At 72.9% G+C, this 57227-nt stretch carries 46 protein-coding genes and 2 pseudogenes (2 of these 48 cut by a window edge); 16 read left to right on the forward strand and 32 right to left on the reverse strand.

The features are described from left to right. The 4 genes from CRP51_RS10450 to CRP51_RS10465 all read right to left on the reverse strand — a co-directional run. On the reverse strand, positions 1-1522 hold the 5' portion of the coding sequence (locus tag CRP51_RS10450; protein ID WP_097230799.1) for a glycoside hydrolase family 95 protein. It extends 884 nt beyond the left edge of the window; the window shows 1522 of its 2406 coding nt (coding positions 1-1522); it begins with the start codon at positions 1520-1522; the stop codon falls past the left edge of the window. A 185-nt stretch (positions 1523-1707) separates the two neighbouring features. After that, positions 1708-2436, reverse strand: coding sequence for a B3/B4 domain-containing protein (locus tag CRP51_RS10455; protein ID WP_097230800.1), 729 nt, complete (start codon positions 2434-2436; stop codon positions 1708-1710). A 114-nt stretch (positions 2437-2550) separates the two neighbouring features. Further along, positions 2551-3270: a tryptophan 2,3-dioxygenase family protein gene (locus CRP51_RS10460; protein ID WP_170970506.1), complete on the reverse strand. Its 720-nt coding sequence runs from the start codon at positions 3268-3270 to the stop codon at positions 2551-2553. Positions 3271-3467: 197 nt separating this feature from the next. Beyond that, positions 3468-3914, reverse strand: coding sequence for a MarR family winged helix-turn-helix transcriptional regulator (locus CRP51_RS10465; RefSeq protein ID WP_212615883.1), 447 nt, complete (start codon positions 3912-3914; stop codon positions 3468-3470). 148 nt (positions 3915-4062) lie between these two features. Here CRP51_RS10465 and CRP51_RS10470 point away from each other — a divergent pair, with 148 nt between their 5' ends. After that, on the forward strand, positions 4063-4599 hold the full coding sequence (locus CRP51_RS10470) for a MarR family winged helix-turn-helix transcriptional regulator (protein WP_097230904.1): 537 nt from the start codon (positions 4063-4065) through the stop codon (positions 4597-4599). Positions 4600-4980: 381 nt separating this feature from the next. Next, positions 4981-6909, forward strand: coding sequence for an ABC transporter ATP-binding protein (locus CRP51_RS10475; protein ID WP_245880497.1), 1929 nt, complete (start codon positions 4981-4983; stop codon positions 6907-6909). Between the two features lie 74 nt (positions 6910-6983). Here CRP51_RS10475 and CRP51_RS10480 read toward each other — a convergent pair whose 3' ends face one another. Continuing rightward, positions 6984-7517, reverse strand: coding sequence for a ferritin-like domain-containing protein (locus CRP51_RS10480; protein ID WP_097230804.1), 534 nt, complete (start codon positions 7515-7517; stop codon positions 6984-6986). Between the two features lie 156 nt (positions 7518-7673). Further along, positions 7674-8468, reverse strand: a complete 795-nt coding sequence (locus CRP51_RS10485) for an Fpg/Nei family DNA glycosylase (RefSeq protein ID WP_097230805.1) — start codon at positions 8466-8468, stop codon at positions 7674-7676. Between the two features lie 136 nt (positions 8469-8604). Here CRP51_RS10485 and CRP51_RS10490 point away from each other — a divergent pair, with 136 nt between their 5' ends. Both CRP51_RS10490 and CRP51_RS10495 read left to right on the forward strand, forming a co-directional pair. Beyond that, complete coding sequence (locus tag CRP51_RS10490) at positions 8605-9381, forward strand: class I SAM-dependent methyltransferase (protein ID WP_097230806.1); 777 nt, start codon at positions 8605-8607, stop codon at positions 9379-9381. A gap of 730 nt (positions 9382-10111) precedes the next feature. Continuing rightward, positions 10112-10855 (forward strand): hypothetical protein, encoded by a 744-nt coding sequence (locus tag CRP51_RS10495; protein WP_097230807.1) that lies wholly within the window; start codon positions 10112-10114, stop codon positions 10853-10855. A gap of 807 nt (positions 10856-11662) precedes the next feature. Here the strand turns inward: CRP51_RS10495 and CRP51_RS10500 are convergent. Next, complete coding sequence (locus CRP51_RS10500) at positions 11663-12778, reverse strand: PucR family transcriptional regulator (protein ID WP_097230808.1); 1116 nt, start codon at positions 12776-12778, stop codon at positions 11663-11665. Between the two features lie 346 nt (positions 12779-13124). Here CRP51_RS10500 and CRP51_RS10505 point away from each other — a divergent pair, with 346 nt between their 5' ends. Beyond that, the gene (locus CRP51_RS10505; protein ID WP_212615884.1) at positions 13125-14036 is read left to right on the forward strand and encodes a UbiA family prenyltransferase; all 912 of its coding nucleotides are present in this window, start codon (positions 13125-13127) and stop codon (positions 14034-14036) included. A gap of 55 nt (positions 14037-14091) precedes the next feature. Here the strand turns inward: CRP51_RS10505 and CRP51_RS10510 are convergent, their stop codons facing one another. The 5 genes from CRP51_RS10510 to CRP51_RS10530 form a co-directional block, all read right to left on the reverse strand. Further along, entirely contained in the window at positions 14092-14994 is a 903-nt protein-coding gene (locus CRP51_RS10510) for a carbohydrate ABC transporter permease (RefSeq protein ID WP_097230809.1), read from the reverse strand. A 15-nt stretch (positions 14995-15009) separates the two neighbouring features. Continuing rightward, complete coding sequence (locus CRP51_RS10515) at positions 15010-15963, reverse strand: carbohydrate ABC transporter permease (protein WP_097230810.1); 954 nt, start codon at positions 15961-15963, stop codon at positions 15010-15012. Positions 15964-16046: 83 nt separating this feature from the next. Beyond that, the gene (locus CRP51_RS10520) at positions 16047-17357 is read right to left on the reverse strand and encodes an ABC transporter substrate-binding protein (protein ID WP_097230811.1); all 1311 of its coding nucleotides are present in this window, start codon (positions 17355-17357) and stop codon (positions 16047-16049) included. 258 nt (positions 17358-17615) lie between these two features. After that, entirely contained in the window at positions 17616-18851 is a 1236-nt protein-coding gene (locus CRP51_RS10525; RefSeq protein WP_097230812.1) for a DUF4032 domain-containing protein, read from the reverse strand. 80 nt (positions 18852-18931) lie between these two features. Beyond that, complete coding sequence (locus CRP51_RS10530; RefSeq protein WP_097230813.1) at positions 18932-19750, reverse strand: endonuclease I family protein; 819 nt, start codon at positions 19748-19750, stop codon at positions 18932-18934. 247 nt (positions 19751-19997) lie between these two features. Between CRP51_RS10530 and CRP51_RS10535 the strand changes: the two genes are divergently transcribed. The 3 genes from CRP51_RS10535 to gnd all read left to right on the forward strand — a co-directional run bounded on the left by CRP51_RS10535 (position 19998) and on the right by gnd (position 23290). Then, positions 19998-20759 (forward strand): ZIP family metal transporter, encoded by a 762-nt coding sequence (locus CRP51_RS10535; protein WP_097230814.1) that lies wholly within the window; start codon positions 19998-20000, stop codon positions 20757-20759. Between the two features lie 129 nt (positions 20760-20888). Next, complete coding sequence (locus tag CRP51_RS10540) at positions 20889-21719, forward strand: aldo/keto reductase (protein ID WP_097230815.1); 831 nt, start codon at positions 20889-20891, stop codon at positions 21717-21719. 134 nt (positions 21720-21853) lie between these two features. Continuing rightward, positions 21854-23290 (forward strand): NADP-dependent phosphogluconate dehydrogenase, encoded by a 1437-nt coding sequence (gene gnd, locus CRP51_RS10545; protein WP_097230816.1) that lies wholly within the window; start codon positions 21854-21856, stop codon positions 23288-23290. Positions 23291-23357: 67 nt separating this feature from the next. Here the strand turns inward: gnd and CRP51_RS10550 are convergent, their stop codons facing one another. The 7 genes from CRP51_RS10550 to CRP51_RS10580 all read right to left on the reverse strand — a co-directional run bounded on the left by CRP51_RS10550 (position 23358) and on the right by CRP51_RS10580 (position 31885). Further along, positions 23358-24773 (reverse strand): GH1 family beta-glucosidase, encoded by a 1416-nt coding sequence (locus tag CRP51_RS10550; RefSeq protein WP_097230817.1) that lies wholly within the window; start codon positions 24771-24773, stop codon positions 23358-23360. Between the two features lie 20 nt (positions 24774-24793). Then, positions 24794-25789 carry an ABC transporter ATP-binding protein gene (locus tag CRP51_RS10555; RefSeq protein ID WP_097230818.1) on the reverse strand — a complete coding sequence of 332 codons (996 nt, stop codon included), beginning with the start codon at positions 25787-25789 and terminating at the stop codon, positions 24794-24796. After that, complete coding sequence (locus CRP51_RS10560) at positions 25786-26901, reverse strand: ABC transporter permease (protein WP_097230906.1); 1116 nt, start codon at positions 26899-26901, stop codon at positions 25786-25788. The genes CRP51_RS10555 and CRP51_RS10560 overlap by 4 nt, the downstream gene beginning before the upstream one ends. Positions 26902-26906: 5 nt before the next feature. Next, positions 26907-27887, reverse strand: a complete 981-nt coding sequence (locus CRP51_RS10565) for an ABC transporter permease (RefSeq protein WP_097230819.1) — start codon at positions 27885-27887, stop codon at positions 26907-26909. Further along, positions 27884-29023 (reverse strand): ABC transporter ATP-binding protein, encoded by a 1140-nt coding sequence (locus tag CRP51_RS10570; protein WP_097230820.1) that lies wholly within the window; start codon positions 29021-29023, stop codon positions 27884-27886. The genes CRP51_RS10565 and CRP51_RS10570 overlap by 4 nt, the downstream gene beginning before the upstream one ends. Before the next feature lie 109 nt (positions 29024-29132). Next, a complete protein-coding gene (locus tag CRP51_RS10575; RefSeq protein ID WP_097230821.1) occupies positions 29133-30821 on the reverse strand; it encodes an ABC transporter substrate-binding protein in 1689 nt (562 codons plus the stop codon). A 62-nt stretch (positions 30822-30883) separates the two neighbouring features. Then, positions 30884-31885 (reverse strand): LacI family DNA-binding transcriptional regulator, encoded by a 1002-nt coding sequence (locus tag CRP51_RS10580; RefSeq protein WP_097230822.1) that lies wholly within the window; start codon positions 31883-31885, stop codon positions 30884-30886. A 374-nt stretch (positions 31886-32259) separates the two neighbouring features. Between CRP51_RS10580 and CRP51_RS10585 the strand changes: the two genes are divergently transcribed. Next, a complete protein-coding gene (locus CRP51_RS10585) occupies positions 32260-33234 on the forward strand; it encodes a TIGR03557 family F420-dependent LLM class oxidoreductase (RefSeq protein WP_097230823.1) in 975 nt (324 codons plus the stop codon). Between the two features lie 53 nt (positions 33235-33287). On the opposite strand, the gene CRP51_RS10590 is transcribed toward CRP51_RS10585, so the two are convergent. Then, positions 33288-35204 (reverse strand): Dyp-type peroxidase, encoded by a 1917-nt coding sequence (locus CRP51_RS10590; protein ID WP_097230824.1) that lies wholly within the window; start codon positions 35202-35204, stop codon positions 33288-33290. A gap of 293 nt (positions 35205-35497) precedes the next feature. Between CRP51_RS10590 and CRP51_RS10595 the strand changes: the two genes are divergently transcribed. The 3 genes from CRP51_RS10595 to CRP51_RS10605 all read left to right on the forward strand — a co-directional run bounded on the left by CRP51_RS10595 (position 35498) and on the right by CRP51_RS10605 (position 39325). Continuing rightward, entirely contained in the window at positions 35498-36040 is a 543-nt protein-coding gene (locus CRP51_RS10595; RefSeq protein WP_097230907.1) for a type 1 glutamine amidotransferase domain-containing protein, read from the forward strand. Positions 36041-36080: 40 nt separating this feature from the next. After that, on the forward strand, positions 36081-37301 hold the full coding sequence (locus tag CRP51_RS10600) for a baeRF2 domain-containing protein (protein ID WP_097230825.1): 1221 nt from the start codon (positions 36081-36083) through the stop codon (positions 37299-37301). A gap of 179 nt (positions 37302-37480) precedes the next feature. Then, entirely contained in the window at positions 37481-39325 is a 1845-nt protein-coding gene (locus CRP51_RS10605; RefSeq protein ID WP_097230826.1) for a transketolase, read from the forward strand. Positions 39326-39379: 54 nt separating this feature from the next. Here the strand turns inward: CRP51_RS10605 and CRP51_RS10610 are convergent, their stop codons facing one another. After that, a complete protein-coding gene (locus tag CRP51_RS10610) occupies positions 39380-40438 on the reverse strand; it encodes a hypothetical protein (RefSeq protein ID WP_097230827.1) in 1059 nt (352 codons plus the stop codon). 96 nt (positions 40439-40534) lie between these two features. Next, positions 40535-40903, reverse strand: a complete 369-nt coding sequence (locus CRP51_RS10615) for a tetratricopeptide repeat protein (protein ID WP_097230828.1) — start codon at positions 40901-40903, stop codon at positions 40535-40537. Positions 40904-41032: 129 nt separating this feature from the next. Here CRP51_RS10615 and CRP51_RS10620 point away from each other — a divergent pair, with 129 nt between their 5' ends. Further along, positions 41033-42418, forward strand: a complete 1386-nt coding sequence (locus tag CRP51_RS10620) for an MFS transporter (protein ID WP_281259643.1) — start codon at positions 41033-41035, stop codon at positions 42416-42418. Positions 42419-42437: 19 nt separating this feature from the next. On the opposite strand, the gene CRP51_RS10625 is transcribed toward CRP51_RS10620, so the two are convergent. The 8 genes and pseudogenes from CRP51_RS10625 to CRP51_RS10655 form a co-directional block, all read right to left on the reverse strand. Further along, positions 42438-43034 carry a DinB family protein gene (locus CRP51_RS10625; RefSeq protein ID WP_097230829.1) on the reverse strand — a complete coding sequence of 199 codons (597 nt, stop codon included), beginning with the start codon at positions 43032-43034 and terminating at the stop codon, positions 42438-42440. Positions 43035-43083: 49 nt separating this feature from the next. Beyond that, positions 43084-43932 (reverse strand): LacI family DNA-binding transcriptional regulator, encoded by an 849-nt coding sequence (locus CRP51_RS10630; protein WP_097230830.1) that lies wholly within the window; start codon positions 43930-43932, stop codon positions 43084-43086. 1 nt (position 43933) lies between these two features. Then, entirely contained in the window at positions 43934-46405 is a 2472-nt protein-coding gene (locus CRP51_RS10635; RefSeq protein WP_097230831.1) for a glycoside hydrolase family 2 protein, read from the reverse strand. 272 nt (positions 46406-46677) lie between these two features. Further along, on the reverse strand, positions 46678-47604 hold the full coding sequence (locus tag CRP51_RS10640) for an ABC transporter ATP-binding protein (protein ID WP_097230832.1): 927 nt from the start codon (positions 47602-47604) through the stop codon (positions 46678-46680). Positions 47605-47681: 77 nt separating this feature from the next. After that, positions 47682-48479, reverse strand: a pseudogene (locus CRP51_RS29435) (ABC transporter ATP-binding protein); the annotation flags it as partial. A 111-nt stretch (positions 48480-48590) separates the two neighbouring features. After that, positions 48591-49277: pseudogene (locus tag CRP51_RS29440) on the reverse strand (ABC transporter permease); the annotation flags it as partial. A gap of 248 nt (positions 49278-49525) precedes the next feature. Beyond that, positions 49526-50515, reverse strand: a complete 990-nt coding sequence (locus CRP51_RS10650) for an ABC transporter permease (RefSeq protein ID WP_097230834.1) — start codon at positions 50513-50515, stop codon at positions 49526-49528. Positions 50516-50524: 9 nt separating this feature from the next. Next, a complete protein-coding gene (locus tag CRP51_RS10655; RefSeq protein ID WP_097230835.1) occupies positions 50525-52213 on the reverse strand; it encodes an ABC transporter substrate-binding protein in 1689 nt (562 codons plus the stop codon). A 317-nt stretch (positions 52214-52530) separates the two neighbouring features. Here CRP51_RS10655 and CRP51_RS10660 point away from each other — a divergent pair, with 317 nt between their 5' ends. From CRP51_RS10660 to CRP51_RS10670, 3 genes are all read left to right on the forward strand, one after another. After that, positions 52531-53805, forward strand: a complete 1275-nt coding sequence (locus tag CRP51_RS10660; RefSeq protein ID WP_097230836.1) for an ROK family transcriptional regulator — start codon at positions 52531-52533, stop codon at positions 53803-53805. 182 nt (positions 53806-53987) lie between these two features. Then, positions 53988-55193, forward strand: a complete 1206-nt coding sequence (locus CRP51_RS10665) for a cytochrome P450 (protein ID WP_245880498.1) — start codon at positions 53988-53990, stop codon at positions 55191-55193. A gap of 87 nt (positions 55194-55280) precedes the next feature. Beyond that, positions 55281-56387, forward strand: a complete 1107-nt coding sequence (locus CRP51_RS10670) for a type III polyketide synthase (RefSeq protein WP_097230837.1) — start codon at positions 55281-55283, stop codon at positions 56385-56387. Positions 56388-56408: 21 nt separating this feature from the next. Here CRP51_RS10670 and CRP51_RS10675 read toward each other — a convergent pair whose 3' ends face one another. Next, positions 56409-56927: an NUDIX domain-containing protein gene (locus tag CRP51_RS10675; protein WP_097230838.1), complete on the reverse strand. Its 519-nt coding sequence runs from the start codon at positions 56925-56927 to the stop codon at positions 56409-56411. A gap of 188 nt (positions 56928-57115) precedes the next feature. Continuing rightward, positions 57116-57227, reverse strand: partial view of an SAM-dependent methyltransferase gene (locus CRP51_RS10680; RefSeq protein WP_097230910.1) — the final stretch only. The gene runs 701 nt beyond the window's last position; only the last 112 of its 813 coding nucleotides appear in the window; its start codon lies beyond the right edge, outside the window; it ends in the stop codon at positions 57116-57118.

Below are 57227 nucleotides of genomic sequence, written 5' to 3' on the forward strand. Positions count from 1 at the left end.
ACGCGCTGACCTCGCGCAGGACCGGATACGCCGTGCCGGCGAGGAAGTCCTCGTCCCGGGTGAAGCGGTAGTGGTCCCACAGGTGCCGCGTCAGCCAGGCGGCGGCCTCGGGGAACCAGAACGCGGTCGCCCAGTCGTGCACGCCGGTGAAGCCGTACGGGTTGGTCTCGTTGCCCACCACCCAGCCCCGCGCGCCGAAGAGCAGCGCCGCCGACTCGCGGCCCGGGGCACGCAGCGCGTCGACGAACGTGTGGAGCGGCTCGACGGTCTCCGCGAGATGGGTTACGTGCGCCGGCCAGTAGTTCATCTGGAGGTTGATGTTGACGTGGTAGTCCGCTCCCCACGGCGGCGCGGTGGAGTCGTTCCAGACGCCCTGCAGGTTGGCCGGCAGCGAGCCGGGGCGGGAGGAGGCGATCAGCAGGTAGCGGCCGTAGGCGAAGTACAGCGTCTCCAGCGCGCGGTCGGCCGCCGAGCCGTTGCCCGCGTAGGCCGCCAGCAGCGCGTCGGTGGGCACCTCGGCCGGCATCCGGCCGCCGAGGTCGAGCGCGACCCGGTCGAAGAGCGCCCGGTGGTCGGCAAGATGGTCGGCGCGCAGCGCGTCGTGGCCGCGCGCCACGGCGGCGTCCACGGCGGCGGTGACCGGGGCGTGCGGGTCCTCACCCCGGTAGTCGGGGTGGCGTTCGGCGTAGTCGGTGCCCGCGCCCAGCACGAACCACGCGGCGTCCGCGTCGGCGACGGTCACCGTCCCGCCCTCCTCCCGGCGGCTCCCGCCCTCGGTGACCACCTGGACCTGCGCCTCGAAGCGGAGCCCGTTGTCGGCGAGCGCGCCCCGCACGGTGATCCGTCCGTCGACCGCGGTGGCCTCGGTGTCCTCGTGCGGGCCCCCGTAGCCGAGGGTGAACGCCACCTTCCCGCCGCGGTCGGCGGAGATCCGCCCCACGATGACCCGCGCGGGATGCGAGGCGAAGTACTCGCGCACGTGCGCCACCTCCCCGACGCGGTAGCTCACCCGGGCGACGGCCTCGGCGAGGCTCAGTTCGCGCCGGTAGCCGTCGGGGCGCTCGGGCGTCCCGGGGAAGTCCAGGGTCAGCTCGCCGAACGTCTGGTAGGCGCCGTATCCGGTCTTCGGCTGCCCGAGCAGGGCGACGACCTCCTCGGGGTCGGCGCCGCCCTGGGCGTCCAGGATGTCCCGCACGGTCCGCAGGGCGTCCGGCCTCGGCTCGCGCCAGTTCCCGAAGTCGTAGCCGGGTGTGCCGGGACCGCCGGTCCACAGGGTCTTCTCGTTGAACGGGAGGCGTTCGCGGGCGACCGTCCCGTAGACGGTGGCGCCCATCGCGCCGTTGCCGATCGGCAGCGTCTCGCTCTCCCAGTCGCCCGCCGGGCGGTCGTACCAGAGCGTCAGCTCCGGCGCGGCGGCGGGCGGCCGGGCGGCGGCGGCCGGGGAGACCCCGGCGACGCCGAGCGCCGCCGCGCCTCCCACCGCCGTCCTGATGACCGTCCTGCGGTTGATCCCCTGCTGCATGAAGAGCCTCCTGGGGCCGACGCGAACAACGCGGTGCCGGGCCCGGACAGGCTAGACATCCCACCCCTGGGCGACAAGACCGGCGACCGGAACCGATCCCGCGCCCCGGGGCGGGCAACTCCCCTGAGCGACATGGGATGTGTGGACGGCGCCGGGCGCCCGAGGGGGCGCCGTGGCCGTTCCTCTCAGGCGACCAGCCGGGTCGCGGTGCGAACGCCGGGGCTCGCCTCCGTCACCGCCTCGACCAGCGCGTCCCCGGCGGCGGCCAGCGCCGCGTCGTCCATCGCGCCGAGCGCGTCCAGCACGAAGAACGCGCGGGTCGTGGCCAGCGTGAGCTGGGTGCGGGTGCACTGCCGCCAGTTCCAGCGGCGACAGGTGACCCCGAGGTCGTCGCGCCAGACCGGCTCCCCCGGACCCGGTGACTCCACCACCGGCTCGCCGCCGGCCGTGGTCACGAACTCCTCGTCGCCGGCGGCGCGTTCGAGCCGGGGCGCGCCCCGGTAGTGGTCGAGGTCCTCACCGCCGACCGGAACGGCGTGGGCGATCGAGACCGCGTTGTAGAGGTCGGTGAGCCGGTTGATCCTGGGCAGCCCCGCGGGAACGCGGCGCAGCAGGGCGTCGGCGCTGGGGCGGGTGCGCCGCGGCTTCATCCCGGCGGCGCGGAACGCCTCGTGCCAGGCGACGACATGGGGGTCGTCCTCGTACGAGCCGTGCGCGTAGCGCTCGGTGACGGCGCGTTCGGCCGCGGCGAGCCGCCGCTCGCTGACCTCGTCGCTCGGGCCGGGCCGCAGCCCGTCGGCGACGATCAACAGCGCGCGGTAGTCGGGGCGCAGCGCGGTGATCTCGGGCGCCACCGTGGCCCGCGCCAGCCAGTCGTCGAGGGCGGTACCGGGGTGGGGGGCGGGAAGGGACACATCGCTCCTGGTGCGTGGGACGCTGACGGCCCAGCCTCTCACGAGGGCCGGGCGTCCCCCGCGGAGCGACCACCGCCCGGTACCGGTCCCGACGGCGGAACCGCGGCCGGCTCGTCAGTCCTGCGGCCAGGCGGCCGGGAAGAGCCGGCGCCTGGCGGCCCCCCAGAGGTAGTTGGCGCCCTCCGAACCCGCCGTCCCCGGCGCGCCGCCGAGGAACCGCTCGGCCAGCGCGGCGTGCCGCGCCCGCCACAGCGCGGCCGACTCGTCGAAGGTCAGCAGCGCGGCACGCACCCGTTCCACCAGCGCGGGCGGGCGGCCGCCCGCGCGGAAGGCGTCGAAGGCGTCGGCCACCGAGGGCCCCTCCAACCGGGCGCGCAGCCGGGCGCGGTCGGCGTCCGTGAAGCCGTGGGTGCGCAGCAGGCGCTCGTCGCGCAGCCCGCACAGGAACTCGACCTCGCGCCACTGCACCGACTGGAAGCCGCTGGTGTCCCCCAGCTCCACCCGGATCCGGCCGAACGCCTCGGGGGCCATCGTGGCCAGGGCGTCGAACTGGTCGCTGAGCACGCGCATCGCCGTCGGCAGCGGGGCGATCCGGCGCAGCGCCGCCTCGCCGTCCCCGTCGCGCAACGCCCGCCCGGCCTCCTCCAGATGGCGCAGCATGATCGCGAACCATATCTCGCACGACTGGTGCGTCGCGAGGAACAGGGTGCGGTCCACGTCGTCCTCGTCGACCCTCGCCACCTGGAGCAGTTGGTCGAGGCGCAGGATCTGGCCGTAGGTGAGCGGGGGTTGGTCGAGCAGGTCGGCCCCGTTGCCGGTGTCGTTGACAGTCATGTCCCCCAGCATCGCAGGTGGGGCGGGCGGGGTGACCGGTCGTGTGAGCGGGTGCCCGGTTGATGCAACGGGTGTTGAGCGCGGGACGGCTCGGTGCTCGGCCGGCGCGCCCGTCGCGTCGCGGAGGAAGGACGACCGCGCCTCGCCCGGGGCGCGTCGCCCCCTCCGGCGGGTGAACGTCCGCTCGGGGCGGCCGTTCAGACCGGCTCGGGGCGCCCCTCGGTCAGCGCCTGCTCGACGTTCCTGGCCATGGCCGCGAGGGTGCGGACCACGTCCGTGTATTGGTCGGGGCTGACGCCGGTCAGCACCTGCGCGCGGGTGCGCTGGACCTGCCGCGTCAACGCGCCGTGGACCGCGCGCCCCTGCTCCGTCAGCGCGAACGGTCCGCCCCCGCGCGTCTGCGTGATCCACCCGCGCCCGGTCAGCTCGCCGAGCGACGCTTCGAGCGTGGGCGCGCCCTCCTCCCAGAAGGGGGCCAGCGCGGTGCGCAACGCCGCCTCGTCGTGCGGCTCCCGGGCCAACGAGTTGAGCACCTGCCAGTGCCGTCGGCTCACCGAGTGGTCGGCGAGGGTGGTCTCCAGCTGGTCCTCCAGCAGGTTGTGCAGGTGTTTGAGCCAGTAGCCGATCGGCCTTTCCTTCTCCACGCTTCCCCTCCGTTTCCCGAACCCCCGGTGCATGTCACCTTACATGTAAGAACACATGGAACGGGTATCCTCTCCACCGTTTGCGCGCCGGCGTGACGGATGAGGCGACCGGCGGGTCACGACGGGACGGAAGGGACGGGACGTGGCGATGGCTCCGGAGCGGGGCGGTGCGGAGGAAGGCGCGGGAGAACGGGAGTTGGTGGCGATCGAGGGCGCGATGCTCGCGCTCTCCCGCGCCCGCTCACGCCGCGCGCTGGCGCGGCTCGGCCGCCGGCGGAACGCGCCGCCCGGCCGCCGCCCCGACCTGCCGAACGCGGTGTTCGAGCTGCTGGACACGGTGGCCGCCGCGACCGGGCACGGGGCGGGGCCCACGGTCGGCGAGCTCGCCCCGCTGCTGGGGGTCGACCAGCCGCGCGCCAGCCGGCTGGTGAGCCAGGCCGTCGCGGCGGGAGTGCTGCGCCGGGGCGCGGACCCGCGCGACGCGCGCCGGTCGCCGGTGGCGCTGACGTCCGAGGGGCGCCGGACGCTGACGGGCGTCAGCGCCTTCCGCCGACAGGTGCTGGCGGAGGCGACGGCCGACTGGCCGGCCGCCGACCGCCGCGAGCTGGCCCGGCTGCTGCCCCGGCTGGTCCGGGACATGGCGGCGGTGACCGAAGCCGACCCCGTGGGGCGCGCGGGCGGCTGACGCCGAGGGGACCGAGGCGCGCCCGGGGCGCGCGGTCAAGGACTTCGCGCCGGCGAACAGTTGGCTTGATGCGGACCGGGCGGAACACCCGGCCGCCACGGTCCCGCCCGCCGCGCGCGGGGCGACCCCTTCGGGGGCGGCGCGTCGGCCGGCGGAGCTCGCGAACGGGACGGTCGAGAACCGGCCAACGGTTCCCGGCGCACGGCGCATTCTCGGGGGACGAGTGTCAGACCTCGACTCTAGGGTGGCCGCACATCACCGAGAGTGACGATCGGTCCGTCCGAGAGAGGCGATGCCATGCGTCCGTTCCCCCGTCTCCTTCCGCGCCGCCCACGCCGTCCAGCCGCCCGCCACGCCGCCGAGCACGGTCCCGAGGTCGAGGTGTCGGCTTCCGAACGCGAGCTGTTCGGCGGTCAGCTGGTCTACGACACCTCCTGGAGCCAGCACGAGGGCTCGCGCTACCAGCTCGACCTGCGCACGATGATCCTCGGGATGCCGAGGCTCGTCGGGCGCGCGGTCGCGCTCGCCTGGCAGGCGGACCGGCGCGCCACCGCGTGCGTCGCCGTCGCGGAGGTGGTGAGCGGGATCAGTCAGGCGCTCGGCCTGCTCGGCGTCAACTGGCTGCTGGCCACGCTGCTGGCCGGCGGCGAGATGACGGACCGGCTGCGGGACGCCGTGCCGGTGGCGGCGCTGCTCGGCGCCGTCGCCGCGCTCGGCGCGCTGTGCACCGCGCTCTCCACGCTGGCCATCGGCCCGCTGGAGCCCAAGGTGGAGCGCCTGGCGAGGGAGCGCTACCTGGAGCGGGCCTACGAGGTGGAGATGGCCGCCATGGAGGACGAGGACTTCCACCGGCTGCTGGAGTCCGCGCAGTACGGCGCCTCGTCCGCGCGCAGCATGATCCGCCACGCCGTCTCGGTGATCGCGGCGCTGCTCTCCCTGGCGGCGGCCGGCGCCGTGCTCACGACGCTGCACTGGACGCTGCTCCCGATGCTGCTGGTCATCGTGCTGCCGCGCGCCCTGGCCACCCTGACGGTCGCGCGTCGCCGGTACCGCAGCTTCCACCGCTGGGTACAGCACAGCAGGGGCGCGGGGATGCTCGCCCGGCTGATGACGGACACGGACGCGGCGGCCGAGGTCAGGGTGCACGGGGTCGGCCCGTTCATCCTGCGGCACTTCCGCGGCATGTCCGCGAGCCAGGAGGCCGAGCAGGCGCGGCTGGCCCGTCTCGCGGCGCGCACCGACCTGTTGGCCGCGTTCTGCGCGGGCGTGGCGGCGCTGGCCACCTATCTGCTGCTGGCCGGGCTGCTGTGGACCGGCTCCATGGCCCTGGCGGCGGCGGGCACCGCCGTGCTGGCCATCCGGAGCGGCACCGCCAACCTGGACGGACTGATCCGTCAGATCAACTACCTCCACGAGGAGTCCCTGTACGTGGGCGACCTCGACCGGCTGATCGCCGAGTCGGAGCAGCACCGGATCCCCCGGGGCGGAGCCCCGCTGCCGAGCCCGGTGCGCGCCGTCGAGTTCGACGGTGTCTCCTTCAGCTATCCGGGCGGCAGCGCCGGCGAGCCGGTGCTGCGCGACATCTCGCTGACCCTGCCGGCCGACCGCGGCGCGGTGGTGGCGCTCGTCGGGGAGAACGGCTCGGGCAAGAGCACCCTGGCCAAGCTGCTGTGCGGGCTCTATCTCCCCGGCGCCGGCACGGTCCGGTGGAACGGCGTGGACGTGCGGGAGCTGGACCGCCGGGAGATCTTCGGCCACTGCGCGATCGTCCACCAGGACCACTTCCGGTGGCCGATGACCGCCCGGGTCAACACGGTGATCTCGCGCACCGACCGGCCGGTGGACGAGGCACTGCTGGCCGCGTCGGCGGCGCACGCCGGGCTGGGCGATCTGCTGTCCGAGCTTCCGCGGGGCTGGGAGACCCTGCTCTCGCGCACCTTCCGCGGCGGGCACCAGCTCTCCGGCGGGCAGTGGCAGCGCCTGGGCATCGCCAGGGCGCACTACCGGGACGCGCCGCTGCTGGTGGTGGACGAGCCGACGGCGGCGCTGGACGCCAGGGCCGAGGCGCGGGTGTTCGCGCAGATCAGGTCGCTTGCCGACCGGGGACGGACGATCGTGCTGATCACCCACCGGATGGCGTCCGTCCGCCACGCGGACGTGGTGCACGTACTGCACCGGGGGCGTCTGGTGGAGTCCGGGACCCCGGAGGAGCTGCTGGCCGACGAGGACGGTCACTACCGGGCGCTCCACGACCTCCAGGCCGCCCAGTTCCGGCCGGTGCCGGGGCAGTCGAAGGAGCGGTTGCCGTGACGGCGGTCGGCGGGGGGAGGGGGACGCGGGCCGCCTCGCCGCGCGTCCCCCTCCGAGGCCCGCGCCCCGGGTCGCTAGATGCCGAGGAGGTCGACGAGGTCGTCGGCGTGCTCTTCCTCCTCCTCCAGGATCGACTCCAGGAGCCGCCTGGTGGTGGGGTCGTCGTTGCCGAGCCAGCGGATGATCTCCTGGTAGGTGGAGATCACGATGCGCTCGGCCAGCAGGTTGTCCTTGAGCATCCCCTTCAGGTCGCCGTCCTTGGGCGTGGTGTAGTCGGTGGTGGCGCGCTGGGCCAGCGTCTGCGGGTCGAAGTCCGGGTCGCCACCGAGCTGGGAGATGCGTTCGGCGGCGCGCAGCGCGTGGTCCAGCTCCTCCTTCGCGTGCTCGGTGAACTCGGCCGACACCTGGGCGCGGTCGATGCCGGTGGCGGCGATGGCGTGGCGGGTGTAGCGCAGCCAGCACACGACCTCGGTGGCGACCACGTCGTTGAGCACCCCGATGACCCGGTCGTGGTTGAGCCCGTAGGTGTCGGTGACCGGCCCTGCCTCCATCCGCGCCCTGGCCTCGTCGCGGATCCGGGTCACGTCGAGGACGAAGTCGTCGGTCATGCGGGAGTCTCCTTCGTGCGGCGGGTGAGCCCCGGCGCCTGCGGTCAGCGCGGCGTTCTCCGTCCGGACAGTAGGCAGCGGCCCCGGGTGGTGGCGCCCGGCACACGCGGGGTGCCACCGGCCGCTACCCCAATGGCCCAGCCGCCCCGCGGCGGGTCAGGGCCGCTCGGCCGGCTGGTCGCGCGGGCACCAGACGGTGCCCCGGCCGGCGACCCGGCCGTGGGAGAGCGTGGTGCCGCACCGAGGGCAGGCGCCGGAGGGCTCGTCGCGGCGGCCGGTCAGCCAGGAGCGGCGCGGCGGCACCCGCCCGGCCTCCACCGAGACGCGCAACACCTGGCGCAACGACCGGCTGAGCCGGCCGTGTTGCCCGCGGTCGAGCCGGTCGGTGCGGAGGGCGGGATGGATGCGGGCGTGCCAGAGGATCTCGTCGGTGAGGAGGTTCCCCAGCCCGGCGACTCGGGACTGGTCCAGCAGGGTCGCCTTCAGTTGGCGCGGGCGTCCGTCCAGCGCCTCGTCCAGCTGCTGGCGCGTCAGGGAGAGCGCGTCCGGCCCCTGGTCGGCCAGGAGCCGGTCGACCGCGCCGGGATCGGGGGCCAGCCACAGCCCCTTCAGCTTGCGCTGGTCCCGGAAGCGCAGCTGCCCGCCGTCGTCCAGCCCGAGCAGCACCCGGTCGTGGGGGGCGGTCGGCTCCTCGGGATCGACGCACAGCAGCCGGCCGGTCATCCCGAAGTGGAAGAGCACGGCCGGCCCGCCGGTGTGCATGATCAGCCATTTCCCGTGCCGCTCCGGCGGCTTCACCCGGGCGTCCCGCAGGCTCCTCCGCAGCCGCCCGGCGGTCAGCCCGCCGCGCAGCACCCCGGCGTCGGTCACCCGGACCCCGGTGATCCGCCGCCCGGTCGCGCAGTCGTCCAGTACCCGCCGATACGCCTCGACGTCCGCCAGCTCCGGCATACCTCCGACGCTAGGGCCGGCGGACCGGAGGTGCACGGCGAGCGTGCCCTGGCGGGTTCCCGACGCGGTCCTCGGGCACGTCCGGCGCCCGGTAACCCGCTGCCGTCGGGGACACCCCGTGCGCCACAATGGCGCGATGGGCGAGGAGTGCGGACGGGACGACGACGGGTACGCGGAGCTGGTCGCCGAGGGGTTGACCGCACCGTTCGAGGGGTGGGACTTCGGCCCCTGGCAGGGGCGCCTGCCGGAGCCGGAGAGCCGGCTTCCGTGGAGCTACCGGGAGTTGGTGGGCGAACGGCTGTCCGCGGCCCGTTCGCTGCTCGACCTCGGCACGGGCGGCGGCGAGTTCCTCTCCTCGCTGGCGCCGCTGCCCGCGCGAACGGCGGCGACGGAGGAGTACCCGCCGAACGTGCCGGTGGCCAGGCGACGACTCGCGCCACTGGGCGTCGAGGTCGCCGTCCCGGAGGGCGACGACGCGCTGCCGTTCGCCGACTCGTCCTTCGACCTGGTGCTCAGCCGGCACAACTCCTACGACCCGGACGAGCTGCGCCGCGTCATGACCGACGACGGGGTGCTGGTCACCCAGCAGGTGGGCGGCCGGGACCTGGAGGAGGTCAACGCGGCGCTCGGTTCTCCCCCGCACACGTACCGCGACTTCTGTCTCGACTCGGCGGTCGAGGAGCTGACCGAGGCCGGTTGGAGCGTCGAGTGGCGGGCGGAGACCCGGGTGGCCGAGGCGCTGGCGGACATCGGCGCGCTGGTGCTCTTTCTGCGGATCACCCCCTGGCACGTGCCGGACTTCGACGTCGAGAGGTACGACACCGCGTTGCGGGCGCTCCACCGGGAGATGCGCGCGGGCCGACCGCTGGAGGTGGGCTGTCACCGTTTCGCCCTGGTGGCTCGGCCGCGCTGAGCCACGGACGGCGACATCCGACGGGTGGATTTCGCGAAAAGCCCACGCGGCCCCTCCCCGGAGGGCTAGGCTTTCCCCAGCAGACGAGGAGTAGCACCTCAACTCGCCTTCCTGGCGCGCCAACTGATCATGTTGGCGGACAACCAGCCCCGGATGGCGGCGAACCGCCCGGCCTGTCCGTCATCTCGCCATCTTGGCGTGCCTACTTCGGCGCCCGATCGTCGGCTCCCCCGCTCTCCTCGACGGACGACCGACCTCCACCGCACGGGGACGGACGTGACGCCACACCCACGTGTCACCGCGCGGGCCTCCCGCGTCGGTGGCCAGACCACCGGGAACGCGACGGCTGCCGGGTCTTCGGCCCTCGGCCCGTTCCGGGCGAAGAGGTGGACCTGGTCGGGCGTCAGGGGCGACGACGCCCGGCCGCGTTCCTCGCCCTTCGCCGGACCGGTTCGCCCAGGCGTTCCGCGACCCGACCGCCGAGGACCGGGCGGCGGCGCCTCGGGCGCCCGGACCGCGCGGAGCCCGAGGCGGCCGTGCGTCCCGCCGGAGAAGGGGCGAGCATTCCTGATCACAGCCACGCGAGAACGAGACACGTGCCGCAGGCCCCGTGCGGCGGAAGGGCAGGCCCAGTGAACAAGACAGCCCCGTGCGCGCGGCGGAGGGCGGAGCAGCCCGAAGACGCCGTTGCCCCTACCGCCGCGGCGGCGCGTCCCCCGGCGAGGGCCTGATGGCGCGCGACATCACCCGCCACCTCCGGGAGGGCGTCGACGCGTGGCAGCGCGCCCGCGACCTCGCCGCACGCGGGAAGGCCGCCCGCGCGGGGCTCGCCTACCAGCGGGGGGCCAACGCGCTGCTGCTCTACCGCACCCTGCTGCGCCGCTCCGAGGCGGACGACGGCCGGCCGCGCGGCGCCGAGGGGGACGCGGCGCTCTTCGCGCTGGGTGCCCTCACCCGCGAGGGGGTTCCGCTGATGGCGCGCGCCAGGGCACCGAGGTTCGCCAGCCTGCACGCCCGAGCCGGGCTGGCGGCCGCGCACCTGGCGGACCCGAGCGGTGGCGCGCCGGAGGCCGTCGCCGCGACGCTGGCCGTCGCCCCCGAGCCGCTCCCCCGCCTGGCGCCCGAGCGGGAGCCGCCGGTGGGCGCGGCGGAGCGGATCGTCGGCGCCGCCTCCTCCCGGCTGCTGATGGCCGGGCTGACGGCGGATCACCCCGCCGTGCTGGCCAGGGAGCGACACCGCTGGCCGGTCGCGGACGAGGAGCCGCTGCCGTTCGCCAGGGAGCGGCGCCGCTTCCGGGGCGCGCTGCTGCCCGGCTGCGCCGGCCTCGGCCAACGGGCGGAGGCCGGGCGACTGGCGCGCGAGGGTGCGCGCACGCACCGGGAGTTGCGCCGCGCGCTGCCCGCGCACGCGGCGGAGCTGGAGCGGGTCGAACGGGAGCTGGCGACGATCCTGTCCCGCCTCGGGGAGGAGTGAGCCCGCCGCCCGCCCCGAGCCCCCTTCGCCCGCCGGGCGCCCCCTTCCGCCTTTCGTCGAAGGGGCGGCTCCCCGCCCCCTCGGCGCCGTCGACGGGACGTCGCCGAGCGGACACCCGGGGCAAACCCACCCGGAGCCCGCCTCCGTTTCGGCGGACTGGCATTAAAGAAGCGTTAAGATTGCCGGATTCTGGCAATGAAAAAGTCGCCTTCGAAGTGTCATCATCAAGTCACCAGCAGAAAGCGGTGGTCACGGGAGCGACGCTCCCGAGGATGGTTGCCTGATGTCGGCATGACGGCGTCAGAAACCGACCACGGCGGGGTCTCCCGGCAGGGTGTGCGACGGCGACGTCGTGTCCGGGGGGCCGCACCCGCCGTCGCCGCGGGCGGGTCCGGCGCGCGCCGGGGGGCCGGGCCGGGCCCGCCGCTGGTGCCGCCCAGGGGGTGGGCGGCGAGGGGGGATGGGCGCGGCCCCGCGAGGGGGCCGGCCCGGCCGGGTCGGACGCCCGGCGTGACCGGACGCGGGCCGGGAGGGGCGGACGGGGGCAGGTCCCCGTCCCCGGGCTCGGGTGGGGTCCGAGTGACGCGGGCGTCCGACGGCGGCGGCGATCGGTGGGGGCCGAACGCCGGCGCGTGGCCGGGGCGGGGCCGCGTCGAGCGCGCCTGAGCGGACGGGAGTTGAGCGGCTCCCGTCCGCCGGGGTCGGGAGGGCGCCGCCGACCGGCCGTGGCCGCCGGGGCATCCGGACGCCCGGGCTCGGCCGGCGCCGGGGCACACGGCCCGGCTCAGGGAAGGCGGCGCGCGGACGTCACAGCTCCTGCTCCGGCCAGCCGAGGAGCCGCGCGCCGATCACCGCCGTCTGGAGGGTGTAGCGCTGGAAGGAGTCGGAGGGGTCGACGCCGGTGAGCTTCTCTATCCGCTCCAGCCGATAGGTGAACGCGCGCACGCTGAGCGACAGTCGACGGGCCGCCTCGGCGGAGACGCAGCCGGAGTCGAAGTAGGCGTTCAGGGTGCGGACCAGCTCGCCCGCGCCGCCGCGCGCCCCGCGCAACGGCCCCAGCACGGTGCGCACCAGATCGGCCATGGCGTACCGGTCCCGGGTCAGCACCGGGAAGACCAGCAGTTCTGAGGCGCGCAGCACGACGGGCTCCAGCTGGAGCCGGTCGGCCAGCTCCAGCGCGCTCAACGCCTCCTCGTACGACTGCACCACCCCGCCCGGCCCCGAGTGCGCGCGGCCGATGGCGACGCGGCAGCCGTGCTCGGTGGTCCCCTCCATGGCCAGCGCCACCCTGGCCTGCTCGGCGAAGTACTCGACCACGTCCGGCTGGTGGCCGGGAGCGACGCAGACCAGCCGCGCGTCCTTGGTGGTCAGCAGCACCCGACGCGGACCGAAGCGGGTGGTCAGCGCGGTCTCGACCCGGCGGGTCAACGGGTCGGTGTCGTCGTGCGGCTGATCGCCCCTGGCGACCGCGACGGTGTGGGTGTGGGCGAGTTGGAGCCCGAAGCGTTCGGCGCGCGCCGACAGGTCGGCCAGATCGCTGCGCCCGTGCAGCAGGTCGTCGATGAACTCGCGGCGCGCCGCCTCGTCCCGGCGCACGGCCACCAGCTGGGCGCGCTCGTATCCCTCGGCCAACGCGTCCACGGCCTGTTCGGCCGCGGCCAGCACACAGGCGGCGGCCGAGCGCACCCGGCGCACGCCCGAGGCGTCACTCGCCCCCGGCAGGTCGGGCCACGCCGTGCGGGCCGCCGCGAGATGGGCGCGGATCACCTGGCGGAGCCCCAGCCCCTCACGCGCCGCCCGCTCCCCCAGCTCCCGCAGCTCGTGCACCTCGCCCCTGGTCAACCGGCGGCCCGTCGTCGCCACTTCGGCCAGAATCTCGGCATAGCCGTCCAGATAGTGTTCCGGCACCGCGCGGTACGCCATGGCTCCTCCCCCGTCCCGACCGTGACCCCCCGGGGGCGCACCGGCGCGCCCAGCCTAGTCCGCCCCTCGGCTCCGGTGCCCGGGGGCGACCAAGGGGCGCACGTCGCTCCGCGCGCGCCCTACCTCACCACGGGTGAATGGCCCGACACTCGTCCGGGGCGGAACGTCCGGAACGTCCGACGCGTCACCCCGTTCGGGACAACCATGCGGGACAACTTCGGGACAACCACGCGGGACGACCCGGGCCCGACGCGCGGCGCGCCGGGCCCCGGACGAACGCCCCGGACGGACACCCCGGGCACGAGCTCCGAAGACCGAGAGACAGGGAAGAGGCGAGGCGATGCGGGTGCGCACGGACAGGCACGGTGGCCGCGACGACCAGTGGGGGACGGAACGCAGCGGACGGCGGGCGATGTCCGTGACGCGCGCCTGGGTGAGGGCGGCGCACCCCGTTCCGGTGGTGGTGGTCACCGTGTGGACGGGCTGTCTGGCCGTCAGCGTGGGGCACTCGGCGGCCTCCGGCGCACTGGTCACCCTCGCGGTGCTGACCGGGCAGCTCTCCGTGGGCTGGCTCAACGACCTGGTCGACGCCGCCAGGGACGCGCGGGCCGGGCGGGCCGGGAAGCCGGTGGCGCAGGGGAGACTGGCCCGCGCGACGGTCGCCGCGATGGTGCTCGGCTCGGCCCTGTCGGCGACGGCGCTCACCGCGCTCTGCGGGCGCGCCGCCGCGGTCGCCCATCTGCTGGCGCTGCTCTCGGCCTGGGTCTACGACCTGGGGGTGAAGGCCACGGCCTGGTCGGTGCTCCCCTACCTGGTCTCGTTCGGACTGCTGCCGGGCGTGGTCACCTTCGCACTGCCGGGAGCTCCGGCGCCCCCGGTGTGGCTGGTCGTCTCGGGGGCGTTGCTCGGTTGCGCGGCGCACTTCGTCAACACGCTGCCCGACCTGGCCGCCGACGCCAGGGTCGGCGTGCGCGGACTGCCGCACCGGCTGGGGCCCGCGGGCAGCAGCGTCGCCGCCGCGGTGACGCTGCTCGGCTCGGCGCTGGCGCTGGCCGCCGCGCCCCGGCTGGGGGGCGAGCTGCGGCTGCTGGCGCTGGCCGCCCTGCTCGCCGCCGCCCTCGCCGCCGTCGCCGGACTGCTGTGGCTCGGAGTGAGGGGCGGCGGCGCGCGGTTGGCGTTCCCCACCGTGCTGCTGGTCGCCGCGCTGGAGATGGGGCTGCTGCTGATCGCGGGCACCTCGGTGGGCGCCGCCGGCTGAGGTTCAGCTGACGGCGCCCACCGAGGCGTTCATCCGGGGGCTCCGCCCCTTCCGTTCACCCCTTGACGGCACCCTGCATGATGCCGCCGACGATCTGCCGGCCGAAGACGATGAACATCACCAGCAGCGGCAACGTGCCCAGCAGCGCGCCCGCCATGATCACCGACTGGTCGCGCACATAGCCGGCGCTCAGCCGGGTCAGCGCGACCGGCACGGTCAGGTTGGCGTCGTCCAGGGCGATGTACGGCCAGAAGAAGTCGTTCCAGGCGTGCACAAAGGTGATCATGAACAGCACGGCCATGGCCGGCCGCGCCACCGGGAGCACCACGCTCCAGAAGATCCGCAGCGCGTGCGCCCCGTCCACCCGGGCGGCCTCCACCAGCTCGTCCGGGAGCGCGTCGGCGAGGTACTGCCGCATGAAGAACACGCCCACGGCGCTGACCAGCGTGGGGAAGATGACGGACGGCAGCGAGCCGCCGAGCCCCAGGTCGCTCATCAGCATGAACAGCGGCACCACGCCGAGTTGGGGCGGGACCATCATGGTGCCGATCACCAGCAGCAGCAGGATGTTCCGGCCCCGGAAGCGCAGCTTGGCGAACGCGAAACCCGCCAGCGTGGCGAACAGCACGGTGGAGGTCGCGATGACGGTCGCCACCACCAGGCTGTTGGCCATCGCCGCGCCCAGGCCGGCGTCCTGCCAGGCGGCCTTGAGGTTGGTGAAGAGGTTGGGCCCCGGCAGGAACGGGGGCGGGCTCTGGGTGACCCGGGTGTTGTCGGTGGACGCGGCCACCATGGTCCAGTACAGCGGGAAGAGCGAGAGCAGCGCGGCGAAGCCCAGCAGCACGTAGGCCAGCGGCCCCCCGTGGTGCTGCCGCCCGGCGCCCTGCCGGAAGCGCGGGCGCCGGCGCGCGCCCTCGGTGGCCGTCGCGCTCTCCGTCTCCTTGACGATCGTGGTCATCTCGGGGCGCTCCAGTCAGGCTCGGCGGGACAGCACGCGCCGTAGCACGCGGTGCAGCACGAAGAGAAGGATCAGCAGCAGGAACATCGCCCACGCCACGGTGGCGGCCCGGCCCATCTGGTAGTTGCGCCAGCCCTCCTCGTAGAGGAGCAGACCCAGCGTCTGGTACTGGTTGTCCGCCCCGCCCGTCACGCCGTTGACGCCCTGCCCGAAGATCAGCGGTTCGCCGAAGAGCTGGGTCGCGCCGATGGTGGACAGCACGATGGTGAAGACGATGGTGGGCCTGATCCCGGGGATGGTCACCCGCAGGAACTGCTGCCAGCGGGAGGCACCGTCGATCGCCGCGGCCTCGTACCGCTCGGCGGGGATGGCCTGCATCGCGGCCAGGTAGAGCAGCGCGTTGTAGCCGGTCCAACGCCAGATCACCATGCAGGAGATGGCGATCTGGGCGGGCCACTTCTCGCTCTCCCAGTCGATGTTGTCGAAGCCGAACAGGCTCAGACCCCAGTTGATCATTCCGAAGTCGCGCTCGAAGAGCATGGTGAAGACGAGCGCCGCCGCGCCGACCGAGGTGGCGTACGGAGTGAGGGCGGCCACCCGGAAGAACGCCGAGCCGCGCAGCCGGTAGTTGAGGAGGTGGGCCAGGCCCATCGCCATCAGCAGCTGGGGAACGGTGGAGATCACGCCGATGGTGAACGTGTTGGCCAGGGCGTTCCAGAACCGGTCGTCACTCCACAGCGCGGTGTAGTTGTCGAGCGACAGCCACTCCATCTTGTCCATGGTGGCGAGCTCGACGCGGTGCAGGGAGACCCAGAAGGTGTAGATCAGCGGGTAGGCGCTGAAGGCGGCGAAGATGACGAAGAAGGGAGCGATGAAGGCGTAGGGCGCGACGCGGAAGTCGAGGCGGTGCGGCAGGTCGCGCCAGCGACGCCGCTTCCCGGCCCCGCGCTCGGACGTGGTGGTGGCCACGGCAGGGCAGGTCCTTTCCTAGGGTGGCGCGGGTTCCCCGGGGGCCGGCGGGCGGCCCCCGAGGCGGGCGCGGACGGGGTGTGCTAGCCGATGGCCCGGGCGATGTTGTCCTCGGTGGCGCTCCAGGCGTCGTCCGGACTGCGGCCCTGGGACTCGATCAGCTGGAGCCCCTGGGTGAAGGCGTCCTTGATCGTGCCGTCCTTGCGGCCGAGCACCTGCTCGTCGGGGATCTCCTGGGCGGCGGCGCCGAAGATCTGCCCGATCGGGGCGTCGTTGAAGTACTCGGAGGTCGTACCGGTCACGCCGTCCGACTCGATGGCCGCGTCGGAGGACGGGAAGTTGCCCAACTCCTGGAAGATGTACTCCTGCTGCTCGGGCGCGGTCAGCCAGGCCACCAGCTCCATGGCCTCGTCCCGCACCGGGCTGTCCTCCACCACGGAGAGGAACGAGCCGCCCCAGTTGGCGCCGACGGGAGCCCTGGCGATGTCCCAGTTGCCCGCGTTGTCCGGGCCGGCCTTCTCGCTGATGTGCGCCAGCATCCAGGCCGGACAGACGGCGGTGGCGAACGTGCTGTTGGCCAGGCCCGGGTCCCATTCCGGCTGGTACTGCCGCAGCGCCGCCGTCATGCCGGAGGTCGCGGCCTCGGTGGCCAGGTCCCAGGCGTCGAGGACCGCCGGGTTCTCGTCGTAGATCAGCTCGCCCTCGGCGTCGTAGAACTGCTCGGGGCTGCCGTAGACCATGGCGTTGAAGAGCCCGGAGGAGCTGTCCATGTAGGAGAGGTCGGGGTCCGGGGTGTTGGCCATGAACTCCTCGCCGACCTCGACGTAGCGCGCCCAGTCGCCCTCCCAGAGCGCCGCCACCTCCTCCCGGTCGGTGGGCAGCCCGGCCGCCTCAAACATGTCCTTGCGGTAGCAGACCGCCATCGGCCCGATGTCGGTGCCCAGGCCCAGCACCCGGCCGTCGGGCGTGGTCATCTGGTTGAGCTTCCAGGGCAGGAAGTGGTCGGTGCCTGCGGTCTCGGAGAAGTCGGCGAAGCTGTCGGCCCGGGTGTCGACGATCTCCTTGGCGCGGCCGATCTCGATGCCCTGGATGTCCTTCAGTCCGCTGTCGGCGGCGAGATGCGTCTGGAGCGCGGTGTAGTAGGTCTGCTCGTCGCCGGCGACCTCGGCCTCGATCGTGACGCCGGGGTTCTCCTCCTCGTAGCGGTCGAGGATGCCGGTCTCCTCGAAGCCCATGACCCCGAAGAGTCCCATGGTGATGGTGACGTCACCATCGTCGGATCGGCCGCCGCCTCCGCCGCTGCTGGTCGAGCACCCCGCGACCAGCGCGAGGGGCAGGGCCGCGGCGACGGCGACCCCCCAGCGGGAACGGAAGCGCTTGCGGTTACTGCCCATGCGGTCCTCCTCGCGCCGGGGCCCTCGCCTCGGACGCCGTGACAAGCCCGTGCCGGGTGGTGAGGAATCGACTCCCGAGACGGGTGGGAGCGGTCCCATAGCTGTGGAGCCTGACGCCCGAGCCCAGGCGGTGTCAAGAAGTGAACGGAGAACTCCCGCGTAACTCGGCGGCGTTGACGCCTCCACTGACGGGGTGTCGGCTACCGGGGGACGGCGGGTGACCGGAACGCGCGGTGTGCCCTGCGGGGCCGCGAGCGGCTACTCCGTGGGCAGCGCCGGCTCGCCCGGCGGGCGGTGCGGAAGGACCCGGGTCACGTAGTCCTCGGTGGCGACGTCCATCCCGACGTCGCGCTGGGCGCGTTCGGAGAGTGTCAGCCGGTGCTCCAGCAGCTCGTGGTAGATCTGCGCGGTGTCGATGCCCTCGCGCTGTTCGCGCGGCACCCCGCGCACGGCCGGGCGGAAGACGTCGCGCACCCAGCGGTGGGCGAGCACCTCGGGCCGGGCGCCCAACGGATCGCCGGGGGCGTAGTCGTCCTGGCCCGCCATCCAGGTCTCCAGGTCGTTGAGGAGGCTGCGGGCCTGGTTCTCCTCCGCGTCCAGGCCGGTCAGCCGCAGCAGCTGCCGCTGGTGGTGGCCGGCGTCGACGACCTTGGGCAGGAAGGTCACGTGGTCACCGTCCGGCGAACGCTGGATCTGCATCTCGGCCACGTCGAAGCCGAGCTCGTTCAGCCGCCTGATCCGGCGGTCGATGTAGTGCTTCTTGTCGCGGGGGTAGACGGAGGTGCGGGTCAGCTCGTGCCACAGCTCGCCGTAGCGGGTGACGATCTCCTCGCCGAAGAGCACCGGGTCCACCGAGGGGTGGAGCGAGCCGCCGGCCTCCAGGTCCATCAGCTCGCCGGCGATGTTGACCCGGGCCACCTCCAGGTCGTACTCCCGCTGCCCCCGGGTCAGCCGGGGCTGGATCTGTCCGGTCTCGGCGTCCACCAGGTAGGCGGCGTAGGCGCCGGCATCCCGCCGGAAGAGCGTGTTGGACAGCGAACAGTCGCCCCACGCGAAGCCGTCCAGATGGAGGCGGACCAGCAGCACGGCGAGGGCGTCCAGCAGCCGCTTGATGGTGGTCGGCCGCATGGTGGTCTCGAACATGGAACGGTAGGGCAGCGAGCCCTTCAGCTGACGGGTGATCAGCACCGGTTCCAACGGGCCGCCCAGCGCGTCCGTCCGGCCGGTGACCACGGCGACCGGGTCGACGGCCGGCACCGCCAGCCGGTCGAGGTCGCGCAGCAGCCCGTACTCCCTGACCGCCGCCCACTCCCCGACCTCCTTGACCGCGAACACCTCTCCCCCGGCGCGCGCGAAGCGCACCACGTGCCGGGAGATGCCGCGCGGCAGGGAGACCAGGTGCTCCTCGGGCCAGTCCACCAGGGAGACGTCCCACGGCAGGTCGAGCAGTGTCGTGGGGTGCTCCGGGTCGGTGGCGGTGATCTGGAGTTCCATGACCCCAGTCTGCTCCATGCGCGCCCCGCGCCATGGACCGGCCGCGCCACCGACCCGGAGTCGGCGTTCGCCCGGGACGGTCACCAGATCTCGGCGACCCACTCCGGGTGGTCGACGAACGGGTTGCGGTTGCCCTGGAAGTCCTCGTACACCGCGTCGTTGCGGGCCTGCTCCTCGGCGCTCGGCGGGTCCTGCTCGTGCCACTCCAGCAGGGTGCTCAGCTTGCCGAGGTAGGGGACGGACCCGTTGCCGGTGCTGTCGTTGACCTCCAGGTCGGCGAAGCCCTCGCCGCCCTCCCAGCGCACCGCCATGTAGAAGGCCATGCGGGCGATGTCGCCCTTGATCTCGTCCCTGGGCTCCCAGGAGTCCTCGTCGGTGTAGTTGCCGGGGGCGCGGGGGGACTCGGTGCCGCCCGCGTCGAAGTCCTTGTTGCCCCGGTCGCTGTTGACCTGGACGTCGCTGGGACGCAGGTGGTGCAGGTCGGTGCCGGGGCCGGGCGAGGTGCCGAAGTCGCCGTGGGACTGCGGCCAGACGTGCTCGCGGTTCCACTGGCCGACGTTGCCCCCGTTGGCGTCGGCCGCGCGGGAGTCGCCGGTGTACAGCAGGACCACGCTGTCGGGGTCGGCCGGGTCGCGGTCGGTGACCTTGAGGGCGTCCCACACCTCGGAGTAGGTCAGGGTGGTGACGTCGGAGCTGATGATGCCGTGCAGGGCGTCCTTCAGCGGTTGGCCGGTGAGCCCTTCCGCGTCCGCGTAGTAGGCGTCGTCGAAGTCGGCGACGCCGGGCGCGGGGGACGCGGCCGGGTCCGCCGTGGCGGAGGAGGCGGAGAGCAGCGGGACGGTGAGGGCCGCGGCCAGGGCCGAGGCGGCCAGCGCGCGGCGGGCGGGGATGGGACGCATGTGGGGGGACTCTCCTCGGTGCGGTGGGGACGCCGGTGGGGCGGCGGTCCCGTGCTGTCGTGCGATGGTTCGGACGAAAGGATTCTTCTCCGTCCGCGCCCGGTTGACGCGCGTCACCACCATTTCGTCATGTTCTTGTCATCACGACGCGGGACTCGGCCGGTCCCGGCCACCCCGGGGCCGACACGGCGGCACGCCGCGCGGACCGCTCCCCCGATCCCGGCGCACGGCGCGGTAGGCAGACCCCATGTGGGAGATGATGTCGGCCGGCCTCTGGGGGCTGGTCGCCGGCTCGGCCCTGCTGCTCGGCGCCGGGATCGGCTACGGGACGCGGGTGCCTGGCTGGCTGACGGCGTCGGTCATGGCGTTCGGCGCCGGGGTGCTGCTCTCGGCCGTCGCGTTCGAGCTGGTGGGCGAGGCGTACCGGCAGTCGGGGCTGCCGCCCGCCGTGGTCGGCACGCTGTTCGGGGCCCTCGCCTACACCCTGGGCAACCTCCGGCTGGCCAGGCGCGGCGCCCGGCACCGCAAGCGCTCGGGGCACAACGCCGCGCGCCGCCAGCCGTCCGAGGCGCAACAGGCGGGCTCCGGAACGGCGTTGGCGCTGGGCGCGCTGCTGGACGGGGTGCCGGAGACGGCGGCGATCGGCGTCAGCGTCCTGGACGGCGGGACGGTCAGCACCGTGACGGTCGTCGCGGTCTTCCTGAGCAACGTGCCCGAGGGGCTCTCCAGCGCGGCCGGGATGCGGCGGGCCGGCCGTCGGGCCTCCTATGTCTTCGGGGTCTGGGGCGGCATCGCGGCGGTCAGCGCGCTCTCGGCGCTGCTGGGGTACGCGGTGCTGGGGCGCTTCCCCGACGCGGTGGTCGCCGCGGCGACGGCGGTGGCGGCCGGCGCGATCCTCGCGATGGTCGCCGACACCATGGTGCCGGAGGCCGTGGACGACGCACGGCTGGCCGTGGGGATGATCCTGGTCTGCGGCTTCCTGGTGTCGTTCGCCCTCTCGCACTCCTAGAGGCACCGCCCGGGGCATGGCGGGGCCCCCGGGAGGTGCCCGCTGGCTACGCTGGCAGGACATGATCACACCGTGACCGCCCGCAGAGCGCGCCACGGGAGGATCGGTCCACCAACCGCAGGAGGAGCAGTGTCGGCCGCCCCCCATCACACCCTCAACGACGACCACGCGCTGCCCGCCGTGGGCTTCGGCACCTATCCGCTGGACGACGCGGAGGCCGAGCGCTCGGTCGCCGACGCGATCGGCCAGGGGTACCGGCTGATCGACACGGCCGTCAACTACCGCAACGAGACCGGGGTCGGGCGCGGCATCGCCGCCGCCGGGGTGCCGCGCGAGGAGCTGGTCGTCACGACCAAGCTGCCGGGGCGTCACCACGGGTACGAGGAGACCCTGGCCTCGTTCGAGGAGTCCAGGAACAGGCTCGGGCTGTCCTATGTCGACCTCTACCTGATCCACTGGCCCAACCCCAGCGTCGATCGCTATGTCGACACCTGGCGGGCGATGGCCAAGCTGAGGGAGGACGGCCTGGTCCGTTCGGTCGGCGTCTCCAACTTCACGCCGGCGCAGCTCACCCGGCTGCGCGAGGAGACCGGGGTGGTGCCCGCGGTCAACCAGATCGAGCTGCATCCGCTCCTCCCCCAGGAGGAGGCGCGGGCCTTCCACGCGCGGGAGGGCATCGTCACCGAGAGCTGGAGCCCGCTGGGGCGGGGCAGCACGCTGCTGGAGGACGGGCGGATCGGGGAGATCGCGCGGGCGCACGGGGTGGGTCCCGCCCAGGTGATCCTGCGCTGGCACCTCCAGCTCGCGGCGGTGCCGATCCCGAAGTCCGCCGATCCCGAGCGGCGGCGCGGCAACATCGATATCTTCGGGTTCTCGCTCGACGCCGAGGAGATGGCCGCGGTCGCCGACCGCCCACACCGCCGGTTGGGCGGCGATCCCGACCACCACGAGGAGATGTGAGCCGGCCGGTGACCCGACCCGGAGACCTGCGCACGCGGCAGCCACAGCGCCGCTCCGCCCGGGGTTTCGTCGAGCGTTCCGTCCCGACCGGAGCTTTCCGGTCGCGGACCATTCAACAGGGGAGTTGAGCGAAGATGACTGGTCAGGCTCAGATCGGAGTCACCGGGCTGGCGGTGATGGGCCGCAACCTCGCCCGCAACCTCGCCCGGCACGGCCACACCGTCGCCGTGCACAACAGGACGGCCTCCCGGACGCGGGAGCTGGTGAAGGAGTTCGGCGACGAGGGCGCGTTCGTCCCCGCCGAGTCGGCCGAGGAGTTCGTCGCCTCGCTGGAGCGGCCGCGGCGGATCGTGGTGATGGTCAAGGCGGGCGCCCCGACCGACGCGGTGATCGACGAGTTCGTGCCGCTGCTGGAGCCCGGCGACATGATCATGGACGGGGGCAACGCGCACTACGAGGACACCCGGCGCCGCGAGGCCGCGCTGCGGGAGCACGGCCTGCACTTCGTGGGCTGCGGCATCTCCGGCGGCGAGGAGGGCGCGCTGCACGGGCCGAGCATCATGCCGGGCGGCTCCCGGGAGTCCTACGAGGCGCTGGGGCCGCTGCTGGAGAGCATCGCGGCCCAGGTCGACGGGGAGCCCTGCTGCGCCCACATCGGCCCGGACGGCGCCGGACACTTCGTCAAGATGGTGCACAACGGCATCGAGTACGCCGACATGCAGCTGATCGCCGAGGCCTACGACCTGCTGCGCCGGGTCGCCGGCTACGAGCCGGCCCGGATCGCGGAGATCTTCCGGGGCTGGAACGAGGGACGGCTGGACTCGTATCTGATCGAGATCACCGCGCAGGTGCTGGCGCACACGGACGCCGCCACCGGCAAGCCGTTCGTCGACGTGGTGCTGGACCAGGCGGAGCAGAAGGGCACCGGGCGGTGGACCGTCCAGTCGGCGCTCGACCTGGGCGTCCCGGTCTCCGGGATCGCCGAGGCGGTCTTCGCGCGCGGGCTCTCGGGGCACGCGCGGCTGCGCGAGGCGGCCCGCGCGCTGCCGGGCCCCGAGCGCCCCGAGCTGCACCCGGACGACGCGGCACGCTTCGCCGACCAGGTCGAACAGGCGCTCTACGCCTCGAAGATCGTGGCCTACGCGCAGGGCTGGCAGCTGATCCAGGCGGGCAGCGAGGAGTACGGCTGGGACATCGACCTGGCCTCGGTGGCCGCGATCTGGCGCGGCGGCTGCATCATCAGGGCGCGGTTCCTCAACGGCATCCGCCGCGCCTTCGGCGAGGGTGAGGCGCCGGTGACGCTGCTGACCGACGAGCTGTTCGCCGACGACCTGCGGTCGGCGCAGAACGCGTGGCGCCACGTGGTCGCCCGCGCCACCGAGTTGGGCGTCCCGGCGCCCGGCTTCTCGGCGGCGCTGGCGTACTACGACGCGCTGCGGGCGGAGCGGCTGCCGGCGGCGCTGATCCAGGGGCAGCGCGACTTCTTCGGCGCGCACACCTACCGGCGGGTCGACCGGGAGGGCAGCTTCCACACCCTCTGGGGCGAGGACCGCTCCGAGCAGAAGGGCTGAGCGCGGGACGGGGGCGCCGGCCGGGTCCCGTGGACCGGGAGGCGCCCCCGTCGGAAGCGGGCGGAGCCTAGCGGCCGCGGGTGAGCCGCACGGTGTCCCGGTACCAGGCGCCGCTCTCCTTGACGGTGCGTCGCTGGGTGTCGTAGTCCACCCGCACGATGCCGAACCGCTTGTCGTACCCGTAGGCCCACTCGAAGTTGTCGAAGAGCGACCAGGCGAAGTAGCCGCGCACGTCGGCCCCCTGGGCCCTGGCCTCGGCGACGGCCGCCAGATGGCCGGCGAGGTAGGCGACGCGGTCCTCGTCGCGCACCTCGCCGTCCGCCGCGACGGTGTCGTCGAAGGCGGCGCCGTTCTCCGTGACCACCAGCGGCACCCCGTACTCGCGGTCCAGACGCAGCAGCAGCCTGGTGAGCCCGGCGGGCACGATCTCCCAGTCCATGGCGGTGCGCGGCAGCCCGAACGGCACGGTGCGCACGACCGGCAGGCCCCGTTCGTCCGTGGTCTCGCCGTGCTCGTCGGTGCCGGTGAACTGGTGGCTCGTGTAGTAGTTGACGCCGAGCAGGTCCAGCGGCTGCGCGATGGTGGCGAGGTCCCCCTCCTGGACCGGCAGGGTGACGCCGACCGAGGGCAGCTCGGCCAGCAGGTCCTCCGGGTAGCGGCCGTGCACCAGGGCGTCCAGGTAGAGCCGCGCGCCCAGGGCGTCGGAGCGACGGGCCGCCTCGCGGTCCTGCTCGCTGTCGCTGGCAGGGGAGCCGTGACCGAGGTTGAGCACGATGCCCAGGCTCAGCTCGTTGTCGGCCTCGGCCGCCGCCGCCCGCATCCGCTGGGCGGCCATCCCGTGGCCGAGCAGCAGGTGGTGGACGGCGTGCAGGGCCTCGGAGAAGTCCCTGCGGCCGGGGGCGTGGACGCCCTCGTGGTAGCCGAGCATGGCCGAGCACCAGGGCTCGTTCAGGGTCGTCCAGTTGACCACCCGGTCGCCCAGCGCCCGGTAGGTCAGCTCCGCGTACTCGGCGAAGCGGTGGGCGGTGTCCCGCTCCGGCCAGCCGCCGGCGTCCTCCAGCTCCTGGGGGAGGTCCCAGTGGTAGAGGGTCGCCCACGGGGTGATGCCGTGCTCCAGCAGGGTGTCGACCAGCCGGTCGTAGAACGCGATGCCCTTGGCGTTGACCGGCCCCCTGCCGCCCGGCTGGATGCGGGGCCAGGCCAGCGAGAAGCGGTAGCTGTCCACGCCGAGGCCGGCGATCAGCTTCACGTCCTCGGGCATCAGCCGGTAGTGGTCGCAGGCGGCGTCGCCGGTGTCACCGTTGGCGACGGCTCCCGGCACGCGGCAGAAGGTGTCCCAGATGGAGGCGGTGCGTCCGTCCGCCTCGGTGGCGCCCTCGATCTGGTAGGCGGACGTGGCGACGCCCCAGGTGAAGTTCTCCGCCAGCTCGGGGAAGGCGCGGGGCGCGCCGAGGGGTGTGGTCGTGGTCGCGTGGGTGGTCATGGTGCTCGTGGTCGCTCCTGTCAGTGGTCGGCGTGCAGCCAGCAGGCGACGGTGCGCCCCTCGTCCTCCGGGACCGGCCCCAGCGTCGGCACCCGCTGGTCGCAGGGCTCGAACGCCTTGGGGCAGCGCGGGTGGAACGCGCAGCCCGGGGGCATCGCCGTCAGGTCGGGGGGCGATCCGGGGATGCCGGTGAGTTCCCTGCGCGGTCCGTGGAGCGCGGGGAAGGAGTGCAACAGGCCATGGCTGTAGGGGTGGTGCGCGGTCTGGTAGATCTCCTTGGCCGCGGCCTCCTCCACGATCCGCCCGCCGTACATGATCGCGATCCGGTCGGAGAACTCGATCAGCAGCGAGATGTCGTGGGTGATGAAGACCACGGAGAAGTCCAGCTCGTTGCGGAGCCGCGTCAGCTGCTTGAGGATCTGGCGCTGCATCACCACGTCGAGGGCGGTGGTGGGCTCGTCGAGGATGACGATCTCGGGGTCGAGCGCGAGCGCCATGGCGATCATCACCCGCTGCCGCATCCCGCCCGAGAGCTGGTGCGGGTAGCTGCCGAGCCGGTCGGCGGAGATGCCGACCAGGGAGAGCAACGAGGCGGCGCGCTCCTGGCGTTCGGCCGCCGACATGTCGGGGCGGTGCGCCCTGAGCACGTCGGTGAGCTGGGAGCGGACGGTGTGCACCGGGTTGAGCGAGTTCATCGCGCCCTGGAAGACCAGCGAGATCTCGGACCAGCGGAACGCCCGCAGCTGCTCGGGCTCCAGGTCCAGGATGTCGAGGGACGCGCCCTCGCGCGGATGGTAGGTGACCTCTCCCCCGGTGATCACGCCGGGCGGCGAGAGCAGCCGGGTCACGGCGTAGGCCAGCGTCGACTTGCCGGAGCCCGACTCGCCGGCCAGGCCGAGCACCTCGCCGCGGTGCAGGGTGAGGTTGATGTCGCGCACCGCGTGCACGGCCTTCGCGCCCAGCCCGTAGTTGACGTTCAGTCCGGAGATCTCCAGGACGGGTGGGGTGCTGGTCATGCCGGGTTGTCCTTCCGGGGAGAACGGTCCGGTGCGGCCTTTGTCGACTTGTCCGGGGCCGGCTCGTCCGGGGCCGGCTCGTCCGGGACCGTCTCGTCCGGGGCCGGCGGTGCCTGCGCCGGCACCGTGGGCGCCGCGTCGCGGGCGACCGCCGTCACCGGCTGGTCGCGCAGCACCGGGGTGAAGCCGACGCGCATCCGCACGGAGCGGTCCGTCTTGTCGTTGCGCAGCCTGGGGTTGATGAACTCGTCGATGCCGTAGTTGATCAGCGCCAACGACGTGCCGAGCAGCGCGATGCACAGCCCGGCGGGGACGAACCACCACCAGGCGTCCTGCGCCAGCGCCTGGTTGCTCTGCGCCCAGAACAGGACGGTGCCCCAGTTCCACTCGGAGATGTCGGCGATCCCTATGAACGCCAGCGTGATGTTGGAGAGCACCGCGAAGATGACCGTGCCGATGAAGCCGGTGGCGATGACCGGCGTCAGGTTCGGCAGCAGTTCGAAGACGATGATCCGCCACGTCGACTCGCCGGTGGCGCGCGCGGCCTGGACGTAGTCGCGCCCGCGCAGCGAGAGCGTCTGCGCCCGCAGCACCCGCGCGCCCCAGGCCCAGGAGGTCAGGCCGATCACGGCCGCTATGGTCAGGTCGTTGGTCTCCGGCAGGAAGCTGGTGATGATGATGATCAGCGGCAGCCCGGGGATGACCAGGAAGATGTTGCTCAACGAGGAGAGCGCGTCGTCGCCGAAGCCGCCGAGGTAGCCGGCGGTCACGCCGATCAGCACGCCCAGCACGGTGGCGAGGATGGCGGCGACGAAGCCCACCACCAGCACGCCCCTGGTGCCCACCAGGATCTGGGAGAAGATGTCCTGCCCGGTCTGGGTGGTGCCGAAGGGGTGGTCCCACGACGGCGAGGCCATGATCTCCTCGCCGCGCGCCGAGGGGTCGTAGGGGGCCAGCATCTCGCCGAAGATGCCCAGGAGTACGAAGACCCCGAGGATGGACAGGCCGACGATCGTCTTGCCGTTGCGCAGGAAGCGCAGCCGGTCGCGGCGCGGGGCCGCGTCGGTCTCGGCCGCCGCGGCGACGGCCGAGTCGGTTGCCTGGAGCGCCATGACCGTCACGCCTCCCTTCGGGTTCGGGGGTCGAGCAGCAGGTAGATGAGGTCGGCCACCAGGTTGGCGGCCAGCACGGCCAGGGTGATGATCAGGAAGACGCCCTGCATCAGCGGATAGTCCTTCGCGCCGACGCCCTGGAAGAGCACGTAGCCGATGCCGGGATAGGAGAAGACCATCTCGACCAGCAGCGTGCCGCCCACGATGAAGCCGAGCGAGAGCGCGAAGTTGGAGATGCTCGGCAGGATCGCGTTCCTGGCGGCGTAGGAGAACATCACGCGCCGCTCGGGCAGCCCCTTGGCCTGGGCGACCAGCACGTAGTCCTCGGCCGAGACGGAGACCATCATGTTCCGCATCCCCAGGATCCAGCCGGCGATGGCGCTGACGATGATGGTCAGGGCCGGCAGCGTGCCGTGGTAGATGGTGCTGGAGATGAACGGCCAGTCGAAGGCCGGCACCAGGCTGTTGTCGTAGCCGCCGGAAGCGGGGAAGATCGACCACTGCACGGCGAAGAGCGCGATCGCGATCAGCCCGAGCCAGAAGTACGGGATGGCGGAGAGGAACGTGGTGACGGGCAGCATGTTGTCCACCCACGAGCCGCGCTTCCAGCCGGCGTAGACACCGATCGCGGTGCCCAGCAGGAAGCTGAGGATCGTCGTCAGCCCCATCAGGCCGAGCGTCCACGGAAGGCTCTGCCCGATGATCTCGGAGACCCCGGTGGGGAAGTAGGTGAACGAGGTCCCCAGGTCGCCGCCGAGCAGGTTGCCCCAGTAGTCGAGGTACTGCCGCCAGACGGACGCCTCGTTGTCCAGGCCGAAGAGGGTGCGCAGCGAGTCGATCGCCTTGCTGTCCAACTGGCCCTGGTAGCGGGTGATCAGGGACTGCACCGGGTCGCCCGGCATCAGTCGGGGGATGAAGAAGTTGATGGTGATGGCGGCCCAGGCGGTGAAGAGGTAGAAGCCCAGGCGCTGGATCAGATACCTCACGCCGACGCCTCCCGGGGCACGGCCTGCTCGGGGGCGTCCTCGGCGTAGAGCCAGCAGGCGGCCCACTGGCCGTCGGCCAGGTCGAAGCGGGGCGGCACCTCGCTGGCGCACCGCTCCATCGCCTTCGGGCAGCGCGGGTGGAAGCGGCAGCCGGAGGGCGGGGAGATCAGGCTCGGCGGCTCGCCGGCGGTCTCGCTCTCCTCCTCCTCGACGACGACCTCGCCGCCCGCCGGGTCGACGGCGGCCTCGGCCCTGGCGTGGGCGTCCGCGACGATCCGGTCGGGATCGGGCGCGGAGGAGGTCAGCAGCTGGGTGTAGGGGTGGGCCGGGCGCTGGGTGACGGTCTCGCTGTCGCCGCCCTCGACCATCCGGCCCGCGTACATCACCAGCGTCTCGTCGGCGAAGTACCGGGCGGAGGCGATGTCGTGGGTGATGTAGAGGATGGCGAGGTCGAGGCGTTCCTTCAGGTCGCGCAGCAGGTTGAGGATGCCGAGCCGGATGGAGACGTCCAGCATCGACACCGGCTCGTCGGCGAGCAGCACCGCCGGGTCGGCGGCCATGGCCCTGGCGATCGCGACGCGCTGGCGCTGACCGCCGGACAACTCGTGCGGGAAGGAGTCGAGATAGCGCTCTGGCGGGGTGAGGTGGACCCGTTCCAGCAGCGCGGCCAGCGCCTTCTCCAGGTCGTCGGCGGTGCGCCCGGCGCGGTCGTGGATCCGCAGCGCGCGGGTGAGGTGGTAGCGCACGGTGTGCGTGGGGTTCAGGGAGCCGAACGGGTCCTGGAAGATGAGCTGGACCTGGCGGCAGTAGGCGCGGAAGGCGCGGCCCTGGCCGACCCTGGTCGGCTTGCCGTGGAGCAGCAGCTCGCCCGAGGTGGTCGGGTAGAGCTGCGCCAGCAGCCGGGCGATGGTGGACTTCCCCGAGCCTGACTCGCCCACCACGGCGGTCACCGAGCCGCGGCGGAGCTTCAGGGAGACGTCGTCCACCGCGTGCACGACCGGGCGGTTGCGGTCGGCGAAGTTGCGCAACGTACGGCGGACCGCGAAGTGCTTGCTGATGGCGCGTGCTTCGAGCACCACCTCGCCGTCCGGCGGCGGGCTGGTCGCGGTGCTGGGGGGATCGGGGCTCTTGGGCATGACGGTTGGGTTCCTGTCGTACGTCGGCGAGGTGCCCGCCCCCGCCTTCCGGGGCGTCGGTGTGCGGCGGGGGCGGGCGGGCTGGGTGGCCTCTTCCTGGTGCCGGGCGTCAGCCGTCGGCGGGCTCCAGGTTGAGCACGACCTCCAGGGCGTTGCGCTGCGTGGGCTGCGGCGGGGCGTAGGGGTCCTCCTCCGACGGCCAGCCGACCCAGTTGCGCGTGCTGTACTCGGCGCCCACGGGCGAGGCGACGGTCGGGATCATCGGCACCTCCTCGACGAAGATGCGCTGGAGCTCGTTCATCGCCTCGGTGCGGGTCGCGTCGTCCGTGGCGTCGGCGTACGCGCGCAGGGCCTCGCCGGCGTCCTCGCTGGCGAAGCGGCCGAAGTTGCCGCCGGGGGACGCCTCGCCGATCGGCTTCAGCAGCGCGTCGTCCATCACGTGCTGGTAGCCGTCGTAGGGGGTGGCTCCGCCGTTGGTCCAGTGCAGGGTGGCGTCGAAGCCGCCCGCGTCGACGGAGTTGCGCCAGCCGTCGACGGTCGCCGTCTCGACGGACGCCTCGACGCCGATCTCCGCCAGGTTGTCGGAGATCACCGACAGCGAGGTCAGGTAGTCCGACCAGCCGGCGGGGTCGACCAGGGTCATGGTGACCGGCTCGCCCTCGGGCGTGCGCAGGGTGTCGCCCTCGAAGGTGTAGCCGTTCTCCTCCAGCAGGGCGCGGGCGCCCTCGACGTCGCGCTCGACGGTCGCGCCCTGGTAGTCGGGCGCCAGGAAGGACTCGCCGGCCGGCAGCGGGAGCCCGGTCGGGCTGTCCACGACGGGGAACGCGCCGGCGTGGCCCTGCTCGTGGATGGCCTGCCGGTCGATGACCATGTTCATCGCCTGCCGCAGCACCACGTCGTCGAACGGCTCGCGCTCGGTGTTGATCCACAGTCCGTGGATGCCGAGGCCCGTCGGGAACCACAGGTTGTGGTTCTCGGGGTCGTGGGAGAGGTAGACGTCCTCGAAGTTCGGGATAAAGACGTAGGACCACTCCAGCTCGCCGTTGGCCAGGGCGGTGGTCGCCGCGTTGTTGTCGTTGTAGCCCGTGTAGCGCAGCTCCTCGACCTCGGGGAGCTCCTGCCAGTACTCGTCGCGCCGGGTGAGGGTGACGGTCTGCGGGGTGAAGGTCTTGAGGGTGTAGGGGCCCGTACCCACGGGGTCCTGGTTCTCGAAGGTCTCCGGGTTGTCGACCTCGGACCATATGTGCTCGGGAACGATGTAGGTCTGGAAGATCTTCACCTGGTTGACGAACTGCGGGGACGAGAAGGTCAGGGTGACCTGGTTGCCGTCCTGGGTGATCTCCTCGAACGGGATCGCGCCCGCGTTCAGGCCCGCGTGGTCCTTCAGCAGCTGGAAGGTGAACGCCACGTCCTCGGCGTCGAACGTCTCGCCGTCGGACCAGGTCGCGCCCTCACGGACGGTCAGGACCAGCTCGGTGTACTCCTCGTTCCAGCTCCACTCCTCGGCGAGCCAGGGCTTGCCCTCCTCCTCGGGGGCGATGCCGTTGGTCATCACCAGCGGCTCGTAGACCATGGCGCGGTAGCCGAGCGAGGCGCCGGCCGAGGTCTCCAGCAGCGGGTTGCTGTTGTTGGCCTGCGGTCCGTTGGGCATCCCGACGGTCAGCACGCCGTCGCCGCTGCCGCCGCCCTTGTTGTCGCGGTTGCTGTTGGCGTCGGAGCAGGCGGCCAGCAGCGAGAGCGACAGTACGACTCCGGTCGCCAGTGCGAGGTTTCTGCGGGCTCGTGGTTGGACTCTCACGGAGGGCTCCCAGGGTGGTCTCTTGACGGGGTGGTGGAACGGTGCGCGGAACGTGGGGGGCGTCAGCCGGGCGCCGAGGACCGGATGACGAGTTCGGTGGGCAGCACGAGGGCGTCGGGGCGCAGCGCCGTGGTGCCGCTGAGGTGGTCGAGCATCCGCCGGGCCGCGGCCTCGCCCATCGCCTGCATGGGCTGGCGGACGGTGGTGAGCGAGGGCTCGGTGTAGGCGGCGATGGGGATGTCGTCGAAGCCGATGACGGCGACGTCGTCGGGGACCCGGCGGCCCGCGGCGCGCAGCGCGTGCAGCACACCGGTGGCGCTGAGGTCGTTGTGGCAGAAGACGGAGTCGAACGCGAGGCCGTCGGCGAGCGCGCGTTCGATCACGTGCTGGCCGCAGCGGACGGTGAAGTCGCCCTCGAAGGTGCGCGAGGCGGGCTGTCCCACGCCGTGTTCCGTGAGCACGTCGGCGAAGCCGCCGAGCCGGTCCCGCACGCAGCCGAAGTGGGCGGGGCCGGTCACCACCAGCGGCGCGCGGCGCCCGGAGGTCAGCAGGTGGTGGGCGGCCGAGGCGCCGCCGGCGCGGTTGGTGGTGGAGACCGAGGGGAACGCGGCGCCCTGGCCCCGGTCGTCGACCAGCACCAGCGGCAGGCCCTGGTGGTGGAGGGCGGCGATGGAGCCCCGGGTGTTCTCCGGCTCGATCACCAGCACCCCGTCGAAGGCGCGGGCCGAGACCTGGCTGGTGAACTGGGCCATCGACTCCTCACCGCGGTTGCAGGTGAAGAGCAGCAGGCCGTAGCCGGCGGCCTCCAGCGTGTCCGCGACGCCCTGGAGCACCTCGGCCGACCAGGGCCAGGTGAGGGACGGGACGAGCATGGCCAGCGTGCGGCTGTTCCCCCTGGCGAGGCCGACCGCGCGGGCCGAGGGCACGTAGCCCAGCTCGGCGATGACGGTGCGGACCCGTTCCGCCGTCTCGGAGTCCACCTCGCCCTTGCCGTTGAGCACGCGCGAGACCGTGGTCTTGCTGACGGCCGCGTTGCGGGCGACATCGGCGATGGTGACACGCATGGGGAAGGCTCCTCGGCACGCTGAGCAGGGGCTGCCGCGGGCTTTCGGCGGCAGCGCCGACACCGGTCCCGGAACCGGTTCCGGCGATGTTGCGTGGGAGTTAATCGCGCGGGCGGAGTGGCGTCAATACGTCGCGCCAACATCTTTTGACGGGCGTTCAAGGCCCGTTATGTCTTCAAGAGGTGAACGCGGAAAACCTTTCACCGCCGCTGACCTGGCCCGGACGCGTCATGGTCACATAACCAGCACCCGCTCCCACGCGTCGGCCATCCGACGGACTCGGTGCCGACGGCGGCCCTGCCAACCCGCGCCCCGCCGCCCAGGCTGGCAGCGTGCCACTCCGGGGGACGGAACCGCCAGGCCCAGGGAGCACGATGCAGATCGGTTACAAACTGGCCGCCGAGGCCTTCGGCCCGACCGAGCTGGTGCGGCAGGCCGTGCTGGCGGAGCGCGCCGGCTTCGACTTCGCCGAGATCAGCGACCACTACCACCCGTGGCTCGACGTACAGGGCCACTCCCCCTTCGCCTGGTCGGTGCTCGGCACCATCGCCGCCAGGACCGAACGGCTCGGCCTCGCCACCGGGGTGACCTGCCCGACGGTGCGCTACCACCCGGCGGTGATCGCCCAGGCCGCCGCGACCCTCGCGCTGCTCTCGGACGGGCGGTTCACCCTCGGCGTCGGCTCGGGCGAGCGACTCAACGAGCACGTGGTCGGCCTGGAGTTCCCCGACTCGGTGCAGGTGCGCCAGCAGTTGCTGCGCGAGGCCCTGGAGATCATCGGCCTGCTCTGGCAGGGCGGCTACCGCTCCTACGAGGGCGAGCACCTGCGGCTTGAGGACGCCCGGATCTTCGACCTGCCGCCCACCCCGCCGACGCTCGCGGTCGCGGCCGGCGGGCAGGACGCGGCGCGGCTCGCGGCCGAGCTGGGCACGGCGCTCTTCGCCACCGAGCCGAGGCCCGAGCTGGTGAACGCCTACCGCGAGGCGGGCGGCGACGGCCCCCGCTACGTGGAGATGCCGGTCTCCTACGCGACGGACGCGCAGGAGGCGGCGCGCGCCGCGTTGAGCACCAACCGCTGGGCGGTCACCGGCTGGAAGGTGATGAGCGAGCTGCCCAACCCGGTCAACTTCGACGCGGCGACCACCACCGTCCGGGAGAGCGACATCCGCGAGCAGTTCGCCTGCGGGGCGGACGTGGACCGCTACCTGGAGGTGGCCCAGCCGTTCGTCGACGCCGGCTTCGACCGGCTGGTGCTGATGAACGCCGGCCCCGACGCGGACGCCTTCCTCGACTTCTACCAGCGGGAGTTGGAGGGGCCCCTGCGTGAGCTGGCGCCCCGCGGGCGGTAGGCGCACCCCGACGGCGCCCCGGCCCCGGGCCGTGCCCGGGGCCCGGCGCCGGCTCAGCCGGCCGTGCCGGTGCGCCACAGCACCTCGCCGTCGGCCGACCTGATCCGCGCCTCGCCGTCCGCGGCCACCACCAGGACGGCGCCCGCGTTCCCCTCGGTGGGCGTGGCCCACAGCGCCGCGCCCTCCGCGTCCACCAGCACCAGCCGGCCGTCCTCCCGGAACTCGGCGCGCCCCGCCTCGCCCCCGGCCTCGCCGGCCTCCCAGACGACCTCCTCCCGCGCGTTCCTGAGCCGCAGGTCGGAGTCCTCCTCGAAACGCAGCCTGGCGCTGCCCGAGCTGATCACCTCGCCCCTGCGCAGCACCACGGGCGCGGCCAGCTCCCGGTCCCGGGGCGGCTCGCCCGGCACGATCTCGCCGGCGGCCAGCCGCCGCAGCGCCGTGAGCGAGGGAGTGAACGCGTAGAGCGCGCCCTCCGTCCGCACGAACGGGCGCATCGTCAACGACACCTGCTCGTCGCTCCCCCGCACGGGGAACGACGCGGAGCCGCCGCTGCCGATCACCGCGTCCCTGCCGACCGCCGGGTCGCGCACGGGGAAGTCCTCCGCCTCCACCCAGGAGCGCTGGACGAACTCGAACTGCGCCACCAGATCGGCCTGGTAGGAGACGAAGACCAGGCCGCGCGGCGCGTCAGCACCGTTCTCCGCGCCGCCGGTCGGATCGAAGCGCGCCCCGTACGGCACCCCGCGCCGCATCAGGCGGCGACCGTCCAACGCGCCCTGGAGCGCGACCGGTTCCGGGTCGGAGACGCGGGCCAGCAGGCCGTCGCGCGGGTTGGTCTTGCGCAGGTGGGAGCAGAGCGGCACGGCGCGGCCGTGCAGGTCGTCGCCGTAGGTGACGTCGTTGTCCGCGTCGGTCTCGGGGTCGGGGTGCGGATCGGCGTCCGGGTACTTGGTCAGCGGCGCGCCGGAGCGCCAGCGGCCCATCAGCCGGGCGGCCAGCCACTCGCTGCCGGCCTCCGGCGGGATCGCGTCCCGCGCGCGCAACTCGGCGGCCAGGTCGGCGGCCTGGGCCCACCAGCCGGGGACGTCCTGGGCGAGGCGCCGCACCACCTGGAAGGAGCCGTCCCGCATCCACTCGGGCAGCCAGTCCGGCAGCCGGTGGTCCTTGGGATGGCCGACCAGGAACTCGCCGGCCGCGACGATCCGGGTGCCGGGTTTGCCGAGCTGCTGGTCGGGGTCGTCCGGGTCGGGCTCGTCGAAGTCCCGCACCCCTGGCTGGCTGACGCCGTCCTTGAAGCCGAAGTGCTCCCGGCCGCGCAGGCTGCCGGCGAGGGTGCCGGCCGGCTGCTCGAAGACGACGGCCAGCCCGGCGTCCCGCGCCTCCCGGTGCTCCTCCGCCAGCGCGCGCTTCAGGTCCTCCGGGTCGTCGGCGGCGAGGGTGAGCACCGCGTGCACCGCCCGCTGGCCGTCCGCGCCGAAGAGCCAGTGCTCGGGGGCGCTCTCCCCCGCGTCGCCGAGCAGCGCGGCGCGCCGGGCCGGCCCCTGGAGGAACGCCTCCCGCGTGGTGCCCCGGGGCACGTCCGCGTAGGGAGCGCCGCCGATCAGCGTCTCCAGGCCGGCGTGGGTGAGGCCGACCGAGCGCCAGGTGGCGCGGTGGCGCTCCGGGTCGACGCCGGAACGGGCCCGCCGGGCGCGGCTGAACTGGCGGTTGAAGTCGGCCACCTCGCGGGTGGTGGCGATCCGGGGGCGCAGCCGGTCCAGCCACCGCCTGGCCGCCTCGGGTGTGTCGAATCCGAGCAGCAGCAGGTGGACGTGGTCCTTGCGGAAGCCCGCGAGGACGTCGCCCTGGATCTCGGTGCTCTGCCGCAGCGGCGGCCCGGCCGAGCGGGGCGCGGCGCCGGGCGCCGGCACCCGCGCGGTCGGCGCGGCGTGCGGGGTGGTGGGGGCGGTCGGCTCGGGTGGGTGGGGCATCGGCCCTCCGGAATGTCGGTGGAGCGGCTGGCCCGCGCGGAAGACCCCTCCGTCACCGTAGGTAGCCATCCGTCACGTCGGGGCGAAGCTACCGGCCCGGCGGGCGGAACAGTCCCTTCCACCGGGGAGTCCACCCCTTCGAGGGGGTCGTGCGCGCGGATCGCGTTGACGCTCGGGCGCGCGCCGGGGGTTTTCCGCGCGGCCCGGCCGGTTACTCGCGTGAGGCCGGCCACCGCACCGGCAACCGCAACCGCAACCGCAACCGTCGAACGACAGAAACGGTGGACCAGACGATGCGTATCGCGTTTCTCACCGCGCACGAGGGCGTCGAGCAGGTGGAGCTGACCGAGCCGTGGGAGGCGGTCGCCGCCACCGGGGAGACCCCGCAGCTGATCTCGACCCGTCCCGGCGAGGTGCGGGCGTTCCACCACCTGGACAAGGCCGACGCCTTCCCGGTGGACGGCACGGTGGCGGAGACCTCCCCGGACGCGTTCGACGCGCTGGTGCTGCCGGGCGGCGTGGCCAACCCGGACGCGCTGCGCGTCGACCGCCAGGCCGTGGCCTTCGCCCGCTCCTTCTTCGACGCGGGCAAGCCGGTCGCCGCGATCTGCCACGCCCCCTGGACGCTGATCGAGGCGGACGTGGTCGCCGACCGGACCATGACCTCCTGGCCGAGCCTGCGGACCGACCTGACGAACGCCGGCGCCCACTGGGTGGACGAGCCGGTCCAGGTCTGCCGCGCCGGCCGCAGCACGCTGGTGACCAGCCGCAAGCCCGACGACCTGCCGCACTTCAACGAGGCGATGCTCCGCGAGTTCGGCAAGGTCGCGGCCTGAGCCGGCACCGACCGAGCCCGCACCGCCGACGGAGGGCACCATGCATCTCGGATTTCTCAGCCCCCTGCTCCAACGCCCCGGCCCCTGGGCCTCGGTGTACGTCAACACCTCCCAGATCGCGGCGGACGCGGAGGAGCAGATCGCACTCCAGGCCCGCGCGGCCGGCGACCAGCTCGCCGGGCAGGGCGCCGACGAGGCGACCTGCCGGGCGGTGCGCGCCGCCTGCGCGGGCCTCGACCGGGGGGAGGCCGGCCACGCGCTCTTCGCCACCGAGGGTGAGGTGGTACTCGACGTTCCGCTGACCTCTCCCCCGCCCTCCCCTCCGTCCACGACCTGGGCCTCGCTGCCCCGGCTCGGGCCGATGCTGGACTACGGCGAGCGACGCCCGCCGACGCTGGTGGCCTTCGTCGACCGGGAGGGCGCCGACATCAGGTACCTCGGTACCCATGGCGGCGCGCGGCCGATGGAACGGGTCGCGGGCCAGGAGTGGCCGATCCACCGCACCGGGCGGGCCGACTGGTCCGAGCGCCACTTCCAACTGGCCGTGGAGAACACCTGGGAGGAGAACGCGCGGCTGATCGCCGAGCACCTCGCCGACGACGCCGCCGAGGCCGGGGCCGAGCTGCTGGTGCTCGCGGGCGAGCCCCGGGAGCGCGTCGCCGTGCTCGACCAGCTCCCCGAGCCGCTGCGGGAGTCGGCCGTCGAGAGCGAGTTCGGCGGGCGCGCGGCCGGCACCGACGAGGAACGGCTGGACGCGCGCGTCGCCGAGGCCAGGACCGCGCTCAGCGAGCGGCGGGCCGCGCGGCGCTACGACCGTTTCCTGGCCGGCCGGGTCGAGACCGACGAACGCGGGGTCGACGCCGTCGAGGGCGTTCCCGCGCTGCTCGACGCGGCGCGCGAGCACCGGATCGACACCCTGCTGGTCCGGCTGGACGGCCCCGACCTGCACCGGGACGTCTGGGTCGGCGCGGAACCCGATCAACTGGCCGCGCGCCGCTCCGAGTCGGCCTATCTGGGCGAGCCCGAGCCGCGGCCGGCGCGCGCCGACGACGCGCTGCTGCGCTCGGCGGCGGCCAACGAGGCCGAGGTGGTCGTGGTCGCCGGGCCCGTCCCCGAGGAGGGCCCCTTCGTGGCCCGCGACGGGCTGCCCGCCGGCGGCCTCGGGGCGCTGCTGCGCTGGCCCTACCAGGACGGCGTCCCGGACGGCGGCCATCGGCCGCCCGGGGACATCCCCACCGGCGGACCCCGCGCGCCGGGGTGAACGCCCGGGGCACGGGACATCGCGCGGGCGCTCGTTTAGGGCGCCCGCGCGCCGGGGTACCCGGGGGCGCGTGCGGAACGCCGCCCGCCGGGGGCGGCGCCGCCGTCGCGGGCGGAGACCGCAGGACAGGTGCGGGCGGAGACCGCAGGACCAGGCGCGATTCCCGGGAGGCAGCGCAGATGACAGCAGCGGACCAGTACCTTGCCGAGCTGGGCCAGCAGCTCCGGGTGGACGCGGTGCGCGCCACCTCGAAGGCCGGCTCCGGGCACCCCACCTCCTCGATGTCGGCGGCCGACCTGATGGCCGTGCTGCTCGCCCGCCACCTGCGCTACGACTTCGACTGGCCCGACCACCCCGGCAACGACCGGCTGATCCTCTCCAAGGGCCACGCCTCCCCGCTGCTGTACGCCGCCTACAAGGCGGCCGGCGCGGTCACCGACGAGGAGCTGGGGACCTACCGCACGCTCGGCAGCAGGCTGGAGGGCCATCCCACCCCCCGGCTGCCGTGGGTGGACGTGGCCACGGGGTCGCTGGGTCAGGGGCTGCCGATCGGCGCCGGGATCGCCCTGGCAGGTCAGCGCCTCCAGGAGGCGGACTCCCGCGTGTGGGTGATCACCGGCGACAGCGAGCTGGCCGAGGGCTCGGTCTGGGAGGCGTTCGAGCACGCGGGGTACGAGCGGCTCGCCAGCCTCACCGCGATCGTCGACGTCAACCGCCTCGGCCAGCGCGGCCCGACCCGCCACGAGTGGGACCTGGAGGCGTACGCGCGGCGGATCGCGGCGTTCGACTGGCACACCATCGAGGTCGACGGCCACGACCCGGCGGCGATCGACGCGGCCTACACGGAGGCCGCCGGCGTCACCGACCGGCCCACCGCGATCCTGGCGCGGACCCAGAAGGGGCGCGGGGTGGCCGCGGTGGCCGACCAGGAGGGCAAGCACGGCAAGCCGATGCCGGACGAGGCCGAGGCCGTCGAGGAGCTGGGCGGGGTGCGGGACCTGCGGGTCGACGTGCGCCGCCCGGAGGCGTTGACGGTGCCGCCGAGGCCCGGCGGCGGCCCGGTCGAGCTGCCCCGCTACGAGGTGGGCGAGAAGGTCGCGACCAGGAACGCCTTCGGTGAGGCGCTGGCCGCGCTGGGCGCGGCGCGGCCCGAGGTCGTGGCGCTGGACGGCGAGGTGGGCGACTCGACCCGCGCGGAGTTCTTCGCGAAGCGGCACCCGGAACGCTACTTCGAGTGCTACATCGCCGAGCAGGAGCTGGTGGCCACGGCCGTCGGCATGGCGGTGCGCGGCTGGCTGCCGTTCGCCGCGACGTTCGCCGCGTTCCTCACCCGGGCCCACGACTTCCTGCGGATGGCGACGGTGAGCCGGGTGGGGCTCTGCGTCTCCGGCTCGCACGCCGGGGTGGCGATCGGCGAGGACGGCCCCTCGCAGATGGGCCTGGAGGACCTGGCGATGTTCCGGGCGCTCCACGAGTCGACGGTGCTCTACCCCTGCGACGCCAACCAGGCGGCCCAACTGGTCGCGGAGATGGCCGAGGAGAGCGGCGTGCGCTATCTGCGCACCTCGCGCGGCGCCGATCCGGTGATCTACGGTCCGGAAGAACGTTTCCCCGTCGGCGGCAGCAAGCTGCTGCGGTCCTCGGCCGAGGACCGGCTGACCGTGGTCGCGGCCGGGGTGACCGTGCACGAGGCGCTGCGCGCGGCGGACGAACTGGCCGAGGAGGGCATCCCCGTGCGGGTGGTCGACCTGTACTCGGTGAAGCCGGTGGACGCGGCGGCGCTGCGGGAGGCGGCGGAGTCGACGGGATGCCTGCTCACCGTGGAGGACCACCGGCACGCCGGCGGTCTCGGCGACGCGGTGCTCGACGCCTTCTCCGACGGCCGGGCGGTGCCCCGGCTGCTGCGGCTGGCGGTCGACACGATGCCGGGGTCGGCGACCCCGGACGAGCAACTGCGTGCCGCGGGCATCGACGCGGGCGCGATCGCGACGGCGGCCCGGAGGTTTCTGGCCGGGTACGGCTGACCCGCGGTCGTCCGCGACCCGCTGGAGGGCGTCCGCGCGTCCCGCGCGCCCCCGCTACGCCGGCGCGGCGGGCGCGCGGGAGGCCAGCAGGCTCTCGCAGGTCTCCGTCAGGGACGGGAGCGTGCGCAGCGTGTGGCGGGAACGGGCCGCGAGGGCGGCCGTCGTGGGGACGCCGAGGTCGGCCAGGAGGGCGGCGAACCCGGGAGTGTGGCGCTCCCGCTCCCCGGGCGCCGCGTCCGCCGCGAGGATCAACTGGCAGCGGGCGTAGGTCGCCACCAGCCAGAACAGCACCTCGCGCTGGCGGCCGGCCCTGATCAGCGCGCGGCTGGCGTCGACGGCGATCGGCCGCGACGCCCGGCTGATGTCGGAACGGAACAGGAAGGGTGTGCGCGCGACGGCGCACGCCGCGTCGAACGCGTCGGCGAGCGCCGCCAGATGGGACTCGGCGCTCCCGGCGTCCAGCTCGGCGCAGCCGAGGGCGTCGAGCAGCGGCGGGTAGGCGTCCGACAGGCCGTGTTCGGCGAGCAGTTCGCGCACCCGCAGATAGCGCAGGCGGACCGTGGGGTTGCGCAGTCCCGCGACGAGCAGCGCGTGGGTGGTGATCCCGGTCGGGAAGAGCCAGCCGATCACGGTGTCGGGGTCGGGCGGCGCCGGGTCTGCGGGCAGCGCCGCGGAGCGGGTGAGGCCCTCGGTCGCGCGGCCGAGCGCGTGGCGGTAGCGGCGCCGCACCCACGCCGGTGCGGCGAACCGCTCGGCGACGGTGGCCCGCAGCCGGGTCAGCCGCCCGGTGGGGTCGGCGATCAGGGTGTCGGCGCGGAACGGGCCGGCCAGGTGGTAGTCGGAGAGGACCGCCTCCGGGTCCTCCAGCGCCGCGAGCGGCACCAGGCTGATCTCCACCAGCGCCCCCCGGTGGAGGAACTTGCCGGGCTTGGCGGGCGGTTCGGGGTCGGTGGTGACCACCATGACGTCGGTGTCGGAGCCGAGCGGCACCTCGGCGGAGTCCGGCAGTCCCACCGTCGACCCGGTGAAGTAGGCGCCGGCGAACCAGCGTTCCCGCGAGACGTGCCCGGCCACCCACGCGCGCGCGGCGTCGCGCGCCTCCCCCATCAGCATCCGGCCATTGTGCCGTCTCGGGACCCCGACCCCCGCGCGGGGCCCCGAGACGGCGGCACGGCGGGGCGTTCTCCGCCGTCGGCCGGTGGCGAGCCGTCAGTCGTGCTGTCCGAAGCGGGCCGCGGCCAGATAGTCCGGCTTGGGATCCAGCGCGGCGGCCAGCCGGAAGTGGCGCAGCGCCTCGTCACCGCGCGCCGCGCGCTGGAGCGTGCGCGCCAGCGCGAAGTGCGCGTAGGCGTTGTCCGGCTCGCGCTCCAGCACCACCGAGAACTCGTGCTCCGCCCTGCGCAACTGCGCGCCGAGGAAGAACGCGCGGGCGCGCAGCAGCCGGGCCGCCGTGTTCTCCGGGTGGGCCTCCACCACGCCGTCCAGCAGCTTGACGGCGCCGCGCGGGTCGCCGGCGTCCAGCAGCCGCTCGGCCGCGCGGTAGGAGATGACATGGGTGGCGGGTGAGGTCTGGTACACGGTGCCCTCCTTGCGTGGTGTGAGGAGCGCTGGTTCGGTGGCGGCAACACGCTCCCTCCCCGGGGTATTCCCGCTTTCCCCGGTCGGGCCGTTCACCCGGCCTCCGGCAAGGGGCTACGCTGAGTGACCGTGGCCGAGAACGAGACCCTCCCCCGCCGTCGCCGTCTGCTGATCCTCGCCATCTGCTGCATGAGTCTGCTGATCGTCAGCCTCGACGTGACCGCGCTCAACGTCGCGCTGCCCGACCTCGGGCGGGAGTTGGACGCCGACGTCTCCGGGCTCCAGTGGACGATGGACGTCTACACCGTGGTGCTGGCGTCCTTTCTGCTGCTGTCCGGTTCGATGGCCGACCGGCTGGGGCGGCGGCTGGTCTTCCGGATCGGGCTGGTCGTCTTCACGACGGGCTCGGTGCTGTGCGCGCTGGCGCCGGGGTTGGAGTGGCTGATCGTCTTCCGGGGGATGCAGGCGGTCGGCGGTTCGATGCTCAACCCGGTGGCGATGTCCATCATCACCAACACCTTCACCGACCGCCGCGAGTTGGCCCGGGCGATCGGGGCCTGGGGCGGGGTGGTGGGGATCTCGATGGCGATCGGGCCGATCGTCGGGGGCGCCCTGGTGCACTCCTTCGGGTGGCGCGCGATCTTCTGGCTCAACCTGCCGATCGGGGTGGCCGCCCTGGTGCTCACCACGCTCTTCGTGCCCGAGTCGCGCGCGCCCCGGCCGCGACGGCTGGACCCGGTGGGGCAGGTGCTGGTGATCACGCTGCTGGGCGCGTTGACCTTCGGCATCATCGAGGGCGGCAAGGAGGGCTGGTCCTCGCCGCTGCTGCTGGCGGGGGTCGGGGTGGCGGCGCTCGCGCTGGTGGGGCTGCTGCGCTACGAGCCGAGGCGGCGGGAGCCGCTGCTGGAGCTGGACTTCTTCCGCAGTGTGCCGTTCAGCGGGGCGTTCGCGATCGCCATCGCCTCCTTCGCCGCGCTGGCCGGCTTTCTCTTTCTCAACACGCTCTACCTCCAGGACCAGCGGGGGCTGAGTCCGCTGGAGGCGGGCCTCTACCTGCTGCCGATGGCGGTGACCACGCTGGTCTTCTCGCCGCTGTCCGGGCAGTTGCTCGGGCTGGTCGGCGAGCGGGTGCCGCTGGTGATCGCGGGGGTCGCGCTCACGTTCAGCGGGGCGTGGCTGTCGGGCGTCGAGACCTCGACGCCGCTGTGGGTGCTCTTCACCGGCTATGTGGTCTTCGGCGTCGGCTTCGGCCTGGTCAACGCGCCCATCACGCACACCGCGGTCACCGGGATGCCCAAGACGCAGGCCGGCGTCGCCGCGGGGGTGGCGTCGACCGGGCGGCAGGTCGGCTCGGCCCTGGGCATCGCGGTGGTGGGCACCGCGCTGGCCGCCGGCTCGCGCACCGCCGGATGGTGGATCATCTGCGGCTGCGGAGCGTTGGTGCTGCTGCTGGGGGCGGCGACGACGGGCGCACGGGCCCGCCGCACGGCCGAACGGGCCGGGCGGCGGGCCTGACGACGCGGTCCCTCCCGGCTCAGCGGAACGTGCGCGCCGCCCGCTCCACCCGCTCCCGGTAGTCACTCCACCAGGCGGCGTCCTGCTCCGGCAGGTTGTTCCCCCGGGAGCGCAGCCCGACCTCGCCGTCGATCAGCTCGCGCACGATGTCCGCGTGGCCCGCGTGGCGGTGCAGCTCGGCGATCACGTGCAGGGCGATCTGGTGGAGCGTGACATCGGCCTTCTCCGGCGACCACCAGGGGACCCGGCCCGGGGTGTCCGGCGGCGCCGTCCCGACGAACCGGTCGGTGTGCGCGGCGACCCGGCGCAGGTCGTCGAGGAGCGCCTCGCGGGACTGCTCGGGGGTGGCCCACATGTCGATGTTGTCCTCGTCCAGGTCGAAGACCCAGGACAGGGGCTCGACCCGCTGGCCGAAGACGGCGCCGAAGTAGCCGTGCTCCACGAAGGTGGCGTGTTTGACCAGGCCGAGGACGTTGGTGCCGGTGGGGGTGAGGGGGCGGCGGGCGTCGTACTCGGAGAGTCCTTCGAGCTTGAGCAGCAGCGAGTCCCTCGCCTCCCGCAGGTGGCGCAGCAGATGGGGACGGAGGTCGGCCGGATCGGCGGTGGTGGTGGTCATGCGGCCCACTCTGTCAGCCGCCACTGACAATCCGGCCGGACGCCTTCCGTCAGGCGGCCCCGCCGGCCGGCGCCGTCGTCCCCCGGGCCTCGAAGCGCGGAGCCGGGGACCAGCGGGGGGTGACCGGACCGCCGTCGATCAGCTCCACCACCGACTCGGCGACCGAGACGCCGAACTGGTGGACGTCCACGCTCATCGTGGTGAGCGCCGGCGAGGCGAGCCGGCACATCGTGGAGTCGTCCCAGGCCACCAGCGACAGCTCCTCGGGCACCCGGACCCCGGCGGCCTTGGCGGCACCGAGGCCGGCGATGGCCATCACGTCGTTGTCGTAGAGGATCGCGGTGGGCCGCTCGGCGCGGCGCAGCAGCTTCTCCGTCAACTCGGCGCCGGACTCCGCCGAGTAGTCGCCCTCGACGATCACCGGCTCGATCCCTGCGGCCCGGCAGCCGTCGACCAGGGCGGCCGTCCTGGCCCTGGTGTGCACCAGGGCGCCCGGCCCGGTGACCCGGGCGACGCGCCGGTGCCCCAGCTCCAGCAGCCGGCCCAGCGCCTCGCGCACCGGCCCGGTGTTGTCGGTGACGACGGCGGGCACGTCGGGGTCGCCGTCCCAGGCCCCCACCATGACGGCGGGGAGCCCGAGAGCGGCGAGGACGTCGGGACGGCGGTCGGCGACCGTCAGGTTGACGACGATGACGGCCTCGACGAGGTCCCGCTCGGCCCACCTGCGGTGGGTGGCGATCTCCTCGTCCTGGGTCGCGACCACGTGGAGCAGCACGGACAGGCTGCGCTCCGCCAGCTTCTCCTCGATGCCGGCGATGAACTCCATGAAGAACGGCTCGACACCCAGCAGCCTCGCCGGCCTGGCGAGCACCAGGCCGACGGCCTCCGACCGCCCCATCTCAGTCCCGCGCGGTGGTGTGCAGCGAGTTGACGGAGCGCAACACCAGCGGCGCGGTCAGCTCGGCGGGGTCGACCTCGGCCGAGGTGCGCACCTGGAAGGTGTGGCGCTCCCCGGCGAGCAGGCTGACCAGGGCCTCGTCCACGACGGCGTCCGGCGCGACCCGGTCGGCGAGCAGCGTGACGTCCCGCGCGAACGACGAGGCGGTGACCTCGACGCGGTAGCCGTCGGCGACGCGGGTCACCTCGGCGGCGAGCGCCGCCGGGTCGTAGGCCAGGTCGCGGTCCTCCTCGAACAGATGGAAGGAGCGGGTCTCGCCCACCGTCGCCACCAGTACCTCCCGTCGCGCGTCGGCCGGCTCCAGCAGCGGGTCGGCCACGTCCAACTCGGCGGTCCCACGGGCCGCCACGTCGAGGGAGATGGTAGCGCCCGCACGCACCTCGCCGTCGAACGAGACGCGTTCCAGGCGGAGTTCACCGGTCCACGGCGCGTCCGTGTCGTTGACGGCGACCAGCGCGGTCCGCCCCGACCTCGGCTGGAAGGTGAGCAGCCGGGGCGCGTAGGCGTGGCGCAGCCCGTAGTACAGCGGCTTGGGCCGCTCGTCGCCGTCGACGGCCGCCCAGGAGGTCACCGGCCAGCAGTCGTTGAGCTGCCAGACGAGCGAGCCGGTGGTGCGCGGCCAGTGCGACCTGAAGTGCTCGACGCCGAAGGCCACGGCACGCGACTGGTTGAGCTGGGTGGCCCAGTGCCAGTCCTCGAAGGTGGTCGTCTCGGGCAGATGGGGCGCCATGCCGCGCTCCAGCTTGCCGTTGCCGTCGTCCGCCTTCTGGTGCAGCAGGAACGCGGGCGAGGTGGAGGTCAGCGGACGCTCGGTGATCCAGTCGGTGAGGGTGGCCCAGGTGGGCGGGCCCTGGAAGCCGAACTCCGAGCAGAAGCGGGGGGTGTGGTCGCGGTAGGCGGTGTAGTCGACGCGGTTCCACACCTGCCACTCGTGGCGGGTGCCGTGGTCCTGGTCGTTCGGGTGCGTCACGGCGAGGTCGTGCCCCGGGCTGTAGGGGCTGCCGTCGGCGTACGGGCGGTCGGGGTCCAACTCGGCGACGACGCGGGGGAAGAGGTCGGTGTAGTAGCCCAGCCCCCAGGTCGCGCCGTTCAGCTCCTCCTGCCAGCCCCAGTCCATGTAGCCCCAGAGGTTCTCGTTGCCGCCGTTCCACAGCGCCAGCGAGGGGTGCGGGGTGAGGCGGGCGACGTTCTCCCTGGCCTCGGCCTCGAACTCGGCCCACAGCTCGGCGTCCTCGGCGTAGGCGGCGCAGGCCAGCAGGAAGTCCTGCCAGACCAGCACGCCGCGCTCGTCGCAGAGTTCGTAGAAGTCGTCCGACTCGTAGATGCCGCCGCCCCAGATGCGGAGCATGTTCATGTGGGCGTCGACCGCCTGGTCGATGCGGCGGGCGAGCCGCTCACGGGTGATCCGGGTCAGGAAGTGGTCGTCCGGGATCCAGTTGGCGCCCTTGGCGAAGATCCGGCGGCCGTTGACCACGAAGGTGAACGGGGTGCCGTGCTCGTCCGGCGTGGTGTCCACGGTGAGGGTGCGGAAGCCGACGCGGCGCGCGTAGGTGTCCAGCTCGGTCGCGCCGACGGTCAGCGTGACCTTGGCGTCGTACAGCGGCTGGTCGCCGTGGCCGACGGGCCACCACAGCTCGGCGTCGGGGACGTCGACGGTGACGGTCGCGGTGTCCGCGTCGGCCGGGACGGTGACGGTCGCGGTGCGCCCGCCGACGGCGGCGCTCAGGGTCAGTTCGCCGGCCGCGCCGAGGCCGGAGCGCTCGATGTCGGCGTGGACCGTCAGGCGGCCGGCGCCGTCCTCGGTGACGGAGGCCAGGGGGCGCACGCCGGCGAGGCGCGCGACGCGCCAGCGCTCCAGGCGCGCCGGCTTCCAGATGCCGGCGGTCTGGAGGTCGGGGCCCCAGTCCCAGCCGAAGCTGCACGCCATCTTGCGGACGGCGTTCATCGGGTGCGGGTAGGCGCGCGGGCGGCGGCCCATGCGCTGCTCGGCCTCCTCGGCGAAGGCCAGCGCGGAGCGGAAGGTGACGGACAGCTCGGCCGGGGAGCCGTCCACCAGCTCGCGCACGTCGTAGCGGTAGGAACGGAACATGTTCGCGGTCGAGCCCAGGGTGCGACCGGCGAACGCGACGGTGGCCACGGTGTCCAGGCCCTCGAAGACCAGGTCGACCCGCTCGTCCTCGGCGGGCGCGGCGGCCTCGACGGTGGTGGCGTAGCGCCAGTCGGTGCGGTGGAGCCAGACCAGGTCCTGCTCGACCCGGTCCCGGTAGGGCTCCTCGATCAGCCCGGCGGCCAGCAGGTCCAGATGGGTGCTGCCCGGCACCTGGGCCGGCAGGGCGCGGTCGGCGACGTGTTCCGGAACGGGACCTCCGATCGCCGTCAACTGCCAACCGTCGTGCAGGGCATGGCGGATCATCGTGATTACTCCCAGGTGGTGGCGGGCTCAGGCCCCGAGATTGTTATGGCGCCGAATTAAGTAAGTCAACAGCACCCCCTCCCCTACCCCGCCACACGCGCCCCCAACACCCCGCTATGAGGCGACATGTCGCCCGACCCGGCCGCAGCCCCTGTGATCCGGGTCACTTGGGCACGGGGGCGCGCAACCGGCATCGCGAAAGGTCCGGTTGGGGGGCGACGGCGGATCGCCGCCCCCAACCGGACCGGTGCGCACGGGACTTCCCCGCTCCCTCAGGAGCGGGCGACCTCGGGCCCCGCCCCCTGGAGCGGCACGGAGACCGGACGGTCGAACGCGTACCAGGACCCCGTGGCGTGGTCGTAGCCGCGCCCCAGGTCCTCCCGGGTGATGGCGCCCGGCGAGTCGGCCAGCGAACGGCCGCGCTCGTCCGGGTTGGGCGCCGCCTTCGCCAGCAACTGGGTGTAGGAGTGGCGCGGGTTGAGGATCACCTCGTCGGCGGGACCGCGCTCCACGACCCGCCCCCGGTACATCACCAGGATGTCGTCGGAGAAGTGCCGCGCGGTGGCCAGGTCGTGGGTGATGTAGAGCACCGCGAGGTTGTCCTCGCGCTGCAGCCTGGCCAGCAGGTTCAACACCCCGAGCCGGATCGAGACGTCCAGCATGGAGACCGGCTCGTCCGCGATCACCACCTGCGCGCCCGGCGCCAACGCGCGTGCGATGGCGACCCGTTGACGCTGGCCGCCGGACAGCTCGTGCGGCCTGCGGGGCGCCATCTCGTCGGCCGGGGTCAGGTTGACCCGCTCCAACAACTGCTCCACGCCCCGCCGGATCTCCTCGGCCCCCCTGGCCCGACCGTGCAGCTTCAGCGGCCTGGCGAGGTGGTGCTCGATGGAGTGGAACGGGTTGAGCGAGGCGAACGGGTCCTGGAAGACCATCTGCACGTGGTCGCGGTACTCCCGGTCGCGGACCTGGGTGCCGTCGTCCTTGGTCGCCACGATGCTGCCGCCCGTGGGCCGCTCCAGCCGGGCGATGGTCTTGGCCACCGTCGACTTGCCCGAGCCCGACTCCCCGACCAGCGCCACGGTGCGGCCCGGGGTGAGGGTGAACGAGACGTGGTTGACCGCGCGCAGGGTGGACCGACGCAGCCCGTTGCGGATCGGGTAGTCCTTGACCAGGTCGCGGACTTCGAGTGCCGTCATCACTGCGCCCTTTCGTTCGCGCCGGCCGCCGGCTGCCCGGACCGCGCCGACGACTCGCCGGTGCGGATGAAGGAGCCGCGTTCTCCCGTCAGGCTCGGGAAGGACTCCAGCAACTTGCGCGTGTACTCGTGCCGCGGGTTCGCGTAGATCTCCTCCGCCGGCGCGTACTCGACGATCTCGCCGGCGCGCATCACGGCGATGCGGTCGGTGAGTTCCAGGAGCAGCGGCAGGTCGTGGGTGATGAAGATGACCGCGAAGCCCAGTTCGTCCCGCAGCCTGATGATCTCCCGCAGGATGCCCCGCTGGACGACCACGTCGAGCGCCGTGGTGGGCTCGTCCATGATCATGACCTGCGGGTTCAGCAGCATCGCCATGGCGATCATGACCCGTTGCCGCATCCCGCCCGACAGCTCGTGCGGGAAGGAGTGCAGCCGCTGCGGGTCGACGCCCACCAGCGTGAGCACCTCGGCGCAGCGCGCCCGCCGCTCCGCCTTGCCCATGTCGGGGCGGTGGGTCAGCAGGACGTCGTCCAACTGCTCGTGAATGGAGATCACCGGGTTGAGCGAGTTCATCGCGCCCTGGAATACCATGGAGAGTTTGGACCAGCGGAAGGCCCGCAGCTCCTCCTTCTCCAGCGCCAGCAGGTCGATGTCCTGGCCGGCGCGGTCGTGGAAGGTGGCGGTGCCCTCGGTGACCTCGGCCGGCGGGCGGTGCAGCCGGTTGATCGCGTAGGCGAGGGTGGTCTTGCCGCAGCCGGACTCGCCGGCCAGGCCCAGGATCTCGCCCCGCCGCAGCGTGAGGGAGACGTCCTTCACCGCGTGCACCGGGCGCTCGGTCTGGTAGACCACGTTGAGCCCCTCGACCGTGAGGACCAGGTCCTCGCGGCGCTCGCCGGCGGCCGGCTCGGTCACCGCGGCGTGCCCCGCCACGGCCGACTCGGCGACGTCGCCCACGGCCTTGACCTTGCGGGGCTGGCGCAGCTTGGGGTTGATGATCTCGTCGATGCTGAAGTTGATCAGCGCCAGACCGCAGCCGAAGAGCGCGATGATCAGGCCGGGCGGAACGAACCACCACCACGCCTCGTACTGGAGCGCGAAGCCGTTCTGGGCGAAGTACAGCATGGTGCCCAGGGTGTGGCTGTTGGAGGCGCCCAGGCCGAGGAAGGAGAGGCCGGCCTCCGCGAGGATCGCCGCGATCACGGCGAAGACGAACTGCGAGGCGAGCAGCGGCAGCAGGTTCGGCAGGATCTCCACCGAGACGATCCGCCAGGGCCGTTCGCCCGCGACCTTCGCCGCCGCCACGTAGTCGCGGTTGCGCAGCGAGAGCGTCTGGGCGCGCAGCACCCGCGCCGCCGCCGCCCAGCCGGTGACGGCCAGCACCAGGGCGACGGTCCACCAGCCGCGGTCCTCGGGCGGCACGAAGCCGGCCACGACGATCACCAGCGGCAGGCCGGGGATCACCAGCATGACGTTGGTCAGCAGCGAGAAGCCCTCGTCGAGCGCGCCCCCCACGTAGCCGCCGATGATCCCGAAGATCGCCGAGAGCACGGTGGCCAGCACGCCGACCAGCAGGCCGATCTGGAGCGACCCCCGGGTGGAGTGCGTCAGTTGGGCCAGGACGTCCTGGCCGGTCTGGGTGGTGCCCAGCAGGTACTCGCCGCTGGGCTCGGTCATGCCGATCGGGTCGATCGCGTTGGGGTTGGAGAAGAACGCCGGGCCGATCAGCCCGAAGAGCGCGATCCCCAACACCAGGATGAGGCCGATGCCGAGCTTGGGAGACCAGCTCGGGAGCAGCGCGCGCAGACCGCTCTTGCCGCGGCGCGGTGCCGAGGCGATCGGGTCGGTCGTGCCCCCAACGGGCGGCGCGCTCTCTTCGGCGCCGCCGGGGAGCGGACTGAGATTGGTCACGATGCCGCTCCTGATCAGTTCTCGACTCGGGTACGGGGGTCGATGACGCCGTACAGGAGGTCAACGACCAGGTTGGCGGCCAGCACCGCCAGCGTGATGACCAGGAAGATCCCCTGCATCAGCGCGTAGTCGCTGTTCTGCACGGCCGACAGCAGCTGCGAACCGATGCCCGGGTAGGAGAAGACCTGTTCGGTGATGATCGATCCGGAGACGACGAAGCCCAGCGAGATGGCGAACCCCGCCACCGAGGGCAGCACCGCGTTCCGCGCCGCGTAGCGGCTCAGGATCCTGCGGTTGCGCAACCCCTTGGCCTGGGCGGTCAGGACGTAGTCCTCGGAGACCGTGGAGACCATCATGTTGCGCATCCCCAGCAGCCAGCCGCCCACCGAGGAGACCACGATGGTCAGCGCCGGCAGGGTGCCGTGCTCGATCACCGAGCTGATGAACTCCCAGTTCCAGCCGCTGGCCAGCGCCACGTCGTAGCCGTGGTTGAGCGGGAACCAGCCGAGGTTGGTGGAGAAGACCAGCACGAAGATCAGCGCCAGCCAGAAGTAGGGCACCGCCGAGAGCACGGTGGTGGCCGGAACCAGGGAGTCGAGCCAGGAGCCCCGCTTCCAGCCGACCACCGCGCCGAGCACCACGCCCAGCACGAACGACAGCAGGGTGGCGATGCCCACCAGGCCGATGGTCCAGGGCAGGGCCTGCCCGATCACGTCGGAGACCGGCGTGGGGAACGCACTGGTCGCGACTCCCAGCTCACCTCTGGCCAGATTCCCCAGATAGGTGAAGTACTGGTTCCACAGGGGCTCACCGGTGTCGGAGCCGAGCAGGGCCTCGTAAGCCTCGCGTGCCTCGGGGCCGACCTGGCCGCCGCGCTGCTGGAGCTTGCCCAGCAGCGCGTCGACCGGGTTGCCCGGCATCATTCGTGGGATGAAGAAGTTCAGAGTCAACGCCGCCCAGAAAGCGACGAGATAGAACCCCAACTTCCGGGCGTAGTACCTCATGGAGCAGCGTCACTCACCGGCGGGCTTCAGGTTGCGGAAGATCTCGGACTGGTCGGGGTGCGACCACACCGCCGGGAAGGCGTACATGTTCACGTCCGTCGGCCAGCCGGTGAACTTCCCGGCGTTGAACTGGCTGGTGGTGCCACCGGTCATGATCGGGATGTACGGCATGTCCTCCTCGATCTGGGCCTGGATCGTGTCGTAGTACGGCTGCCGCGCGTCCTGGCCGTCCTCCGGGTTCATCTGGGTGAGCGCCTCAAGGGCCTCGTCCACCTCGGGGTTGGAGTAGCGCGCCCACCCCGGGTTGGTGCTCTCACCGACCGGCACGGTGCTGGAGGAGTGGAAGAACTGGTAGTAGACGTAGTACGGGTCGGGGGAGGCACCCGGGTAGAGCGAGTCGATGGCGAGCTCGAAGTTGCCGGAGTTGCGGGCGTCGGTGGTCTCGTTGAACGAGGCCTGGTTGACGTTGACCTTGATGCCGGCCTCGTTGAGCTGCTCGGCCATCGTGTTGACCGCGGTGATGTAGTCGGTCCAGCCGGCGGTGACGCGCAGGCTCATCTCCAGCTTGACGTCGTCCTTGGCGTAGATGCCGTCGCTGCCGCGGGTGTAGCCGGCGGCCTCCAGGATCTCCTCGGCCTGGGCGACGTCCGCCGTCATGCTGGCGGTGCGGTTCTCCAGCTGCGCGGAGGCATAGGCCGCGTCACGTTCGGGCAGGGTGTATCCCGGGGAGATCTCGCTCGCGGTGTCCTGGAAGGCGAGCGAGTTGAGGGTGTCGCGGTCCATGGCGTGGAAGATCGCGTGGCGCACGGCCGGGTCGGTCTGCGGACCCTCGCAGCCCAGGTCGGTGTTGGCGCAGGTCACCAACGCCATCTGGTTCATCGGGGTCGTGATGATCTTGTAACCGTCGTGGTTCTGCTCGAAGTTCTCCATGTCCGGCACCGGGCCGGTCTGGAAGTCGATCTCGCCGGCGGACAGCGCGTCGGCCGCGGCCTGGTTGCCGGAGAGGGCCACGAAGCGGATCTTCTTCAGCTCCGGCTCGCCGTCCCAGTAGTCGGGGTTGGCGGCGAAGGTGTACGCCTGCGGCTTGAACTCCTCGTGCACGAAGGCGCCGGTGCCGACCGGCTCCTCCATGATGTCCGTCTCCGGGTCCTCGATGCCGGACCAGATGTGCTCGGGCACGATCCAGGTCTTGCCGAGGAGCTGCGGCACGTCCATGTAGGCCGCCTCCTCGAAGGTGACCTTGACCTGGGTGGGGCTGACTATCTCGGTGTCGCCGTCGAAGCCGAAGCTGTTGAACGACGCGGTGTCGCGGACCAGGTTGAAGGTGAAGGCCACGTCCTCGGCGTCGAACGCCTCGCCGTCGGACCAGGTGACGCCCTCGCGGAGGTCGATGGTCAGCTCGGTGCCGTCGTCGTTCCAGCTGTACTCGGTGCCCAGTCGGCTGGCCGGCTCGTCCTGGCGCGCGACGTTGAAGAAGAACAACGTCTCGTAGATGGTGCCCTTGCCCCCGATCGAGTCCGGGGAGTAAGGGTTGTAGTTGCGCTGCCAGTCGCCGGCCTGGCCGGTGTAGGCGATCAACGTGTCGGGGTCGGTGGACGACCCCCCGCTCGATCCGCCGCAGCCGGTCGCGATCATGCCGAGGCTGACCGCCCCGATCGCCGCCGCTCGCGCGCGCCGCCACCTTGCGTGCAAGGACATTCTTGTTCCTCTCTTAGCCTGCCCCGAGATTGGGGCATGGGCGGAGTCTCCCAGGGGTATGTGATTGTTAAGCCGCCGAATTAACAAAGTCAACCCTCCAAAGACACGAACAGGCAACGACATGTCCGCACTTCGGAGAAGCCTGTTCGCCTCGGCGCCCCCACGATGAGCCATGGCTCCCCGCGTCTCCCCCGCCTGACGGTCCATACTGGCCAAAAGCTTCGTCAGCCAAATAAACTAAGGGTTGCGCAGTGTCACCTGCGCACCGCATACCGAAGTGGTCAACTCCCGTACGGGGTGCGAAGGATGGGGATGCAGTGAACGGACCGGCCGGAGCGACCCCGCACGCCAGCAGCAGAGCCGCCGTGCTCGACGTCATCCGCGCCGCCGGCACCATCAGCAGGGTCGGCCTGGTGAAGGCGACCGGGTTCACCGGCGCCACGATCTCCACCGTGGTCCGGCGCCTCATCGACGACGGCCTGGTGCTGGAGTCCGGGCGGGCGGAGTCCACGGGCGGCAAGCGCCGAGTGCTGCTCCAGCTCAACCAGTCCTCCCGGTTCGCCGTGGGTGTCCATCTGGACCATGCCGGCATCACGTACGTGCTCACCAACCTGGGGGGTTCGGTGGTCGCCCGGATGTCCCGGGCCGGGGTGGGCACCGACGATCCGCCGGTCATCATGGAGCGCATGGCGACGGAGGTCGACGCGCTGATCGACGGCGCCGGGGTCGACCGGAGCAGGATACTGGGCCTCGGTCTGGTTGCTCCCGGCCCCATGAACCAGATCAGCGGGGTGCGTCTGAGTCCACCGGCCATGCGGCACTGGGAAGACTACCCACTGGCCGGAGTGCTGGAGACCGCCACCCACCTCCCGGTGGTGCTGGACAACGATGCCACGGCCGCCGCGCTGGGTGAACACTGGTCCGGCGACGTGGGCGGTACCTCCACGTTCGCCGCCATCTACATGGGTACCGGGGTCGGCGCCGGCCTGATGGTCAACGGCATCACCTACCGCGGCGCCAGCGGCAACGCCGGCGAGATCGGGCACATCTGTCTCGACGTCAACGGCCCCGAGTGCTGGTGCGGGGCGCGCGGCTGCACGGAGACGCTGGCCGGCCCCGGCGCCGTGGTGGCCGCCGCGCGCGCCGACGCGGAGCTGGCGCGGACGGCCGGCCTCACCGACTCGCCCCAACGCCCGCGCTGGCTCGCGGACTTCGCCGCCGTCACCAGGGCCGCGCTGCGCGGGGACGCGCGCGCCAGGCTGCTGCTGGAGGACTCGGCCCGCTATCTGGCGGTGGCCGCCCGCACCCTGGCCAACGTGATGGACCTGGAGCAGCTGGTGCTGACCGGGCCGAGCCTGGCGATCGCCGGAAGCTTCTATCTCCCCGTTGTCCAGGAGGAGTTGAACCGCTCGTTCTTCTCCAGAGCCACCCACTCGGTGACCGTGCGGCTCTCCCACTCGGCGGCCACGGCACCCGCCATCGGGGCCGCGGCACTGGTCCTCCAGTCCGAGCTGGTGCCGCTGCGCGAGGGCTCGCGGCTCCCGGAGAACCTGGGCGAGGCCGAGCCGTCCGCCCAGCCCGCGGGGCGGTGACCCACGCGGGGGCGCACGGCGCGCGCCCCCGCGACCTCTCGGGATCGCACCACCCTAAGTAAAGAAATGTCGCGGTATCTCTTCTCTAACGGGTTAATTCCGCGAACGGGGCACATGACCCGGGTTCGTCGCGGGGACAGAACGATTCGTCCCCGCGATCCCAACGAACTGGAGAGCCTCCGTTGGCCACCTCCGACACCGTCCATCACTGCCCGTTCGACTTCTCCGAAGGGCTGGAATTCGACCCCACCCTGAGAAAACTCATGACCGAGGAGCCGGTCGCGCGCGTCACCCTCTCCTACGGCGAGGGCACGGCCTGGCTGGTCACCCGCTACGAGGACGTCAGGCTGGTCACCACCGACCGCAGGTTCAGCCGGGCGGCCGTCGCCGGGCGGAACTTCCCCCGGATGACGCCGGCGCCCATCGTCCAGTCGGAGTCGATCAACCTGCTCGACCCGCCCACCAGCAGCCGTCTGCGCCGCCTGGTGGCCCAGGCGTTCACCGCGCCCAGGGTCGCGGCCATGAGGCCGGCCACCCAGCGGATCGTGGACGGGCTGCTCGACGAGATGGCCGACCACGGGCCGCCGGCCGACCTGGTCGCGCACCTGTCGTCCCGGCTGCCGATGACCACCATCTGCGAGGTCCTCGACATCCCCGAGGAGGACCGGCCCGAGCTGCGGCGGCGGGCGATGGCCATGATGGCCACCGGCCAGGACACCAAGGAGGCCGCCGTCCAGGCCAAGGCGGAGCTGCGCTCCTACTTCGGCGAGTTGACCCGGGCCCGCCGCGCGGCGCCCGGCGAGGACCTGATCAGCCACCTGGCGACGGCACGGGACGGCGAGGAGCGGCTGGGCGACGACGAGCTGACCGTGATGGCCATGGTCCTCATGATGACCGGCCACGACACCAGCACCTACCAGCTGAGCAACATCACCTACACCCTGCTCACCCACCCCGAGGCGCTGGCCAAGCTCCGCGCCGAGCCGGACCGGCTGCCGAACGCGCTGGAGGAGCTGTTCCGGTACATCCCGTTCCGCAAGGGCGTCGGGATCCCCCGGATCGCGCTGGAGGACGTGCGGCTTGGCGACGTCACCGTGCGCGCCGGCGACACCGTGCACGTCTCCTATCTGGCCGCCAACCGCGACCCGGACCGCTTCCCGCACCCGGACGAACTGGACATCGACCGACCGCCGTCGCCGCACATGACCTTCGGCTGGGGGGCCCACCACTGCATCGGCGCGCCACTGGCGGTGATGGAGATCCGGGCGGCGATCGGCACGCTGCTGACCCGCTTCCCGGGACTGCGGCTCGCCGTCCCGCCGGAGGAGGTGCGGTGGAACGACGAGTCCATCTGGCGCTACCCGTATGAGCTCCCGGTCGCTTGGTGACCGGCTCGACCGAAGCGAACACCACCGAGAAAGCCATCGATACCGCGCCGGGCACCCCGTGCCCGGCGGCGGCAAGGGGAGGGGATCATGGCCGTTCTGTGCAGACCAGCGATCGCGGTACCTGAGCACGTACTCACCCTGGAGCAGACCCTCCAGCTGGCACGCGACATGCACGCCGACCATCCGCAACTGGGCCTGGCCCTGCGTCTGATCGAGAACACCGGGGTCCGCACCCGGTATCTCGTGCAGCCGATCGAGGACACCCTGCGCCATCCGGGCTTCGAGGAGCGCAACCGGATCTACGAGGCGGAGGCCAAGCGCCGGGTGCCGCAGGTCGTCTACCAGGCGCTGGACAACGCCGACCTGACCGTGCGGGACATCGATCTGATCGTCTATGTCTCGTGCACGGGCTTCATGATGCCGTCCATGACCGCCTGGTTGATCAACACGCTCGGTTTCCGGCCGGAAACCCGCCAGTTGCCGATCGCCCAGCTCGGCTGCGCGGCGGGCGGCGCGGCGATCAACAGGGCGCACGACTTCTGCCAGGCGTACCCGGAGGCCAACGCCCTCATCGTGGCCTGCGAGTTCTGCTCGCTCTGCTACCAGCCGACCGACCTCGGCGTGGGCCAGCTGCTCTCCAACGGCCTCTTCGGCGACGCGGTGGCGGCCGCCGCGGTGCGCGGGCGGGGCGGGAGCGGGGTGTCGCTGGAGCGGAACGCCTCGCACCTGGTGCCGGACACGGAGGACTGGATCTCCTACGGGGTGCGGGCCACCGGCTTCCACTTCCAGCTGGACAAGCGGGTGCCCACCACCATGAAGATGCTGGCGCCCGCGCTGCGCACGCTCGCGGACGACCACCAGTGGGACGTCTCCGGGCTCGACTTCCACATCGTGCACGCGGGCGGCCCCCGCATCCTGGACGACCTGTGCCATTTCCTTGACGTGGACCCGGAGATGTTCCGCTTCAGCCGGGCCACCCTGACCGAACGGGGGAACATCGCCAGCTGCGTGGTCTTCGACGCGCTGGAACGACTCTTCGCCGAGGGCGGCGCGGAGCAGGGGGCGAGGGGGCAGATCGCGGGCTTCGGGCCCGGCATCACCGCCGAGATGGCGCTGGGCAGCTGGGAGACCGGGGAGCGGCCCACCGTGGCGGGGCAGACCCGGAGGTCCGCCCCGCGCGCCTCCGTCGCCTGAGCGACGGGCGGGGCCCGGGGGTCAGCGGGCGGCGGTCGCCAGATAGGCGGCGGCGATGTCCGTGTGGGTGGGGAAGGCCAGCGGGGCGGGGCGGTTGAGCACCAGCCACTCGGTGGCCTCGGAGGTCGGCCGGGACGGCGGCAGTCCGGCGGCGTCCACGGGCGGGAAGAGCGCGAAGACGTTCAGATGGCGCTCGGTGCTGTGCACGTCGAAGAGGGTGACGTCCTTCGCCGGCGCGGTCAGGCCGGTCTCCTCCCACAACTCCCGGGCCGCCGCCTCGCGCCAGTCCTCGCCGAGCTCCATGTAGCCGCCGGGCAGGGCGAGTTCGCCACGGCAGGGCTCGATGTCCCGGCGCACCACCACCAGCCCCCGGTCGCCGTCCGTGGCCACCACCGGCAGCAGGGCGACGGCCACCGGCAGCGGGTTGGCCCACAGCGTCTCGCCGCAGCGCGGACAGTCCCTGGGCCAGCCCGCGACGGCCGCGTACCCGGCCCCGCAGTAGGGGCAGTGCGTCACGGTGCGGCCATAGGTGTAAGCCATCGGGCGTCGCTCCGCCTTTCGCTCTCTCGCCTGGGTCGGACGTCGCCCGCGTGCCCCGGCGGGGCGCACGGCGATCCGACGTTCCTCGTTCCGCTCGAAGTCGACATGTCGCCCGGCGCGTCCCCGCGTCCGGGACGTCGACTTGTCCCTGAGTGCCCTTGCCTCCTCAGCGCGCGCACGCACCGAGGCTACGCTGCCCGGCCGCCCTCGCCGGCCAGGGGGCCCGGCCGGCGCTTGACCCCGACGCCGCCCACGATCTCCAGGTCGAGGGGGCCGGGGTCGGTGTCGGCCGTCGGGCGC

Source organism: Streptomyces zhaozhouensis, from assembly GCF_900230195.1.
GTDB lineage: Bacteria > Actinomycetota > Actinomycetes > Streptomycetales > Streptomycetaceae > Streptomyces > Streptomyces zhaozhouensis.

Excerpts from the sequence above, each read along its gene's own strand:
- CRP51_RS10460 (WP_170970506.1), bottom strand. The coding sequence starts at position 3,270 with ATGACTGTCAACGACACCGGCAACGGGGCCGACCTGCTCGACCAACCC.
- CRP51_RS10470 (WP_097230904.1), top strand. The coding sequence starts at position 4,063 with ATGGCTCCGGAGCGGGGCGGTGCGGAGGAAGGCGCGGGAGAACGGGAG.
- CRP51_RS10480 (WP_097230804.1), bottom strand. The coding sequence starts at position 7,517 with ATGACCGACGACTTCGTCCTCGACGTGACCCGGATCCGCGACGAGGCC.
- CRP51_RS10485 (WP_097230805.1), bottom strand. The coding sequence starts at position 8,468 with ATGCCGGAGCTGGCGGACGTCGAGGCGTATCGGCGGGTACTGGACGAC.
- CRP51_RS10490 (WP_097230806.1), top strand. The coding sequence starts at position 8,605 with ATGGGCGAGGAGTGCGGACGGGACGACGACGGGTACGCGGAGCTGGTC.
- CRP51_RS10495 (WP_097230807.1), top strand. The coding sequence starts at position 10,112 with ATGGCGCGCGACATCACCCGCCACCTCCGGGAGGGCGTCGACGCGTGG.
- CRP51_RS10500 (WP_097230808.1), bottom strand. The coding sequence starts at position 12,778 with ATGGCGTACCGCGCGGTGCCGGAACACTATCTGGACGGCTATGCCGAG.
- CRP51_RS10510 (WP_097230809.1), bottom strand. The coding sequence starts at position 14,994 with ATGACCACGATCGTCAAGGAGACGGAGAGCGCGACGGCCACCGAGGGC.
- CRP51_RS10520 (WP_097230811.1), bottom strand. The coding sequence starts at position 17,357 with ATGGGCAGTAACCGCAAGCGCTTCCGTTCCCGCTGGGGGGTCGCCGTC.
- CRP51_RS10525 (WP_097230812.1), bottom strand. The coding sequence starts at position 18,851 with ATGGAACTCCAGATCACCGCCACCGACCCGGAGCACCCCACGACACTG.
- CRP51_RS10530 (WP_097230813.1), bottom strand. The coding sequence starts at position 19,750 with ATGCGTCCCATCCCCGCCCGCCGCGCGCTGGCCGCCTCGGCCCTGGCC.
- CRP51_RS10535 (WP_097230814.1), top strand. The coding sequence starts at position 19,998 with ATGTGGGAGATGATGTCGGCCGGCCTCTGGGGGCTGGTCGCCGGCTCG.
- gnd (WP_097230816.1), top strand. The coding sequence starts at position 21,854 with ATGACTGGTCAGGCTCAGATCGGAGTCACCGGGCTGGCGGTGATGGGC.
- CRP51_RS10550 (WP_097230817.1), bottom strand. The coding sequence starts at position 24,773 with ATGACCACCCACGCGACCACGACCACACCCCTCGGCGCGCCCCGCGCC.
- CRP51_RS10555 (WP_097230818.1), bottom strand. The coding sequence starts at position 25,789 with ATGACCAGCACCCCACCCGTCCTGGAGATCTCCGGACTGAACGTCAAC.
- CRP51_RS10560 (WP_097230906.1), bottom strand. The coding sequence starts at position 26,901 with ATGGCGCTCCAGGCAACCGACTCGGCCGTCGCCGCGGCGGCCGAGACC.
- CRP51_RS10570 (WP_097230820.1), bottom strand. The coding sequence starts at position 29,023 with ATGCCCAAGAGCCCCGATCCCCCCAGCACCGCGACCAGCCCGCCGCCG.
- CRP51_RS10580 (WP_097230822.1), bottom strand. The coding sequence starts at position 31,885 with ATGCGTGTCACCATCGCCGATGTCGCCCGCAACGCGGCCGTCAGCAAG.
- CRP51_RS10585 (WP_097230823.1), top strand. The coding sequence starts at position 32,260 with ATGCAGATCGGTTACAAACTGGCCGCCGAGGCCTTCGGCCCGACCGAG.
- CRP51_RS10590 (WP_097230824.1), bottom strand. The coding sequence starts at position 35,204 with ATGCCCCACCCACCCGAGCCGACCGCCCCCACCACCCCGCACGCCGCG.
- CRP51_RS10595 (WP_097230907.1), top strand. The coding sequence starts at position 35,498 with ATGCGTATCGCGTTTCTCACCGCGCACGAGGGCGTCGAGCAGGTGGAG.
- CRP51_RS10600 (WP_097230825.1), top strand. The coding sequence starts at position 36,081 with ATGCATCTCGGATTTCTCAGCCCCCTGCTCCAACGCCCCGGCCCCTGG.
- CRP51_RS10605 (WP_097230826.1), top strand. The coding sequence starts at position 37,481 with ATGACAGCAGCGGACCAGTACCTTGCCGAGCTGGGCCAGCAGCTCCGG.
- CRP51_RS10610 (WP_097230827.1), bottom strand. The coding sequence starts at position 40,438 with ATGCTGATGGGGGAGGCGCGCGACGCCGCGCGCGCGTGGGTGGCCGGG.
- CRP51_RS10625 (WP_097230829.1), bottom strand. The coding sequence starts at position 43,034 with ATGACCACCACCACCGCCGATCCGGCCGACCTCCGTCCCCATCTGCTG.
- CRP51_RS10630 (WP_097230830.1), bottom strand. The coding sequence starts at position 43,932 with ATGGGGCGGTCGGAGGCCGTCGGCCTGGTGCTCGCCAGGCCGGCGAGG.
- CRP51_RS10635 (WP_097230831.1), bottom strand. The coding sequence starts at position 46,405 with ATGATCCGCCATGCCCTGCACGACGGTTGGCAGTTGACGGCGATCGGA.
- CRP51_RS10640 (WP_097230832.1), bottom strand. The coding sequence starts at position 47,604 with ATGACGGCACTCGAAGTCCGCGACCTGGTCAAGGACTACCCGATCCGC.
- CRP51_RS10650 (WP_097230834.1), bottom strand. The coding sequence starts at position 50,515 with ATGAGGTACTACGCCCGGAAGTTGGGGTTCTATCTCGTCGCTTTCTGG.
- CRP51_RS10655 (WP_097230835.1), bottom strand. The coding sequence starts at position 52,213 with ATGTCCTTGCACGCAAGGTGGCGGCGCGCGCGAGCGGCGGCGATCGGG.
- CRP51_RS10670 (WP_097230837.1), top strand. The coding sequence starts at position 55,281 with ATGGCCGTTCTGTGCAGACCAGCGATCGCGGTACCTGAGCACGTACTC.
- CRP51_RS10675 (WP_097230838.1), bottom strand. The coding sequence starts at position 56,927 with ATGGCTTACACCTATGGCCGCACCGTGACGCACTGCCCCTACTGCGGG.